The organism is Kitasatospora sp. NPDC096140 (assembly GCF_040303045.1).
Taxonomy (GTDB): Bacteria; Actinomycetota; Actinomycetes; order Streptomycetales; family Streptomycetaceae; genus Kitasatospora.
This window is the reverse complement of record NZ_JBEOUW010000001.1, coordinates 1-56,698: the sequence shown is the minus strand read 5'-3', so window position 1 is coordinate 56,698 and position 56,698 is coordinate 1. Positions and strand designations below refer to the sequence as shown.

General features: G+C 74.5%; 48 protein-coding genes and 1 pseudogene (1 of these 49 cut by a window edge). 26 read left to right on the top strand and 23 right to left on the bottom strand.

What is annotated here, in order from left to right:
• From ABT048_RS00245 to ABT048_RS00220, 6 genes and pseudogenes are all read left to right on the top strand, one after another.
• Positions 1-162 carry the final stretch of a cytochrome P450 gene (locus ABT048_RS00245; RefSeq protein ID WP_350519001.1) on the top strand. It extends 1,203 nt beyond the left edge of the window, so 162 of the gene's 1,365 nt are visible here — the last part of the coding sequence; the start codon falls outside the window, past its left edge; its stop codon occupies positions 160-162.
• A gap of 308 nt (positions 163-470) precedes the next feature.
• Positions 471-704: pseudogene (locus ABT048_RS00240) on the top strand (MHYT domain-containing protein); the annotation flags it as partial.
• A 149-nt stretch (positions 705-853) separates the two neighbouring features.
• A complete protein-coding gene (locus tag ABT048_RS00235; RefSeq protein ID WP_350519000.1) occupies positions 854-3,790 on the top strand; it encodes a sensor histidine kinase in 2,937 nt (978 codons plus the stop codon).
• Positions 3,787-4,197, top strand: coding sequence for a roadblock/LC7 domain-containing protein (locus ABT048_RS00230; protein ID WP_350518999.1), 411 nt, complete (start codon positions 3,787-3,789; stop codon positions 4,195-4,197). The genes ABT048_RS00235 and ABT048_RS00230 overlap by 4 nt, the downstream gene beginning before the upstream one ends.
• A gap of 140 nt (positions 4,198-4,337) precedes the next feature.
• Positions 4,338-4,685: a DUF742 domain-containing protein gene (locus tag ABT048_RS00225; RefSeq protein ID WP_350519268.1), complete on the top strand. Its 348-nt coding sequence runs from the start codon at positions 4,338-4,340 to the stop codon at positions 4,683-4,685.
• Positions 4,666-5,379, top strand: coding sequence for a GTP-binding protein (locus ABT048_RS00220; protein WP_350518998.1), 714 nt, complete (start codon positions 4,666-4,668; stop codon positions 5,377-5,379). Before ABT048_RS00225 ends, ABT048_RS00220 begins: the two co-directional genes overlap by 20 nt.
• Positions 5,380-5,561: 182 nt before the next feature.
• Here the strand turns inward: ABT048_RS00220 and ABT048_RS00215 are convergent, their stop codons facing one another.
• Positions 5,562-5,933 (bottom strand): hypothetical protein, encoded by a 372-nt coding sequence (locus ABT048_RS00215; RefSeq protein WP_350518997.1) that lies wholly within the window; start codon positions 5,931-5,933, stop codon positions 5,562-5,564.
• A 322-nt stretch (positions 5,934-6,255) separates the two neighbouring features.
• On the opposite strand from ABT048_RS00215, the gene ABT048_RS00210 reads away from it, so the two are divergent.
• Together ABT048_RS00210 and ABT048_RS00205 are read left to right on the top strand one after the other, a co-directional pair.
• On the top strand, positions 6,256-6,762 hold the full coding sequence (locus ABT048_RS00210) for an RNA polymerase sigma factor (RefSeq protein WP_350518996.1): 507 nt from the start codon (positions 6,256-6,258) through the stop codon (positions 6,760-6,762).
• A 170-nt stretch (positions 6,763-6,932) separates the two neighbouring features.
• The gene (locus tag ABT048_RS00205; protein ID WP_350518995.1) at positions 6,933-7,910 is read left to right on the top strand and encodes a hypothetical protein; all 978 of its coding nucleotides are present in this window, start codon (positions 6,933-6,935) and stop codon (positions 7,908-7,910) included.
• A 133-nt stretch (positions 7,911-8,043) separates the two neighbouring features.
• Here the strand turns inward: ABT048_RS00205 and ABT048_RS00200 are convergent, their stop codons facing one another.
• Positions 8,044-9,450: a cation:dicarboxylate symporter family transporter gene (locus tag ABT048_RS00200; protein ID WP_350518994.1), complete on the bottom strand. Its 1,407-nt coding sequence runs from the start codon at positions 9,448-9,450 to the stop codon at positions 8,044-8,046.
• A 153-nt stretch (positions 9,451-9,603) separates the two neighbouring features.
• Here ABT048_RS00200 and ABT048_RS00195 point away from each other — a divergent pair, with 153 nt between their 5' ends.
• The 4 genes from ABT048_RS00195 (at position 9,604) to ABT048_RS00180 (ending at position 15,550) form a co-directional block, all read left to right on the top strand.
• Positions 9,604-11,565 (top strand): sensor histidine kinase, encoded by a 1,962-nt coding sequence (locus tag ABT048_RS00195; RefSeq protein ID WP_350518993.1) that lies wholly within the window; start codon positions 9,604-9,606, stop codon positions 11,563-11,565.
• Positions 11,562-12,287, top strand: coding sequence for a response regulator (locus ABT048_RS00190; protein WP_350518992.1), 726 nt, complete (start codon positions 11,562-11,564; stop codon positions 12,285-12,287). The genes ABT048_RS00195 and ABT048_RS00190 overlap by 4 nt, the downstream gene beginning before the upstream one ends.
• Positions 12,288-12,548: 261 nt before the next feature.
• Complete coding sequence (locus ABT048_RS00185; protein WP_502893946.1) at positions 12,549-14,039, top strand: diaminobutyrate--2-oxoglutarate transaminase family protein; 1,491 nt, start codon at positions 12,549-12,551, stop codon at positions 14,037-14,039.
• A 26-nt stretch (positions 14,040-14,065) separates the two neighbouring features.
• Positions 14,066-15,550 (top strand): pyridoxal phosphate-dependent decarboxylase family protein, encoded by a 1,485-nt coding sequence (locus ABT048_RS00180; protein WP_350519266.1) that lies wholly within the window; start codon positions 14,066-14,068, stop codon positions 15,548-15,550.
• Between the two features lie 95 nt (positions 15,551-15,645).
• Here ABT048_RS00180 and ABT048_RS00175 read toward each other — a convergent pair whose 3' ends face one another.
• From ABT048_RS00175 to ABT048_RS00130, 10 genes are all read right to left on the bottom strand, one after another.
• The gene (locus ABT048_RS00175; RefSeq protein ID WP_350519265.1) at positions 15,646-16,443 is read right to left on the bottom strand and encodes an inositol monophosphatase family protein; all 798 of its coding nucleotides are present in this window, start codon (positions 16,441-16,443) and stop codon (positions 15,646-15,648) included.
• Positions 16,444-16,616: 173 nt separating this feature from the next.
• Entirely contained in the window at positions 16,617-17,819 is a 1,203-nt protein-coding gene (locus tag ABT048_RS00170) for a type III PLP-dependent enzyme (protein ID WP_350518991.1), read from the bottom strand.
• On the bottom strand, positions 17,816-19,717 hold the full coding sequence (locus ABT048_RS00165) for an IucA/IucC family protein (RefSeq protein ID WP_350518990.1): 1,902 nt from the start codon (positions 19,715-19,717) through the stop codon (positions 17,816-17,818). Before ABT048_RS00165 ends, ABT048_RS00170 begins: the two co-directional genes overlap by 4 nt.
• On the bottom strand, positions 19,714-20,937 hold the full coding sequence (locus ABT048_RS00160; RefSeq protein WP_350518989.1) for an MFS transporter: 1,224 nt from the start codon (positions 20,935-20,937) through the stop codon (positions 19,714-19,716). Before ABT048_RS00160 ends, ABT048_RS00165 begins: the two co-directional genes overlap by 4 nt.
• Positions 20,934-22,823: an IucA/IucC family protein gene (locus tag ABT048_RS00155; RefSeq protein WP_350518988.1), complete on the bottom strand. Its 1,890-nt coding sequence runs from the start codon at positions 22,821-22,823 to the stop codon at positions 20,934-20,936. The genes ABT048_RS00160 and ABT048_RS00155 overlap by 4 nt, the downstream gene beginning before the upstream one ends.
• A complete protein-coding gene (locus tag ABT048_RS00150; protein WP_350518987.1) occupies positions 22,820-24,046 on the bottom strand; it encodes an ATP-grasp domain-containing protein in 1,227 nt (408 codons plus the stop codon). Before ABT048_RS00150 ends, ABT048_RS00155 begins: the two co-directional genes overlap by 4 nt.
• A gap of 167 nt (positions 24,047-24,213) precedes the next feature.
• A complete protein-coding gene (locus ABT048_RS00145; protein WP_350518986.1) occupies positions 24,214-25,209 on the bottom strand; it encodes an ABC transporter substrate-binding protein in 996 nt (331 codons plus the stop codon).
• Between the two features lie 46 nt (positions 25,210-25,255).
• Positions 25,256-26,251, bottom strand: coding sequence for an ABC transporter ATP-binding protein (locus tag ABT048_RS00140; protein WP_350518985.1), 996 nt, complete (start codon positions 26,249-26,251; stop codon positions 25,256-25,258).
• Positions 26,251-27,285, bottom strand: coding sequence for a FecCD family ABC transporter permease (locus ABT048_RS00135; protein ID WP_396547822.1), 1,035 nt, complete (start codon positions 27,283-27,285; stop codon positions 26,251-26,253). Before ABT048_RS00135 ends, ABT048_RS00140 begins: the two co-directional genes overlap by 1 nt.
• Entirely contained in the window at positions 27,282-28,247 is a 966-nt protein-coding gene (locus ABT048_RS00130; protein WP_402802162.1) for a FecCD family ABC transporter permease, read from the bottom strand. The genes ABT048_RS00135 and ABT048_RS00130 overlap by 4 nt, the downstream gene beginning before the upstream one ends.
• 244 nt (positions 28,248-28,491) lie before the next feature.
• Between ABT048_RS00130 and ABT048_RS00125 the strand changes: the two genes are divergently transcribed.
• Both ABT048_RS00125 and ABT048_RS00120 read left to right on the top strand, forming a co-directional pair.
• Positions 28,492-29,388 carry a (2Fe-2S)-binding protein gene (locus tag ABT048_RS00125; RefSeq protein ID WP_350518983.1) on the top strand — a complete coding sequence of 299 codons (897 nt, stop codon included), beginning with the start codon at positions 28,492-28,494 and terminating at the stop codon, positions 29,386-29,388.
• A gap of 175 nt (positions 29,389-29,563) precedes the next feature.
• Positions 29,564-29,965: a VOC family protein gene (locus ABT048_RS00120; RefSeq protein WP_350518982.1), complete on the top strand. Its 402-nt coding sequence runs from the start codon at positions 29,564-29,566 to the stop codon at positions 29,963-29,965.
• On the opposite strand, the gene ABT048_RS00115 is transcribed toward ABT048_RS00120, so the two are convergent.
• Positions 29,926-30,357, bottom strand: coding sequence for a DUF6191 domain-containing protein (locus ABT048_RS00115; protein ID WP_350518981.1), 432 nt, complete (start codon positions 30,355-30,357; stop codon positions 29,926-29,928). The two genes, ABT048_RS00120 and ABT048_RS00115, sit on opposite strands and share 40 nt — an antisense overlap.
• 107 nt (positions 30,358-30,464) lie before the next feature.
• On the opposite strand from ABT048_RS00115, the gene ABT048_RS00110 reads away from it, so the two are divergent.
• The 4 genes from ABT048_RS00110 (at position 30,465) to ABT048_RS00095 (ending at position 36,881) form a co-directional block, all read left to right on the top strand.
• Positions 30,465-31,223 carry a dienelactone hydrolase family protein gene (locus ABT048_RS00110; RefSeq protein WP_350518980.1) on the top strand — a complete coding sequence of 253 codons (759 nt, stop codon included), beginning with the start codon at positions 30,465-30,467 and terminating at the stop codon, positions 31,221-31,223.
• Between the two features lie 311 nt (positions 31,224-31,534).
• Positions 31,535-32,488 carry an alpha/beta fold hydrolase gene (locus ABT048_RS00105; RefSeq protein WP_350519263.1) on the top strand — a complete coding sequence of 318 codons (954 nt, stop codon included), beginning with the start codon at positions 31,535-31,537 and terminating at the stop codon, positions 32,486-32,488.
• Positions 32,489-32,612: 124 nt separating this feature from the next.
• Positions 32,613-34,742 (top strand): protein kinase domain-containing protein, encoded by a 2,130-nt coding sequence (locus ABT048_RS00100; protein ID WP_350518979.1) that lies wholly within the window; start codon positions 32,613-32,615, stop codon positions 34,740-34,742.
• A 501-nt stretch (positions 34,743-35,243) separates the two neighbouring features.
• On the top strand, positions 35,244-36,881 hold the full coding sequence (locus ABT048_RS00095) for a M4 family metallopeptidase (RefSeq protein ID WP_350518978.1): 1,638 nt from the start codon (positions 35,244-35,246) through the stop codon (positions 36,879-36,881).
• Positions 36,882-37,053: 172 nt separating this feature from the next.
• Here ABT048_RS00095 and ABT048_RS00090 read toward each other — a convergent pair whose 3' ends face one another.
• Positions 37,054-37,518 carry a winged helix-turn-helix transcriptional regulator gene (locus tag ABT048_RS00090; RefSeq protein WP_350518977.1) on the bottom strand — a complete coding sequence of 155 codons (465 nt, stop codon included), beginning with the start codon at positions 37,516-37,518 and terminating at the stop codon, positions 37,054-37,056.
• 114 nt (positions 37,519-37,632) lie between these two features.
• On the opposite strand from ABT048_RS00090, the gene ABT048_RS00085 reads away from it, so the two are divergent.
• Positions 37,633-38,304 carry an NAD(P)-binding domain-containing protein gene (locus ABT048_RS00085; RefSeq protein WP_350518976.1) on the top strand — a complete coding sequence of 224 codons (672 nt, stop codon included), beginning with the start codon at positions 37,633-37,635 and terminating at the stop codon, positions 38,302-38,304.
• Between the two features lie 176 nt (positions 38,305-38,480).
• Here the strand turns inward: ABT048_RS00085 and ABT048_RS00080 are convergent, their stop codons facing one another.
• A complete protein-coding gene (locus tag ABT048_RS00080) occupies positions 38,481-39,458 on the bottom strand; it encodes an ABC transporter substrate-binding protein (RefSeq protein ID WP_350518975.1) in 978 nt (325 codons plus the stop codon).
• Between the two features lie 240 nt (positions 39,459-39,698).
• Entirely contained in the window at positions 39,699-40,487 is a 789-nt protein-coding gene (locus ABT048_RS00075; RefSeq protein ID WP_402801698.1) for a MerR family transcriptional regulator, read from the bottom strand.
• A 174-nt stretch (positions 40,488-40,661) separates the two neighbouring features.
• Between ABT048_RS00075 and ABT048_RS00070 the strand changes: the two genes are divergently transcribed.
• Genes ABT048_RS00070 through ABT048_RS00060 form a run of 3 tightly spaced genes read left to right on the top strand, consistent with a single transcriptional unit; the run spans position 40,662 to position 44,256 of the window.
• Positions 40,662-42,296, top strand: a complete 1,635-nt coding sequence (locus tag ABT048_RS00070; protein ID WP_350518973.1) for a flavin-containing monooxygenase — start codon at positions 40,662-40,664, stop codon at positions 42,294-42,296.
• Positions 42,293-43,354: an alpha/beta fold hydrolase gene (locus ABT048_RS00065; RefSeq protein ID WP_350518972.1), complete on the top strand. Its 1,062-nt coding sequence runs from the start codon at positions 42,293-42,295 to the stop codon at positions 43,352-43,354. The genes ABT048_RS00070 and ABT048_RS00065 overlap by 4 nt, the downstream gene beginning before the upstream one ends.
• On the top strand, positions 43,351-44,256 hold the full coding sequence (locus tag ABT048_RS00060) for an SDR family oxidoreductase (protein ID WP_350518971.1): 906 nt from the start codon (positions 43,351-43,353) through the stop codon (positions 44,254-44,256). Before ABT048_RS00065 ends, ABT048_RS00060 begins: the two co-directional genes overlap by 4 nt.
• A gap of 197 nt (positions 44,257-44,453) precedes the next feature.
• Here the strand turns inward: ABT048_RS00060 and ABT048_RS00055 are convergent, their stop codons facing one another.
• Positions 44,454-45,788, bottom strand: coding sequence for an aminotransferase-like domain-containing protein (locus tag ABT048_RS00055; RefSeq protein WP_350518970.1), 1,335 nt, complete (start codon positions 45,786-45,788; stop codon positions 44,454-44,456).
• A 180-nt stretch (positions 45,789-45,968) separates the two neighbouring features.
• Between ABT048_RS00055 and ABT048_RS00050 the strand changes: the two genes are divergently transcribed.
• Positions 45,969-46,631, top strand: coding sequence for a LysE family translocator (locus tag ABT048_RS00050; protein WP_350518969.1), 663 nt, complete (start codon positions 45,969-45,971; stop codon positions 46,629-46,631).
• 75 nt (positions 46,632-46,706) lie between these two features.
• Here the strand turns inward: ABT048_RS00050 and ABT048_RS00045 are convergent, their stop codons facing one another.
• From ABT048_RS00045 to ABT048_RS00030, 4 genes are all read right to left on the bottom strand, one after another.
• Positions 46,707-47,756 carry a serine hydrolase domain-containing protein gene (locus tag ABT048_RS00045; protein WP_350518968.1) on the bottom strand — a complete coding sequence of 350 codons (1,050 nt, stop codon included), beginning with the start codon at positions 47,754-47,756 and terminating at the stop codon, positions 46,707-46,709.
• Positions 47,753-48,691, bottom strand: coding sequence for a DUF6895 family protein (locus ABT048_RS00040; protein ID WP_350518967.1), 939 nt, complete (start codon positions 48,689-48,691; stop codon positions 47,753-47,755). Before ABT048_RS00040 ends, ABT048_RS00045 begins: the two co-directional genes overlap by 4 nt.
• A complete protein-coding gene (locus ABT048_RS00035) occupies positions 48,688-49,509 on the bottom strand; it encodes a hypothetical protein (RefSeq protein ID WP_350518966.1) in 822 nt (273 codons plus the stop codon). The genes ABT048_RS00040 and ABT048_RS00035 overlap by 4 nt, the downstream gene beginning before the upstream one ends.
• Positions 49,510-49,587: 78 nt before the next feature.
• Positions 49,588-49,794, bottom strand: coding sequence for a hypothetical protein (locus ABT048_RS00030; protein ID WP_350518965.1), 207 nt, complete (start codon positions 49,792-49,794; stop codon positions 49,588-49,590).
• 154 nt (positions 49,795-49,948) lie between these two features.
• Between ABT048_RS00030 and ABT048_RS00025 the strand changes: the two genes are divergently transcribed.
• Both ABT048_RS00025 and ABT048_RS00020 read left to right on the top strand, forming a co-directional pair.
• Positions 49,949-50,722: an SDR family NAD(P)-dependent oxidoreductase gene (locus tag ABT048_RS00025; RefSeq protein ID WP_350518964.1), complete on the top strand. Its 774-nt coding sequence runs from the start codon at positions 49,949-49,951 to the stop codon at positions 50,720-50,722.
• A 189-nt stretch (positions 50,723-50,911) separates the two neighbouring features.
• Positions 50,912-52,831 carry an ABC transporter ATP-binding protein gene (locus ABT048_RS00020; RefSeq protein ID WP_350518963.1) on the top strand — a complete coding sequence of 640 codons (1,920 nt, stop codon included), beginning with the start codon at positions 50,912-50,914 and terminating at the stop codon, positions 52,829-52,831.
• 137 nt (positions 52,832-52,968) lie between these two features.
• On the opposite strand, the gene ABT048_RS00015 is transcribed toward ABT048_RS00020, so the two are convergent.
• On the bottom strand, positions 52,969-53,637 hold the full coding sequence (locus ABT048_RS00015; protein ID WP_350518962.1) for a lysophospholipid acyltransferase family protein: 669 nt from the start codon (positions 53,635-53,637) through the stop codon (positions 52,969-52,971).
• Between the two features lie 175 nt (positions 53,638-53,812).
• On the opposite strand from ABT048_RS00015, the gene ABT048_RS00010 reads away from it, so the two are divergent.
• Positions 53,813-54,025: an EF-hand domain-containing protein gene (locus ABT048_RS00010; RefSeq protein WP_224282188.1), complete on the top strand. Its 213-nt coding sequence runs from the start codon at positions 53,813-53,815 to the stop codon at positions 54,023-54,025.
• 137 nt (positions 54,026-54,162) lie between these two features.
• Here the strand turns inward: ABT048_RS00010 and ABT048_RS00005 are convergent, their stop codons facing one another.
• Entirely contained in the window at positions 54,163-56,367 is a 2,205-nt protein-coding gene (locus ABT048_RS00005; protein ID WP_350518961.1) for a bifunctional glycosyltransferase/CDP-glycerol:glycerophosphate glycerophosphotransferase, read from the bottom strand.
• Between the last annotated feature and the right edge of the window lie 331 nt (positions 56,368-56,698).

Here is a 56,698-nt window from a genome sequence, read left to right as displayed (position 1 = left end):
TGCATCGGGCAGCACTTCTCGATGCTGGAGTCGGTGCTGACCCTGGGGGTGCTGCTGCGGGACTTCGACGTGGAGGCGGTGGACCGGCGGGTCGCGATCGCCCAGGGGATCACGCTGCGGGCGGCGGGCCCGATGCGCATCCGGGTGACGGCCGGAGGCTGACCGGGGCCGGCGCAGCCCGCCGTCCGGGCCACCCGGGCACACGACCGGGACATTCGAACACACCGCCCGTCGCCTGCGGGCTGTTTTTCAGATCTTCGGGTGGCCGTTTCCGACCCCTCGATAGCGTCCCACGCACCCCAGGCCGAAAGCGCACATGCGGCCGGCATATGACGAGACCGGTCCCGCGGACCTGACGACACCCGCGGACCTGACGCCCCCTCGCCGCCGATCGCATGGAGTCCGCCCGGCCCGGGGAGCCCGGGCGCACCGCGTACCGCCCCGGGCCCGACCGGTCGACCGGAGGTCCCATGGGCACCCTCAACCCCCTCAGCCTCGGCTGGCTGACCCCCGCCCTGTCGTACCTGACGGCCTGCACCGGCGCCGCCCTCGGGCTGCGCTGCGCGCTGCGCGGTCCGGCCGCGAGCGGTGCCGCCCGGCGGAACCGGCCGGTCACGGCGGCCGCCGCGATCGGCTCCGGCATCTGGACCGTGCACGTCGTCGCCATGCTCGGGTTCACCGTCGACGGCACCGAACTGCGCTACCGGCACGAACGCGCCGGCTGAGCGCACCGGTCCGCCCCCACCGTCGCCCCCTGGCCTCCTGGCCTCCTGGCCCCCTGGCCCTGAACCCTCGCAGCCTCAGCGACAGCCGCAGCCACAGCCACAGCCACAGCCCGAAAGGCTCCTCACACATGCGCGAAGACCGCGGCGCCGCCTCCGGTGTCCGCCGGGGTGCCCACGTCGGGCCGGCCGGTCGCCCGGCGCGCCTCGGCTCCCGGTCGGGCCGGCTGCGCCCCCGGACGGTCCGCGCCCGGATCATCGCCCTTCTGATGGTCCCGGTCGTCTCGATCATCGCCCTGTGGGGGTTCGCCACCGTCACCGCCACCCAGGGAGTCCGGGACCTGCTGCGCCAGCGCGACGCCCAGCGCACCGTGCTCACCCCCGTCGCCGGCACGGTCGCCGGACTGCAGGCCGAGCGCACCGCCGCCGGGCAGCTGCTGGCCGCCCCGGGGACCGTCCCCACCGCCGCCCGGGAGAGCGCCCTGCGCGAGGCCTCGGCCGCCACCGACCGGGCGGTCACCCCGCTGGTCCCCGATCCCCGGCACCCCGACCGGGGCTACGACCGCGCCGACGCCCAGGGCCTCGGCGCCGACGCCACCGCCCGGCTGGACGATCTCGCCGGCGCCCTCGCCGGCCTGCCCGAGCTGCGCGGCCGCGTGCTGGCCCGGAGCGTCGGCTGGCCCGAGGCGTACGCCGCGTACGGCGAGGCGGTGGACCGGGCGCTCGCCGTGGCCGGGGCCGTCGCACCGCGGCAGGACCCCCCGTCCGACGCCGACGCGCGGGTGCTGATCGAACTCGCCCGCTCCCGCGAACTGCTGGCCCGCGAGGACGCGTTGCTGCGCGCGGCGCAGCTCTCCGGCACGCTCGACGACGACCGGCTGCGCGAGTTCTCCGGCGCGGCGTTCGCCCGGCGGGAGTTCGAGGCGGAAGCGGCGGCCGACCTGAGCCCCGCCGACCGGGCCGCGCTGCTCGCTGTCACCGGCGGCCGGGACCACCGCGAGCTGGTCGACTACGAGGATGAGGTGCGGTCCGCCGCCGACGGCCGGTCCGCCGTCACCGCGGTGCCGGCGGACCGGTGGGCGATGGTCGCCGGGAGCGTTGCGAGCGGCCTGCGCGCCGTCGAGGACCAGGCCGGGCGGGTCGCCGCCGAGCGCCGGAACCCGTACGCCCTGGGCCTGTTCACCCCGGCCGGGACGGCCGTGCTGCTCGGCCTGGTCGGCGTGGTCGCCTCGCTGGTGATCTCGGTGCAGATCGGGCGCGGCCTGGTGACCGAGCTGAACGACCTGCGCAACTCGGCACTTGAGTTGGCAGGAAGCAAACTCCCGTCCACCATACGGAAGTTGCGGGCAGGTGAGGAGGTGGACATCGAGGCCGAGGCGCCGCGGCCGGCGGGCCGGGACGACGAGATCGGCCAGGTGCACCGGGCGCTCGGCACCGTCCAGCGGGCGGCCGTCACTGCGGCGGTCGAGCGGGACGAGGTGCTGTCCGGGGTCTCCGGCGTGTTCGTCAACCTCGCGCGCCGCAGCCAGGTCCTGGTACACCGCCAACTCACCCTGCTGGACGCCATGGAGCGCCGTACCGAGGACCCGTCCGAGCTGGCCGACCTGTTCCGGCTGGACCACCTCACCACCCGCATGCGCCGGCACGCCGAGGGGCTGATCATCCTCTCCGGTGCCGCCCCCGGACGGGCCTGGCGCAGGCCCGTCCCGCTGGTGGACGTGGTGCGCGCGGCCGTCTCGGAGGTCGAGGAGTACGCCCGGGTCGAGGTGCACCCGCTGCCGCGCGCCGCGGTCGCCGGGCACGCCGTCGCGGACCTCACCCACCTGGTCGCCGAGCTGGTCGAGAACGCCACCGGCTTCTCCCCGCCGCACACCCGGGTGCACATCCGGGGCGAACGGGTCGGCGCCGGCTACGCGTTGGAGATCGAGGACCGTGGCCTCGGGATGGGCCCGGAGGCCCTGTGCGCCGCCAACCGCCGGATCGCCGCGGCCGAGCAGACGGACCTCTTCGACAGCGACCGGCTCGGACTGTTCGTGGTCAGCCGGCTCGCCGGGCGGCAGGACGTCAAGGTCTCGCTGGTGACCTCCGCGTACGGCGGCACCACCGCGGTGGTCCTGCTGCCCACCGTGCTGCTGGCCGACGGGGCCGCGGACGGGCTGTCGCAACCGTACGATCCGGTGCCCGAGTCGGACGTCGTGCTGCTCGATGCCGACGGGAACGCTCCGGGAGGGCCGGAACAACCCGGCCGGACTGCAGAGGAGTTCGGGTCGGCTCGGGAGTTCGGGCCGGCGGGGCGGTCCGGTCCGACGCGGGAGCCCGGGTCGGCGGACGGGTGCCGCCCGCGCGACGCGGGCGACGAAGGACTTCCGGCGGTGGGTGGGCCGCCGCCGGAGGGTGGGGCGCTGCTGCCGTTCGGCGTCCGGGGGAACGACCCCGGGCCGGTGCGTCGCACCCCCTTCCGGGCATCGAGTGCCCGGACGGTCGGCCCGGCTGCGGACGAGGGCCCGGGTGCCGCCGTCCGTCCGCAGCCCGGGCCGCCGCAGTCGTACCGCCCGGCTCCGGGTTCGGCGTCGGTCCCGGGTTCGCGTTCGGTGACGGTGCCGGGGTCGGATCCGGGCTCGGGTTCGGGTTCGGGTTCGGGTTCGGGTTCGGCTCAGGGCTCCGGCGATCGCCGACTCGACCCGGGGCCCGAGGAGTTGCCGCGCCGGACCCGCCAGGCGAGCCTCGCACCGCAGCTGCGCGAGGCCCCGGCGGGACCGGGACCGGGACCGGGACCGCGCACCCGTCGCAGGGCCTCCGCCGGCACCGCAGATCCTGCCCCGGCACCGGGGGCGGGCCCCGTAGCCGGCAGTTCCGAGGGCCGTGGCCGTGCGGGCCGTAGCCCCGAGGCGGCGCGGGCGACGATGGCGGCCTTCCGGAACGGGTGGGCGCGCGGCCTGCACGCCGGCGGCGGACCGCACGACCCGTCCACCGACCGACCCGCCGCCCGGCAGCCCGCCGACCTCCCCCCGCCACCGGACCCGCGCGGCCCCCTGTCCCCACCCCGACCCGAAGGAGAGCGACCGTGATCGGCACCACCCACCGCGCAGGAGAACTGAACTGGCTCCTGGACGAGTTGGTCAAGCGAGCGCCCGAGGTCCGCTTCGCCGTGATGCTCTCCGCCGACGGACTGGCCATGGGCACCTCGGCCGGACTGCCGCGCGAGGACGGCGAGCACCTCGCCGCCGTCGCCTCCGGCTTCCACAGCCTGGCCAAGGGCGCCGGCCGGCACTTCGACGCGGGCGAAGTCCGCCAGACCATGGTCGAGTTGGAGGGCGGCTACCTGCTGGTCGCGGCGGCCGGGGAGGGCACCTGCCTGGCCGTCTTCGCCACCGCCCGGGCCAACCTCGGGCTGATCGCCTTCGAGATGTCCAGACTGGTCCGCCGGGTCGGCGAGCACCTGAGCACCCCGCCGCGAGCGGCGGACGGCTGGTGAGCCGGGTGCCCCGACCGTCCCCCGAGGGGCCGCCGGCCGGGCTACGTCCCGAACACCCGCGGGCCGACCCCGGCCCGCACCCCCGCAACCCGCTCGCCGCCGCCCACCGGGCCCGCTGGTACGACGACGAGGCCGGCCCGTTGGTCCGTCCGTACACCATGACCCGGGGGCGCACCGGGGCCGGCCAGCAGCAGCTCGACCTGATCGCCGTGGTCGTCAGCGACCTGCCCGATCCGGCGCTCGCCCCGGACGCGCCCGAGCCGCCGGCCGGCCCCGAACAGGCACGCATCCTCGCGCTGTGCCGGGGCACCCCGCTGTCCGTGGCCGAACTCGCCGCCGAACTCGACCTGCCGGTGGGTGTCGTGCGGGTACTGCTCGGCGACCTGCTGGCGGCCGGGCTCATCCGGGTCAAGCGTCCCGTCCCGCCCGCCCTGCTCCCCGACGAGCGCATCCTCCAGGAGGTCATCCATGGACTCCGCGCACTCTGACCACCGGACCGAACGGTCCGGCCCGTCCGGCCCGTCCGGCCCGTCCGGCTCGCACCGCCCGTCTCACCCGTCCCGCCGGATCGGGCCGTGCGCGGCGGGGGACCCGGACGACACCGTGCTCGCGCTCAAGATCCTGGTGGCGGGCGGCTTCGGGGTCGGCAAGACGACACTGGTCGGTTCCGTCAGCGAGATCCGGCCGCTGCGCACCGAGGAGCGGCTGACCGAGGCCGGGCGCGGGGTGGACGACCTCGACGGCGTGGAGCGCAAGAGCACCACGACGGTGGCGATGGACTTCGGGCGGATCACCATCCGGGAGGGTCTGGCGGTCTACCTCTTCGGCACCCCGGGGCAGGACCGGTTCTGGTTCCTCTGGGACGAACTGGCTCAGGGGGCCCTGGGTGCGGTGGTGCTCGCCGACACCCGCCGCCTGACGGACTGCTTCCCGGCCGTCGACTTCTTCGAGCACCGGGGCATCCCGTTCGTGGTCGCGGTGAATCGTTTCGCCGGAGCCCGGGAGTTCGGTCCGGCCGAGGTCGCCCGCGCGCTGGACCTGGACGCCGGTACGCCCGTGCTGCTCTGCGACGCGCGCCGCCGGTCGTCGGGGAAGGAGGTGCTGATCAACCTGGTCGAGCACGCGGGCCGCCTGCGCGCGGCCCGGCTCATCGCGGACGCGGCGCCGGTGGGGTTCGGGTGAGGCGGGCGTGCGGACGGCGGGTGGCAGCCGACAGCCGACAGCCGGCGGCGGACAGATGACAGATGACAGATGACAGCGAACAGATGTTGAAAGTTGTCATCCGTCATCTGTCACCCGTCCGCTGTCACCCGCCGTCCGCCGCCCTCACTCCGCGGGCGGTCGCCCGTGCCGGGGTGCGCCGATCAGCCGCGCCACTGGAAGACGATCTTCGTCCAGCTGGACCCCGGGCAGTTGCCCCAGACGGCCCACGCCTCCGGCCGCGCGCCGATCCACAGACCGGTGGTGTGCGTGCCGTTGGCACAGTAGGTGATGGTGCGCAGCTGGCCGGAGTAGACGTGGCAGTAGCCCTCCCAGCGCCAGCCGTAGTTCGCGGTGATGACGCAGTGGTAGGGCGCGGCGGCGATGGTGTTCGACGCCGGGACGGAGCCCGGCGTGATGCTCTGGTCCGGGGCGGGCGCCGCCGCGGCCGGCGGGGCGGCGATTCCGAGCGTGCCGAGGGCGGCCGCGGTGGCCATCCCGAACGTGGCGATCTTCCTGGCGATGCAACCTCGCACGGTGGTTCTCCTTGCTGAACGGTTCTCGTCGGGCGGAGCGCCCCGGCCGTCCGGGATGTCCGGGTGGAGGTGAAGTCCCGTTCCCCGTAAGGCTGGTGACGTGTTGCACACGAATGACTGCGAACAGTGAGACGACGAACTATGATGTGATCTGTGTCACAAGCGGTCGGATCGGGCTGTGGCCAGGCCCGATCGGGCGTTCGGGGTGCCGGTGTCCGGGGAGGGCGGCATGGCGGATTGCAGCGGTCGACGGGTCGGCGGCGGGCCGGCGAAGGGCTTCGGTCCGTGCGGGAGCGGCGGGCAATCGGCGGAGTTCAACCGGGTGTTCACCGATCTGCTGCCCCGGCTCCAGCAGGCGGCCGTGTCGCTCACCGGAAGTCCGCTCGCCGCCGGGGACGTCGTCCACGACGCGTACCTGCGGATCGCCCGCCGCCCGGAGCGCTTCCTCGGTCATCCGCAGCCGTACGCCTACGCGTTCACCACGATGGTGAACATCCTGCGCGACCAGTGGCGCCGGGAGCGGCGGAGGGTCCCGGTGCCCGAGGTGCCGGAGCCGGGTGACGCGGCCGGGCGGGATCGCGCGGCGTCCGGTCCCCGGGTCGGCGGAATGGCCGAGTTGCAGGCGCGCTGGGAGGTGGTCCGGCTGCTGGGCTTCCTGACCGCCAAGCAGGCCCGCGCGGTGGCGCTGGTCGACCTCGACGGCTACAGCGTCGACGAGGCCGCCGAGCTGCTCGGGCTGCACCGCAGCACCCTGGCCGTCACCCGCCGTCGCGCGCACGGACGGCTGCGTGCCGTGGTCGAACGGGAGCGCGAGCGGGGGTGTGGATGAAGCGGCCCTGCCACAGTCGCCCGCCACCGCCACCGCCACTCGCCGCTCTTGCCCGCCACCGCCGTCCGCCGCCTTCCTGTCCGCCGCTCCCGCCCGCCGTGCGGTGGCCCGACGCACCGAGCTGACGGCAAGTCAGCTGATGCGCCGCCCCGGCCCGTACGCTGAAAATCGTGATCACGTACGAGGACCACCGCCTGCGCGCCCTGGCCGAGGACGGCCGCTGGCACGAGCTGCTCGCCGCCTACCGGCAGGGCCGGGCGGCCGCCGTGGTCGAAGCCGGGGAGGAGACCGCGGCGGCCCTGACGGCGCCGCTCGGCCACCTGATCGCCTACGCGGCGCCGCCCGAGCTGGCCGTCCGGCTCTTCGACCGGGACGGCGGCGCTGGGACGGTCGCCGGGGTGGCCGACCACGACGCCGGTCCGCTCTGGGAGGTGCTGGCGACCCGGCACTCCTGGCTGCGGCTGGCCCCGCTCCTCGGCCCGCCCCCGGTGCGCCGGCTGGTCGCGCACACCCGGGTGCTGCTCGGCGAGGACCTCTCGTACGGGGCCGAGCCCGATCCGGAGGGCGTGCCGATGCGGCTGGAGCCCTGGGAGGCCTCGGGGTGGGAGGAGTCGGCGCGGGTGCGGGAGTACCTGCCCGGCGGAGGTGCGCGGAGCGCGCTGCTGACCCTGCCGCCCAGTCGGGAGGGCCTCGGTGCGGTGGAGCTCCCGGCGCCGGGGACGCGGGCGGACGGCCGGCCCACCGGTCGGCGGGTCACCCGGGCGCTCGCCGAGCTGGGCGCACTGGCGCCGTGGGCGGAGGCGGTCTGTGTCCGCGGCCAGGCCCCGCTGGCGGCGGCCCAGCTGGCCCGGGGGCGACGGGTGGTCGGCGGGTACCTGCCGTTCGCGCTGGTCTACCCGGCGCTGGTGCGGGCCGCGGCCGTCGGCCGGACGCAGGGCTGTGCGCACGGTCGGCTGGGGCTGTGGCGGGCACTGGCCGCGATGGCCGGGGCGGACGGGCCGGAGTCGGGTGAGGTGAACGCGCTGGTGGCCCGGATGCGCTGCTTCACCTGGCAGGAGCCGTCGGCCGGGCTGCACCACCTGCACGTCGCGCTGGAGGATCCGGCGAGCGGGGTGGCCTGGGGGATCGGCGGCTCGCAGGAGCTGTGAGGGCGCTCGGGCCCGTCGGAGCCGCGTTCCGGCCGCATCGGGGCCGAGCCGCACGGAGCGGAAGGCCCCCGGCCCGGCGCCGTTTCCGGGGGTTGGTGGGTGGCGCCGGACCGGGGGAGTGGGGCGGCCGCTGTCAGACGGCGGCGGGTTCGGCTCCCCGGGCGGGGACGGCCTCTGGGGCGTTCGCGGGTTCGCCCTCGGTCGCCGGGCTCCCGGCGCCGTGGCCGTCGACCAGGGTCAGTTCGTCGAACGGCACCTCGCCGGCCAGTACCCGGCGGGCGCGCTCGGCGTCGAGCTCGCCGGTCCAGTGGCCGATGAGGACGGTCGCGACGGCGTTGCCCGCGAAGTTGGTGAGTGCCCGGGCCTCGGACATGAAGCGGTCGATGCCGACGATCAGGCCGACCCCGTCCACCAGCGCGGGCTTGTGCGACTGCAGGCCGCCCGCGAGGGTGGCCAGGCCCGCACCGGTGACGCCGGCCGCGCCCTTGCTCGCGATCACCATGAACACCAGCAGCGAGAGCTGCTCGCCGATCGACATCGGCTTGTCCATCGCCTCGGAGATGAAGATCGAGGCCATGGTCAGGTAGATCGCGGTGCCGTCGAGGTTGAAGCTGTAGCCGGTCGGCACGGTGATGCCGACGACGGGGCGGCTGACGCCGAGGTGCTCCATCTTGGCGATCAGGCGGGGCAGGGCGCTCTCGGAGGAGGAGGTGGAGAGGATGAGCAGGAACTCGCGGCCGAGGTACTTCAGCAGCGCGAACACGTTGACCCCGGCGACCAGGCGCAGCAGCGTGCCCAGCACCACCACGACGAACAGCGCGCAGGTCAGGTAGAAGCCGATCATGATGACGGCGAGGCTCTTCAGCGCGGCCGTGCCGGTGGCCCCCACCACGGCCGCCATCGCCCCGAAGGCGCCGATCGGCGCGACCCACATGATCATCGCCATGACCCGGAAGACCAGCCGCTGCACGTGCTCGATCCCGCGCAGCACCGGGGCGCCGGCCGGTCCCATCGCCTGCAGGGCGAAGCCGGCGAGCAGGGCGACCAGCAGGGTCTGCAGCACCTTGCCCTGGGTGAGGGCGGAGAACATGGTGTCGGGGATCATCCCGAGCAGGAAGTCGGTGGTCGACTGGGCGCCGCCGGCCGCCGCCTGGGCGTGGCCGGACTTGGCGAGCGCGGCGGTCAGGTGCAGCCCGCCGCCGGGCTCCAGCAGGTTGCCGACGACCAGGCCGATGGCCAGCGCGACGGTCGACATGGCGAGGAAGTAGCCGAGCGCCAGGCCGCCGACCTTGCCGACCTTCGCCGCCTTGGTCACCGAGCCGATGCCCAGCACGATGGTGCAGAAGATCACCGGGCTGATCATCATCTTGATCAGGTTGACGAAGCCGGTGCCGACCGGCTTGAGCTCCACGGCGAAGCCGGGGGCGGCCAGCCCGACCACCACGCCCGCGATCACCGCGGCGATCACGGCGAGGTAGAGGTAGTGGGTCCGGTCCTTGCGTCTGGGTCCCCCCGCCGTTGCGGCTCCAGCGATCGACATCTGCGGCTCCTTCGCCCTGCAGTCCTGGCGGCCCCGGGTGGTGGGCCGCTCCGACTATGGGCCGGAGCGTGACGGGGGTCACGTTTGCGTTCATAGAGTTCACGGTCGACGCACCCGGGTCGCCCGCGCCGCCCGTGGTGCACACTGGCTGGCATGTCCGAGCGCACCGCCCCCACGACCTCGCGCCGTCGGCTCCCCCGGTTCCCCGTGCTCGGTCCGCTCCGGCCGTCCGGCCCCGCCCGCCGACTGCCTCGGCGGCTGCCCCGCCGACTGCCTCGGCGGCTGCCCCGCCGCCTGCCCCGGCGGCTGGTCCGCAGTCTGGCCGGGCAGCTGTTCGTCGTCCAGGTGGTGATCGTCGCCGCCGTGGTCGCGGGCGGCGCGGTGCTCGCGTACCTCTTCACCGCCGACCGGAACGAGGACGCGGCCCGCCGCGAGGTGACCGCGGTCGCCCACGCCGTCGCCGACTCGCCGTCCGTCCGGTCCGCCGTCACCGGCCCGGACCCGACCGCGGTGCTCCAGCCGTACGTCGAGCAGGTGCGGACGGACACCGGGGTCTCCTTCATCACCGTGATGGACACCGACGGCGTGCGCTGGACCCACCCGCTGCCCGAGCAGATCGGCAAGCGCTACCTCGGGCACATCGACTGGGCGCTCGCCGGGCAGACCCGCAGCGAGACGTACACCGGCACGCTCGGACCGTCGGTCCGGGTGGTCACACCGGTGTGGGACGACCGGCACCGGGTGGTCGCACTGGTCAGCGCGGGCCGCACCGTCGAGTCGATCTCCGCGCAGCTCAGCGGTCCGCTGATGGCCCTGGTCGGGGTCGCGGTGGCCGCGCTCGCGCTCGGCGGCGCCGGCACCTACCTCGCCAACTCCAGGCTGCGGCGGCACACTCACGGCATGGGGCCGGACGAGCTCAGCCACCTGTACGAGTACCACCAGGCCACGCTGCACTCGGTGCGCGAGGGGCTGGTCCTGCTCGACCGCTCGCACCGGGTCGTGCTGTGCAACGACGCCGCCCGCGAACTGCTGGGCCTGACCGGTGACTTGGACGGACGGCCGATGGCGGAGCTGGACCTGCCGGAGGCGCTGGTGGCGGCCGTCCTGGGCGAGGAGCCGGCCCGGGACGAGGTGCACCTGACCGCCGAACGGGTCGTGGTGCTCAACACCTCCATCATCGGCACCGGCCTCGGCCGGGTGGTCACCCTCCGGGATCACACCGAACTTCAGTCGCTCAGTGGCGAGTTGGACTCCGTGCGTGGCTTCACCGAGGCGCTCGGCGCCCAGGCGCACGAGGCTGCCAACCGGCTGCACGCGGTCGTCTCGCTGATCGAACTCGGCCGCCACGAACAGGCGGTGGAGTTCGCCACCGCCGAACTCGAACTGGCCCAGCAGCTCACCGACCGGGTGGTCGCGGCGGTGAGCGAGCCGGTACTGGCCGCGCTGCTGCTCGGCAAGGCCGCCCAAGCCGCCGAGCGGGGCGTGGAGTTGACCCTCACCGAGGACAGCAGGATCGACGACGGGGTGCTCCCGCCCGGGCTCTCCGCCCGGGACCTGATCACCGTGCTCGGCAACCTGGTCGACAACGCCGTGGACGCCGCCATCGCCGGGGCCGCGCAGAGCATCGCCCCGCCGGAGGTGACCGTCACGGCGCGGATCGAGCGCGGCGGAGCCCCGGGCGCCGGCGCCGGTGCGGTTTCTGCGGCTTCCCGTGCGGGCGCGGGCTCCGGCGTGGGAGCGGGCGCAGGCTCCGGCATGGGTACGGGTTCCGGCGTGAGCGGGGAGGGCGACTGCCTGCTGCTGCGGGTCGCCGACACCGGCGCGGGCATCGACCCCTCGGCCGTCGAGGACGTGTTCCGGCGCGGGTGGAGCACCAAGCAGGACGGCCGCGGGCACGGCCTCGGCCTGGCGCTGGTGGCCCAGGCCGCCCGGCGCAACGGCGGCACCGTCGAGGTCGGGCGCGAGCGTGGCGCGGTGCTGACGGTCCGGCTGCCGCTGGCAGGCCGGCCGCAGGACCGGCAGGAGCCGGGGGAACGCGCGGAACCGGGGGAGCCGGTGGAATGCGGAGAGCGGCGGGAGCCGGGAGGCCGCGAGCCCGAGGAGGCCCTGGCATGACCCGGTACCGTGGAGCGGATCCCGCGGGGATCTCCGTGCTGGTCGTCGAGGACGACCCGGTGGCGGCCGCCGCGCACACCCTGTACGTCGAGCGCGAACCCGGCTTCCGCGCCGTCGGCACCGTCCACAGCTGCGCCGACGCGCTGCGCTTCCTGGACCGGGCTCGCGCCGCCGGGACCCCCGTCGACCTCACCCTCCTCGACCTCTACCTGCCGGACGGCCACGGGCTGCAGCTGTGCCGCACGCTGCGCGCCGCCGGCCACACCACCGACGTCATCGCGGTGACCTCGGCGCGCGACCTCGCGATGGTCCGGCAGGCGGTCTCGGCCGGGGTCGTGCAGTACCTGCTGAAACCGTTCAGCGCCGCCGCCCTGCACGACCGGCTGGAGCGCTACGCCCGGTACCGGGACAGCCTCGGGCGGACCGGCGAGGCCACCGGGCAGGACGAGGTCGACCAGGCGCTCGCCCTGCTTCGGACCCCCGAGCGCAGCGCCCTGCCGAAGGGGCTGAGCGCGCCCACCCTGGACACCGTCGCCTCGGTGCTCAGGGAGGCCGCGACCGGGCTGTCGGCGGCGGCCGCCGGAACCGCCGCCGGGGTCTCGCGGATCACTGCGCGGCGCTACCTGGAGCACCTGGTGGACACCGGGCGGGCGGTGCGGGAGCCGCAGTACGGCAACGTCGGGCGGCCGGAGCTGTGCTACCGCTGGAAGGCGAAGCCGTGACGGCGGTGGCGGTGGCGGTGGCGGGCGACGGGGATGCGCGACGGGAGACGGGCGACGGGCGACGGGCGCCGGCGATTCCCGGAACGGGGCGCGTGACCTTTCGGCGCGACGCTCGTTGGAGGGACCGGGGGCTCGGCGGAGGATGTGGAGCGGTATCGGGGGGAAGTTCACCCGCTCGGGTGGTTCTCGGTGCCCTGCGGGCATTCCGCCAGGTCGAGAGCGATAAAGTTAGGCTTACCTAACTTCTCCTGGGGGTCTGTCGTGTCGCTCGCTGCCGTACCTGCCCAGGCCGCCTCCGGAACCCCGGCCCCGGCCGCCGGTGAGGCCATCCTGCGTCGCCAGCGCGTCCGCGAGTCCGCCGCCAGAACGTACGCCCGCTCCTTCCCGATCGTCCCGGTCCGTGCCAACGGCATGACCGTCGAGGGCGCCGACGGGCGGCGCTACCTGGACTGCCTCTCCGGCGCCGGCACGCTCGCCCTCGGCCACAACCACCCGGTGGTGCTGGAGGCCATCCGCCGCACCCTCGACAGCGGCGCCCCGCTGCACCTGCTCGACCTCGCCACCGCGGAGAAGGACGACTTCACCAGCGCGCTGTTCGACAGCCTCCCGGCCGGGTTCGCGAGCCGCGCCCGGGTGCACTTCTGCGGTCCGGCCGGCACGGACGCCATCGAGGCCGCGCTCAAACTGATGCAGACCGCGACCGGCCGCACCGGCGCGCTCGCCTTCACCGGCGGGTACCACGGCATGACCGCCGGCGCCCTCGCGCTCACCGGCAACGTCGCCGTCAAGGAGCCGCTGCCGAGCGGCGGCGAGGTCGTCCGGCTGCCCTACCCGTACGGCTACCGCTGCCCGTTCGGGGTCGGCGGCGACGCGGGTGCCGATCTCGCCGCCACCTACGTCGAGCGATTGCTGGACGACCCGTCGGGCGGCGTGGTGCCCCCCGCCGCGATGGTCCTGGAGGCCGTCCAGGGCGAGGGCGGCGTCGTCCCCGCGCCCGACGGCTGGCTGCGAGCGATGCGCCGGATCACCGCCGAACGCGGCATCCCGCTGATCGTGGACGAGGTGCAGACCGGGGTCGGCCGCACCGGCGCGATGTGGGCGATCGAGCACAGCGGCATCGTCCCGGACGCGATGGTGCTCTCCAAGGCCATCGGCGGCAGCCTGCCGCTCGCCGTCGTCGTCTACCGCGAGGACTACGACGGCTGGCGCCCCGGCGCCCACACCGGCACCTTCCGCGGCAACACCCTCGCCATGGCCGCCGGGGCGGCGACCCTCCGCTACGTCGCGGCGCACGGGCTGGCCGAGCGGGCGGCCGTCGTCGGCGACCGGATGGCGGCCCGGCTGCGCGACCTCGCGGGCGAACTGCCGGTGATCGGCGACGTGCGCGGCCGGGGGCTGATGCTCGGCGTCGAACTGGTCGACCCGACGGCCGAGCCCGACGCCTGCGGGGCCCGGCCGGCCGATCCGGCGCTCGCCGTACGGGTGCGGGAGGCGTGCCTGGCGCGCGGTCTGATCGTCGAACTCGGCGGGCGCCACGACGCGGTGCTGCGGCTGCTCCCGCCGCTCACCGTCACGGACGAGCAGGTGGCGGCCGTGCTGGAGCGGCTCGCCGACGCGATCGCGTTCGTGTCCGGGTCCGAGCGCGGGGCCGGGGCCGGGTCCGTGTCCGGGTCCGTGTCCGGGTCCGCTGCCCCGCCGTCAGCGTCGGCTGCGGGGCCGGCTGCGGGCGGTGCGTGGCGGGCGGAGCGGTGAGCGGCCCCGGGCCCGGTCCGATCGGCATGCCGGGGGGCGAGGTCGCGTCGGACGCCCTGGCCGGCGGCGCAGCCGGGCCCGGGGCGCTCGGGCCACTGCTGGCCACCGTCCTCGACGCGCTCGACACGGGCATCGCCATGCGCTCCGGACCGCTGCCGGCCGGCAGCCCCGCCGAGATCGCCGCACTGGTCGCCGACGCCCTGGCCACCACCGCCGGCCGCGGCGCGCTCGCCCGGCTCACCGAACTCCTCGCCTACGGAGCCGCCGACCCCGCCGACCCGGCCTGCGCCGCCCACCTGCACTGCCCGCCGCTCGCCGTCGCCGCCGCGGCCGACCTCGCGGTGAGCGCCCTCAACCCGTCGCAGGACTCCTGGGACCAGGCCCCCGCCGCCACGGCGCTGGAGACCGCGCTGCTCGCCGAACTCGCCGGGCTGGTCGGCTACGACCCGCAGCGCTCCGCCGGGGTCCTCACCTCCGGCGGCACCGAGTCCAACCTGATGGGGCTCATGCTGGCGCGCGACCAGAAGCTCGACGGCATCGTGGAGCTGGACGGGATCCCGGAGGGCGTCCGGCCGTGCATCCTCGCCTCCGAGGCCGCGCACTTCTCCGTCCAGCGCGCCGCCGCACTCCTCGGGCTCGGCGAGCGGGCCGTCCTCACCGTGCCAGTCGACCGGCAACTCCGGATGCGGGAGGAGGAGTTGGAGCGGTCCCTGGCGGAGGCCAGCTGGGCCGGGCGGACCCCGATCGCCGTCGTCGCCACCGCCGGGACCACCGACACCGGAGCCGTCGACCCGCTGGCCGCCGCCGCCGACCTCGCCCGCCGCTACGGTGCCTGGCTGCACGTCGACGCCGCGTACGGCGGCGGGGCGCTGCTCTCCGACCGGCTGGCCCCGCTGCTCGACGGCATCGCCCGCGCCGACTCGGTCTCCCTCGACTGGCACAAGCTCGGCTGGCAGCCGGCCGCCGCCGGAGTCTTCCTGGTGCGTCGCGCCGAGACGTACGTCTCGCTCGCCCGCCGCGCCGAGTACCTCAACCCGGTCGACGACGAGCAGGCCGGCTACCCGAGCCTGCTCGGCCGCTCCCTGCGCACCACCCGCCGAGCCGACGCCTTCAAACTCGCCGTCACCCTGCGCACCCTCGGTCGCGACGGCCTCGGCCGCCTCGTCGACGCCTGTCACGACCTTGCCCGCGCTGCCGCCGACGCCGTCCGTGCCGACCCCTCCCTGGAACTGCACGCCGACCCCGTCCTCACCACCGTCCTCTTCCGCTACCGTCCGCCGGGCGTGACGGACGGGGCGGCGCTGGACGAGATGAACGGTCGGCTGCGGCGGCTGCTGCTGCGCAGCGGCCGGGCGGTGGTCGGGCGTACCGAGTTGCCGGGGGACGGGCCGGGGCGGGTGCGGCTGAAGCTGACGCTGCTGAACCCGCACACGACGGTGGGGGAGGTCGGAACGCTGCTGCGCGAGGTGGTGGGGGCGGGCCGCAAGGTGGCGGGGGAGCGGGCGGGCTAGCGCGGCGCCCCCCGGGGCGCCGTACGGAAGCGCCGCGCGGGCCCGTGCGGGCGTCGCGCGGGCCCGTACGGCGATGGTCGGGCGCGCCGGGCGGGTCAGAGGCCCAGGAGGACCTTGTGGGCGAGCTCCCAGGTGTGGGGGTCGGCTGCGACCAGGAGGCCGTCCTCGCAGCCGGGGGCCTCGGGGCGGTACGGGGTGCCGTCCAGGCGGGCGGAGACGCCGCCGGCCTCGGTGACGAGGAGCGAGCCGGGGGCGTGGTCCCAGGGGAGGGTACGCCAGTAGAGGAGGAAGTCGAAGCGGCCCTCGATCACGTCGGGGTACTCGATTCCGGCGGCGTGCCGCCCGGGGGAGACCTCGCCGAAGGCCGTGGCGTTGGCCATCAGGTGGCGGCGGTGCTCGGGGTCCAGGAAGCGGCTCTTCACCGAACCGCGCAGCTCGGCGGCGTCCCGCGGTGCCGGCGGGCGGGTGAGGCGCTCGCCGTCGCGCCAGGCGCCGGCGCCCAGTTCGGCGCGGTAGGCGGTGGCGGTGGCGGGCTGCCAGATCCAGGAGGCCACGGTGCGGCCGCTGCGGACGAGGGAGCACATCACGGCGTACTCGGGGCGGCCGGCGACGAAGTTGGCGGTGCCGTCGACCGGGTCGACCAGCCAGGCGGCGGGTTCGTCGTGGAGTGCCCGGGCGAGTGAGGGGTCGGCGGCGACGGCCTCCTCGCCGACCACGGGGACCGGCAGCAGCTCGTGCAGGCGGCGGGCGATGATGGCCTCGGCCTCGCGGTCGGCGATCGTCACGACCTCGCCGGGCGCCTTCTCCATCACCTCGCCGGCGGCCAGCGCCCGGAAGCGCGGCTCCACCGCCTCGGCCGATGCCTCGGCGAGTATCTCCGCCACCTTGTCCATCAGCACGTTCGCGCTCCCTTCGCTGAGTACCACTCTCCCACGAGAGCGGGAAGAGGGCGGCGGCGGACGGGGGCGTGGAGCGGCTGACGGCCGACAGATGACAACCGACAGATGACAGCTGACAGATTTCGAAATCTGTCAGCTGTCATCTGTCATCTGTTCGTTGTCCTTGGTCACCCGCCCAGGTAGTGGAAGCCCGGGCGAGGGTGCATCAGGAACTCGTGGTGCGAGATGTTCCAGGCGTACGCGCCCGCCATGGCGAACAGCACGCGGTCCGCCGCCCGCAGCCCCGCCGCGCCGTCGGCCGCGCGGGCGAGGACGTCCTTCGGGGTGCAGAGCTGCCCGGCCAGGGTGGCGCGGCCGGTGGTCACGGCGGGGCGCGGCCACGGGTGCGGCCACAGGTCCACCGGGAGCACCGCGAAGGGCTGGGAGTGCCCCCGGGTCACCGGGGTTCGCAGGTGGTGGGTGCCGCCACGGACCACCGCGAAGTCCTCGCCGTGGCTCCGCTTCACGTCCAGCACCTCGGTCGCGTACCAGCCGCAGTGGGCGGTCAGCGCCCGGCCCGGTTCGATCCGCAGGGTGAGCGCGGGGTGGGCGTCGAGCAGTCCGGCCAGCCCCTCGCCGAAGGCCTTCCAGTCGAATCGCGCGGCCGGGTCCTCGTAGTCCACGGCCATCCCGCCGCCGATGTTGACCTCGTCGAGCGGGAAGCCGTGCCGTTCGGCGAGCGCGGCCGACCAGGCGACGATCTGCGCAGCGACCGACAGCTGCTCCGCCGCGTCGAGGCCGCTCGCCAGGTGGGCGTGCACGCCGCGCAGGCGCAGCTGCCGCCCCAGCGGGCCGCCGCCGGTGAGCAGGCGGACGCACTCCTCGGCCTGCTCCGGGTCCAGGCCGAACGGCGTGGGCCGTCCGCCCATCGCGAGCGGCACCGCGTCGAGCGCGTCCGTGGTGACCGCCAGGTTGACCCGCAGCAGCACGTCCACGACCGCCCCCGGCTGGTCCGCGAGCACAGCGGCGAGCCGGTGCAGCTCCTGCTCGCTCTCCACGTGCCAGCGGTGCACCCCGGCCGTCACCGCGGCGGCGATCTCGGCCGGGGTCTTGCCCGGCCCGCCGAAGGCCAGCGGCGCGTCCGGCACGGCGGCCCGAACGTGCGCCAACTCGCCGCCGCTGGAGACCTCGTAGCCGTCGACCGCGTCGCGCAGCGCGGTGAGCAGCGGCGTCTCCGGGTTGGCCTTGGCGGCGTAGTACAGCTCGACCCGCTCGGGCAGCGCGGCCCGGACGGCGGCGGCGTGCTCGCGCAGCGCGGCCAGGTCGTAGACGTAGGCGGGCAGTTCGTCGGACGCGAGGGCGGCGACGTGGCTGCGGACGGTCTCGGTCATCGGGCGGTGCTCCCGGCGTGAAGGCGGACGGGCATGCGGGCGGCCTCGGCGAGGACGGAGCCGGCCAGCGGGGAGGGCAGCCGGACGTAGCCGGCCTCGCGGTCGGCCTTGCGCTCCCAGCGGGTCAGCAGGTTGGCCTTGGCGGGTAGCGGGACACCGGCGAGCAGGGCGCGCAGCCGGGGCGGGCAGCCGTGGGCGGCGGCGTACTCCTCCAGGGCGTCCCGGACGGCCTGCCACAGCGCGCACTCCAGCTCGGGGTGGCGGTCCGCGAGGGCGGCGAGCAGCTCGGAGACGTGGTTGACCAGCAGGCAGTAGACCACGCGGTCCCAGCCGCGCTCGGCGTCGTACGTCATCGGGCCGGCCACCTCGGGCGGGAGGGCGGCGAGGATGTCGGCGTTGTGCTCGGGGACGAGCTTGGTGCCTTCCAGGTCGCGGAAGAGCACCTGGACGGGGTGCCCGGTGGCGTCCACGCCGACGAGCACGTTCTGCAGGTGGGGCTCCAGCACCACGCCGTGGTCGAAGTAGGCGGCCAGGACCGGCGGGACGAGCAGCCGCAGGTAGGCGCGCCACCAGTCGAGCGCCGCCGCGCCGTCCGCGCCGCCGCCCGAACCGGCCTCCAGCAGGCGGGAGATGTGCGCGGAGCTGGTCGGGTGTTCGTCGGCGACGGCGGCCGCGAGCAGCGGGGTGGTGCCGGGGCGCAGCACGCCGGCGAAGCCCTCGCGGACGATCAGGCCGAAGCCCTCGTACAGCGCCCGGTCGGGGTGGCCGTCGGCGCCGGGCAGGGCGAGGGTGCGGAAGGCCGGTTCGCGGAGCATCGCCGTGTCGGGGAAGCGCCGGGCGAGGTCGGCGAGCGCCGGTGCGAGCAGCCGGGTGAGCGCGACGGCGCCGGTGAGTTCGTAAGCGGCGTTCTTGCGCAGGCAGTTGGTGATGCGCACGTTGAGGCTGAACTTCAGGAAGGCGCCGGCGCCGTGCAGGGTGCGCACCGAGGCGGTGGCGGTGAAGCGCTCGCCGCGCGGGCCGAGGTCGAGGACGTCGCCCCTGGCCATGGCGTTGCGCAACAGCGGGTGGTCGCCGATGAGTTGGTACTGCCAGGGGTGGGTGGGCAGCAGCCGGTAGCCGTCCGGCACCTCGCCGAGACCGTCGAGCAGGGCGGTGGCGCTCCCGTCCAGCGACTCCTCGGCCAGCAGCTCGGCACGGACCGCGAGGTGGCGCAGCCGGAAGTCGGCGCGGGACTCCGGGGCGTAGCGGCGCCAGTCGCCGCGGGCGGCGGAACGGGACTTGGGGGCCGGGTGGAAGCGGTGGCCGAACAGCAGGGCCTGTTCGGACTCCAGGTAGCGGTCGGCTCCGGCGGCCGGGCGGCGCTCCAGGCCCTGGCGGACGCCGTCGTGGCTGGACGCCACCTGGGCGAGGAACTCCTCGTTGACCGTGCCGGTGCGCAGCTCCAGTTCGTCCCGGACGTACTCGGCCAGCTCCGGCCAGCCCAACACGGCCCATTCGCCGTCCCGTTGGACCTCGACGGGCCCGGTGAAGCGGTGCGCGCCGAGCAGCGAGGTGCGGCGCAGGGCGACCCGCAGCAGGGCGCCGCGGCGGGGCAGGCGCAGCAGCAGGCGGCCGCCGTCGGCGGCGGTCTGGTGCTCGGGGCCGGAGACCTCGCGCAGCAGGCAGTTCAGCAGGGTGTGGGCCACCACCTCGTCGGAGGTGGGCAGTTCGTGGTTCACGGGCTCGCGCGGGTTGGGCTCGCGGGCCGGCTGGCCGGCGGACGTCCGTACGGCAGTGGTCCGTTCGGCAGTGGTCTGCGCGTCCGTCGTCTGCCTCGTGGTCGTCTGTCCGATGGTCGTCTGCCCGGTGGTCGGCTGCGCGCTGGTCGGCTGCGCGGTGGTCATCTGCTCGGCGGTCATCGGCGACTCCAGCGCTGGCGGAGGGACGGGAGGGTGAGGGCGGTGGCCGCGACGGCGGCCAGCAGGGCGGCGGCGGTTCCGGCCACCACGGGGGCGGCGGCACCGAACCGTCCGTTGGCCAGCGCGGCGACGGCGCCGGCGGCGACGGCGCCACCCTTCGAGACGAGTTCGAGGGTGCCGAACATCCGGCCGGGCGGGCGCCCCTTGGCGGCGCCGGCGGCGAGCACGGCGAGGCAGACGAGGCCCAGGGTGAGCCCGGCCCCGAGCAGCAGCCGGACGGCGATGAACACGGGCAGCGAGTACGCGACGGTGTGCCCGGCCAGGCCGAGCGCGACGAAGCCGAAGCCGAGCGCGATGCCGGTGTGCGGACGGGAGTCGAACGCCCGGTGGGTGCGGGAGGCGAACACCAGGTAGCACAGGTGCGGCAGGGCGAAGAGCACGCCGGTGGTGGTGCCGTCCACGCCGGGCAGGCGCTGCTCGGCGAGGGCGATGAGGTAAGGGAAGGAGATGACCGTCGCGAAGACGAAGACGAACTCGAAGGCGTAGAGCGTCAGGAGCGGCGCCGAGGCGGTCTTCGCGGACGCCCGGCCCGTGGCGGCTTCGGGGGCCTCGGGGAGCGTCGGCTCGGGCAGCAGCGAGAGGAACACCGCTGCGGTGAGCGGGAGTACGGCCATCACCAGATACTGGCGGTGCGGGTCGATCCACGGGGAGAGCGCCCCGACCATGATCGGCGCGGCCACCAGGGCCGCCCGTGCGCTGCCCTGCATCAGGGTGAGCGCACGGGAGAGCCGACTGCCGTCGAGTGCGGCTGCCAGGTAGCCGTTGGTGGCCGCGAAGGTGCCGCCGAGGAAGCCCTGGAGGACCAGTGCGAGGGTGAAGGCGGGCAGGCTGTCGGCGGCGCCGGCGAGCAGGAAGGAGACGGTCAGCCCGAGTTGGGCGCGCAGCAGCAGCCGCTTGCGGCCGAAGCGGTCGGCCAGTCGGCCCCACAGCGGCGCGCCGAGCCCGCTGAACACCGTCGGCACGATGTACAGGACGCCCGCCCAGCGGGCCTGCGGGTCGCCGAGACCGGGCAGGATCGCGGTGAGGTACGGCGGCAGGCCGAGCGCGGCGAAGGAGGCGACGAAGTAGCAGGCCGCGACGGCGTGCACCTGGCGTCGACCGAGCCCTTCGGGGTGCGCGGCCGCGGGCTGCGAGTGCTGCGGGAGCGCCTCCACGGTCATCGGGCGGTCCCGTTGCCGTGCGCGGTGCCGCGTCCTGGGTCGGGTGCGGGGCTGTGTGCGGAGCTGTGCGCTGGACCGAGTGCGGGACTGTGCACGGGGCTGCGTGCGGCGTCGCGCAGGTAGTTCGGGCCGGTGGTGTAGTGCTTGTTGATGTCGGCGGCGCCCGAGCGCTGCTTGCTGAGCAGTGTCCCGGCGGTGACCATGGCCTTGACCGGAAGGCGCTCGGCGTCCAGCAGGGCCGTCCGCAGCGGCTCGCCCACCGGCCCCAGCCGCTCCACGGCTTCCGCCGTGCGCTTGCGCAACAGCGTGAGGACGTCCGTGAGTTCGGCCCGGCCGTGGTCGGCGAGACCGAAGGCGACGGAGCCGGTGCACAGGTGACCGGTGATGGTGGCGAAGAGGTCGACCAGGGCCCGGTCGTCCTCGCAGAAGATCCGCGCATCGTCGAACTCGTCCACGGAAGGGGCGAGTTCGCCGAGGGCGGCGGTCATCCGGGCGGTGTGCACGCGCGGGCCGTCGTCGTCCTTGTAGAGCAGCCGCAGACCGTCCCCGTCGAGCACCAGCGAGGTGTTCTGCTGGTGCGACTCCAGGGCGATGCCGTAGCCGAACAGCGTGGTCTGCCAGTCCAGCAGCAGCTCCAGCAGGGCGTCGTAGCAGGCCAGGACGGAGCCATCGTGGTAGCGGTCGGCGAGGTGGTCGATGACCAGGCGGCCGTCGGGTGCGGGGGCCAGCAGGGCGGCCAGCGGGACGGTGGTGGCCCGCTCCAGCCCCGCCGGGTAGCGGCGCAGCAGGACGGCCAGCAGCTCGTGACCGGCGTGCGCCCAGGTCTGCTCGTCGGCGTGCAGGATCCGGCCGGCGAACCGCGGCTCGCGCTCCAGCACGGCCTCGACCAGCCGCTGGCCGGCCGCGCCGTCGAGCAGTGTCCCGGGCTTGATGGTGCGGCGGTTGAGCCGGCCCAGGGTGGCGGTGGCGAGCGGGAGCTTGAGGTGGCACCCGGGGTCGTCGGCGACGGCGACGGTGCGCATGGACAGGGTCGGGACGACGGTCAGGTACGGCCGGTCGGCGAGCACTGCGCGGTCGGTCAGGCCGGTGGCCGCCAGCGCCTCGTCCAGCGGCGCGCCGACGGTGAGCGGGTGGACCGGCAGGGTGGCCCAGCCGTCGCCGGGGCACCGGTCGGCGAGGCCGAGCCAGGCCGGTGTGGGCCACCAGCTGGGCAGGGGACGTTCGCCGTGGACGGTCAGCGCGTCGGTCGGCACGGCCAGCCAGCGCAGTTCGAAGGCCGGGTGGAACTCGGGTGCGTGGGCGCGTAGTTGGGGCTCGGTGAGCCCGGAGCGGCCGCGTGCTGTCGGGTAGACCGGATGGTCGATGTGAGCGGCCAGGGTGTCGTGGCCGAGGGCGGCGGCGGGGCCGGTCCAGTCGGCCGGGTCGGGGCCGTACAGATCGGTCAGCCGGTCGTGCACCTCGGTGCGGACCCGCTCGTGCAGTTCCATGGTGGCGAGGGTCTGGCGGCACTCCTCGGCGAAGGCCGCCCAGCCGGGCCGGTCCTCGGCCTCGGCCAGTTCGGCGAGCGCCGCCACGACGGTGTCCGGGCCGGTGATCCGACGTCCGTCGAGCTCCAGCAGCGGCAGCCGGGCGGCGTACTCGCACTGGAAGCCCTCCGGGGCCACCGGCAGGGCGAGCCGAGCTTCGGGGACGGTCAGCCAGGGGCCGTCCGGACGGGTCTCGACGGTGCCTCGGCTGCGCAGGCCGAGGACGTCCTCGCGCAGCAGGGCGGACAGCACCCGCAGGGTGAGCTGCTGGGTGGCGGTGGCCGTGGCCGCGGCGGCCGTGTTGGTGGCCGTGGTGGCTGCGGGGCGGGTCTCGGCTGTCGGCCGGTCTCCGGGGGTCATGGGGTGATTTCCCAGCGGTTGGCGGCGAGGAAGCGGGCGACTGCGGTGTCCACGGCACCCTGGTCGGTGCCGACGGCCCAGATGACGCCCAGGTAGTCGCGGTTGGTGCGGTAGAGCTCGTGACGTTCGCCGAGCGGGCGCAGCGGTCGGTAGGCGAGCCGGACGCCGTCGCGCTCCTCGTCGTACGGGCCGGGGGCGGCGGTGAGGACACCGGCGCGGTCGGCGCAGACCAGCTCGTTGCGGGCCCGGCGGAGGGTGGCGGCGCACCTCTCCGTCAGGTCGGCGGGCAGCTCGTGACCGAGGTGGACGCCGAGGACGAGCTCGAACAGCGGTATGTCGAGGATTTCGGCGAGCATCAGGTCGCACTGGTCGCCGATGGCACGGTAGTTGACCTCGATGATCCGGGCGCGGCCGTCCGGTTGCAGCACGAACTCGGTGTGGCAGACACCGAACCCGACGCCGAGTGCGTCGAGTTGGGCGAGCACCTGGTCGACCACGGGCTGCGGGTGGGCCGGGACGAAGGTGAGCAGCTCCTCGATGAAGTCCGGCGGCGGGGAGATCCGGGTGCGGAAACCGCCGAGGACGTGGCGACGGTGGCCGTCGCCGAGGGTCTCCAGGGTGTACAGCTGCCCGTCCAGGAACTCCTCGACCACCAGGGTGGCGCCGGCCCTGCGGTGCTGGATCTCCTTGCAGCGGGCGAGGAGTTCCGCGGTGTCGGTGACCAGGGTGACGTCCTCGCTGGCCACGCCCTCCCGGGGCTTGACCACGCAGGGGAACGGCGGGTCCAGCTCGGCCGGGTCCTGCCCGGGGGCCAACTCGGCGGACCAGACGGTGTCCTGGCCGGTCAGTGCGAGGTGGCGGCGCAGCTGGCCCTTGTCCTTGGCGCGCAGCGCGGCCTTCCAGTCCTTGGCGGGGAGGCCGAAGTACTCGGCGGCCAGGGCGGTCTGGGTCTGCAGGTGGTCGCTGTTGCTGAAGACCGCGTCGGGTGCGTGGCCCGGGGAGGACAGGGTGAGACGGGAGATCAGGCTGACCACGGCGCGGAAGTCGCGCACGTCGCACTCCAGGATCTCCGGTGCGGAGAAGGGGAGCGCGGCGTAGGCCTGCCGGTGGGGGTCGGCGCAGTCGGTGAGGACGGTGACGTCGAGCCCGAGCCGGGCGGCGGCGGGCAGGAAGCCGGTGGTGACCGAGTCGGTGGGGTTCAGGGCGAGCAGGTAGAGCCGCATGGGGGTCCTCAGGGGATGGCGGAGGCAGGTGGGCGGACAGCTGACAGCCGACAACTTTCGAAATCTGTCAGTTGTCAGCTGTCGGCTGTCAGTCGTCGGTTGTCATCCGTTCGCCGACATTCGCCGGACGACGGCCGCGACGGCGAACGGGATGACGACCGGGACGGCTACTTGGGCGCGTCCACGCCCGCGGCCTTGGCGATGTCGACGAGCATCGCGTCGGCGGCCTGGACACCGATGCCGGACATCCAGGTCTCGTCCGGGACGTTGAACACCTTGTTGTTCTTGACGGCGTTCAGGCCCTGCCAGACCGGGGTCTGCTGGACCTCGCTCTCCTTGGTCTTGGTCGGGTCGTCGGCGGTGGTGACGAACACCAGGTCGGCGTCCGCCTGGTTGATCTGCTCGGCGCTGACCTCGATGATGTTCTGGTCTACGTCCTGCGCGGCCGGGCGGGTCAGGCCGACGTCCTTGAGCACCACACCGCTGTAGGAGGACTTGGCGTACAGGCGGGTCGGGCCGGCCACGAAGCGGACCACCGACGCGGTCGGCATGGTCCCGTTGAACTTGGTCCGGATCTCCTCGCCGAGCTTCTTCGCCCGCGCCTCGTAGTCGGCGAGCGCCTTCTTCGCCTCGTCCTCCTTGCCGAGCGCCTGGGCGTACAGCGCCAGGTTCTCCTTCCACGGGAACCCGGTGGTCTCGGCCAGGACGGTCGGGGCGATCGCGTTCAGCTGGGAGTACACCTTGGCGTGCCGGACCTTGGAGGAGAGGATCAGGTCGGGCTTGAGGGAGGCGATCAGCTCCAGGTTCGGCTCGTTCATCGGGCCGACGTCCTTGGTGTCCTTGATCTTGTCCTTGAGGTAGTTCGGGAACCCGCCCTCGGTCTTCATGTGCGGGGACACCGCGCCGACCGGCGTGATGCCGAGCAGCGTGACGTCGTCCAGCTCGCCGCTGTCGAGGACGACGACGCGCTTCGGCTGGCTCTTGAGCTCGGCCGTGCCCGCCGCGTGCTTGACGCTGCGCGGGAAGCCGGCGGCGGTGCCGGCCGAGGCGGCGGACGCGGAGTCGCCGCCCGACTTCGCACCGTCCCCGCTGCTGCCGCAGGCGGCGAGCAGGGTGGTCGAGAGGGCGACGGCGAGGACGGCGACGGGGAGTCGGCGGTTCATCAGGGTTCCTTGGATCGGGTCGAACGGGGGGACGGGGGTGGGAAGTTCAGACGGCGGTGGCAGCCGTACAACCGACGGCATCGGCATCGGCAGCCGTAGCGGCAGCGGCAGCGGAACCGCGCGCCCGCGCCCGCGCACGCGGCACGACCAGCGGCGTGCCGGTCTCCGGATCGGGCACGACCCGGCAGGGCACCTGGAAGACGGCCTCCACCAGCTCGGCGGTCAGCACCTCCGACGGCGGACCGGCCGCCGCGAGCCGTCCGTCCTTGAGCACCACCAGGTGGTCGGCGTACCGGGCGGCCTGTCCGAGGTCGTGCAGCACCATCACGACGGTGCGTCCGGCCTCGGCGTGCAGGTCGGCGACCAGGTCGAGCACGTCGAGCTGGTGGCGCAGGTCCAGGAAGGTGGTCGGCTCGTCGAGCAGCAGCAGGTCGGTCTCCTGGGCGAGCGCGAGCGCGATCCAGACCCGCTGGCGTTGCCCGCCGGAGAGCCGGTCGACCTGCCGGTCGCGGAGCTCGGCGGTGCCGGTGCGTTCCAGCGCGTCCTCGACGGCGGCCTGGTCGGCCTTGGACCACGGGCTGAGCATCCGCTGGTGCGGGTACCGTCCGAGCCGGACCAGCGCCTCGACGGTGACCGCCTCCGGGGTGACCGGCTGCTGCGGCAGCAGGCCCATCCGCTTGGCGAGCGCCCGGGCGGGCATCCGGTGGATGTCGGCGCCGTCCAGAGTGACAGTGCCGGCGGCCGGGTCGAGCAGCCGGACGAGCCCGCGCAGCAGCGTCGACTTGCCGCAGGCGTTCGGTCCGACGATCGCGGTGACGGCGTCGCCGGGCAGTTCGAGGTCGAGCCCCTCGACGATGGTCCGGTCGCCGTAGCGCAGCCCGAGGCCCCGGGCGGCGAGCCGGTTCGCGGTTGCGCCGGGGGCTGCCGGAGGGGTCCGGCCGGCAGCTGCGGCAGGGGTGGTGGCGGTCGCGGTCGCGGTCGCGGTGGCAGTCGCGGTGGCAGTCGCGGTCGCGGTCTCGGCGGACGTCTCGGCGGAGGTCATCAGCTGCTCCTCTGGGGAAGCCGGCTCTGGCGGATCATCAGCACCAGGAGCCAGGGCGCGCCGAGGGTGGCGGTGACGGCACCGACCGGCAGGCCGTGGACGGGGATCACGTGGAGCACCAGGAGGTCGGCGGAGAGCAGCAGCACGGCGCCGGTGAGCGCGGTGAGACCGAGGGTGCCGAGGGTGGGCGGTCCGGCGAGCAGCCGGACCAGGTGCGGGACGGCGAGCGCGACGAAGGCGACCGGTCCGGTGAGGGCGGCGGCCAGCGAGGCGAGGGTGATGGTGAGCAGCAGCAGCCCGAGCCGGTCGCGGGCCGGGGTGAGGCCGAGGCCGCCGGCCGAGTCGTCGCCGAGGTCGAGCACGGCGACCCGCCGCTGGCTGAGCAGGACGCCGACCGCGGTCAGCCCGATGGCGGAGCCGCCGATCCACACCTCGGTCCAGTTGCGGCCGTAGAGCGAGCCGGTGGTCCACTGCAGTGCCGAGGAGGCCAGCTCGGCCGGGAACCGTACGATCATCAGGTTCACGGCGGCGGCGAGGCCCTGCTGCACCGCCAGGCCGACCAGCACCAGGCGGGTGACGGCCATCTTCGAGCGCCAGGCGAAGCCGCCGAGCAGCAGCGCCGCGAGCAGCCCGCCGCCGACCGCGGCCAGCGGGATCAGCTGCTGGGAGGCGCCGGTGGCCAGCATCAGGACGGCGCCGAAGGAGGCGCCGCCGGTGATGCCGATGGTGTCGGGGGCGGCCAGCGGGTTGCGGAACAGCCGCTGCAGCATCGAGCCGGCCATCGCCAGCCCGGCGCCCGCGATCAGGGCGGAGACGACGCGGGGCGCGCGGAACTGCTGCACCACCAGGACGTTGCCGGGCTCGCCCTGGCCGACGAGCGCGCGCAGGGCGTCCCAGACGGGGATGTCGAGCTGCCCGGTGCCGAGCGCGATCCCGGTCAGCAGCACCAGCAGCGCGGCGGCGACCAGCGACCAGACGGCGGTACGGGTCCGGCGGCGGGCGAGGGCCCGGGCGGGGAGGGCGAGCGCGGTCACCGGGCCACCTTCCGGGCCAGCACCGCGAGCAGCGGCGCGCCGAGGAACGCGGTCACGATGCCGACCTCGATCTCGGACGGGCGGACCACCAGCCGACCGAGCACGTCGGCGGTGAGCAGCAGCAGCGGACCGGCGATCAGGCAGCCGGGCAGCAGCCGGCGGTGGTCGTTGCCGAGCAGCGGGCGGACCAGGTGCGGGGCGGCCAGTCCGATGAACGCCACCGGTCCGGCGACCGCCACCGCACTGCCCGCGAGCAGGACGACGGCGAGCCCGCCGGCCACCCGGATCCGGGCCACCGGCACGCCCAGCGACTGCGCGGTCTCGTCGCCGAGGGCCAGCGCGTTGAGCGCGGGGGAGATGGCGAGGGAGCCGATCAGGCCGAGTGCGAGGAAGGGCAGGACGGGGGTGAGGGTGTCCAGGTGCCGTCCGGCGATCGATCCGGCCAGCCAGAACCGGGCCTCGTCCAGCGTGCGGTGACTGGCCAGCATCAGCGCCGAGGTCCAGGAGGTGAGCACCACCGTGAGCACGGTGCCGCCGAGCGCGAGCCGGACCGGGTCGAGGTCCCCGCCGCGCCGGGACATCGCGTACGCGGCGACGGCGGCGACAGCCGCTCCGGCGAAGGCGAACCAGAGGTACTCGACCGGGCGGGAGAGGCCCAGCGTGTAGATCGCGGCGACGACGGCGAGGCTCGCGCCCGCGTTGATGCCGAGGGTGACCGGCGAGGCCAGCGGGTTGCGGGTGACGCCCTGGGCGACCGCCCCGGCGACACCGAGCGCCGCCCCGACGGCCAGTCCGATGAGCGTGCGCGGGACCCGAAGGCCCGTCACCACATCGGCGTCACCGCCGTGGGCGGCGCCGGTGAGGGCGTCGACGACGGTCGACAGCGGGATGGATCGGGAGCCCAGCGCAAGGCTCAGGGCCGCACACAGCACGAGCGCGCACACGCCGGCGAGCAGCACCAGGAGCTGCCGGGCCGCCGAGGCGCGAGGCGTCGGCGGGACTGTGGAGGCGGGCGGATCGGTTCTCAGCACGAAGCGATATCTTAGGTTAGGTTTACCTAAGTTCGTCAAGGGTTTGGGTGATTCGCCCTCTACTGGCCCGATGTGTCGACCGGCCCGCGATCGCCCCTGGTCGCCGGGCGACATGAGGCATTGTAAGGTGAGCCTCACCTTAATCGATCATACGGAATCGATCTCGGGAGTGCCGATGGTTCCCGGAACACCCCTGCCCGTCGCGCCTCGCGGCGCCCTGCCGTCCGGCGCGTCCGTCCTGTCCGGCGGGTCCACCGCGTCCACTGCATCTGCCGCGCCCGTCGCGGCTGGTGGGTCCACCGCGTCCGCCGCGCTCGTCGGTGACTACCGGCGGCTGCTGGAGCTGTGTCCGGTGCTGGACCTGCGGCTGCTCGACGCCGTCGAACCGGCTCCGCGCGCCGCCGACGGCTGGTACTCCGGAGCCCGGATCGCCACCGACGAACGGGCGCTGGCCGCCGTCCTGGCCGGCGAGGAGTCCCGCATCGCGGCCGAGCACGGCCGCGCCCCGCGGCCGCACGTGACCGCTTCCCGGCTGCTGCACCACTACGTCTGGTCGGCCTGCCTGATCGTCGCCGGCCCCTGGCACCTCGCCCGGAGGGTGCCGGTCGTCGACCCCGCCGACCTCTGGCTGCACGCTCCCACCGGTGCGCTCGCGCTGCGCCCGCGCGGCCACGTCACCCTCCCCGGTGACGACGAGCTCCGCGCCGAACTGCGGGCCGCCGTGGTCGCGCACGTCGAGCCGCTGCTCGCGGCCTTCGCCGGGCCCACCCGGCGTCACGACCGGGCGCTCTGGGGCATGGTGACGGACGACCTCGCCTCCGCCGTCTGGTACCTGGGCCGGATGCTCGGCGACGAGGACACCGCCGTCACCGCCGCCGGGGCCGTCCTGCCCGGCGGCACCCAGCCGCTACCGGGCGCCGCCGACTTCCGCCGCCTGCACACCCCCGACGGGCGCACCCACCACACCCGCACCCGGCTCGGCTGCTGCCTCTACTACGCGGTCGGGCCCGAGGCCGTCGCCTGCCTGACCTGCCCGCGCACCTCCGACGAGGAGCGGCTGCGGCGGCTCTGACCGCGAACGGCGGCGGGTCCGGCTGCGCACGGCTGCGGCGACCCCGGCCGCGAACGGCCGCAGCGACCCCGACCGCGAACGGCCGCGAGCCGGGCCGCCGGAACGCTGACGGACCGTCCACAGCGTTGCGGGGAAACGTGGTTCGTTGTCAGTGCTGTCGGCTATGGTCACCCGCATGATCGATTCCACCGTGCGGGTCCGGATCGCCCGCCCCTCGCGCGACCTCGCGGCAGCCGAACGCTTCTACGTCGGCGGCCTCGGGCTCGACGTGCTGTGGCGCAGCACCGAGCGGGTCTCCGGCGAGCACGACCTGCTGATGGTCGGCCCGCCCGGTGGCGCCTGGCACTTCGAGCTGACCCACGACCCGGAGCGGCCGCTGGAGCCCACCCCGACGGTGGACGACCTGTTCGTCGTCTACCTCGGCGCGCCGGTGGACGAGGCCTTGGTCGCCCGGCTGGAGGCGGCCGGCGGCACCCGGGTCGAGGCCCACAACCCGTACTGGGAGGAGTTCGGAGTGACGGTGGCCGACCCGGACGGCTACCGGCTGGTGCTCTGCTCCCGCACCTGGGGGGCCTGACCGGCCGGGCCCGTTCCGCTCCCGTCGCGCGGTGCCTGGCCGGGGGTGGACTCCCCGGCCCCGCCGCGCGGTGCGGGGTCGAGCAGGGCTTCTCCGGCCCCGCCGCGCAGCACCGCCACGCCCCGGTCCAGGTCCACGCCGAAGTGCGGCGGCGATCCGGCCTGCGCGTCGTCCCGCAGAGCGAGCCGCTCCTTCTTCTGCTCGACCTGGATCCGCTTCCCCGGGCTGAACAGCGCGTGCAACTCGTCCAGCCCGCCGGCGCCCAACCCCGCGACCCCGGGCCCGCGCTGCCGCGGGCGCGGCGAAGCCTCGTCCCGGATCTGCCACACCGCCAGTGCGGCCAGCCCCAGTAACGCCGCCACCGTCGCCACCACACCCACGATCAGCCCCATGCCCGCTCAACGCCGGACCGGGGTGGGGGCGTTCCCCGGACGCCCGTTCGGGCCGGGGCCGCGCCCGCCGGATACGCTGCCACACCAACGGAAGGAGCGCCCTCACCATGACCGTGCGCGGAACCCTCGTGGACATCCGGACGGCGGACGGCACCGCCGACGCCTACCTCGCCCACCCCGATGACGGCCGGGCCCACCCGGGCGTCATCCTCTACATGGACGCCTTCGGGCTCCGGCCGCACCTGAAGCGCATGGCCGACCGCCTCGCCGCGGCCGGGTACACCGTGCTCGTCCCCAACGCCTACTACCGGAACGGCCGCGCCCCGGTCGTCGAACTGCCGGAACTCATCGACGTGGAGAGCGACGACCCGGTCTTCGACCGGCTCGGCCCGTTGCTCGCCACCCTCACCCCCGACGTGACCGAGCGCGACGCGGACGCCTACCTGCGCTGGCTCGCCGAGTCGCCGCTGGTCCACGACGGCCCGGTCGGTCTCACCGGCTACTGCCGAGGCGCCCTCCTCGCCCTGCGCACCGCCGCCGGCCACCCCGACCGGATCGCCCTCGCGGCCGGCTTCCACGGCGGCAACCTCGCCACCGAGCGCCCCGACAGCCCGCACCTGGGCGCCGAACGGATCACCGCAGAGCTGTACTTCGGCCACGCGGACCAGGACGAGGCACTGCCGCCGGAGCAGATCGACCGACTCGCCGAGGCCCTCACCGCCGCCGGTGTCCGCTACCGGGCCGAGGTCTACACCGGCGCCCCGCACGGCTACACCCAGGCCGACACCACCCGCTACGACGCGGTCGCCGACGAGCGGCACTGGGAGGCGCTGCTCGGCCTGCTGAAGCGCGTCCTGCCGGCCTGAGGCCGGGCCCCGGCTACCTCGGCCTCCGGGCCGCCCCCGCCCGGCTGCCTGGCCGGGCCGCCCCCGCCCGGCTGCCTGGCCGGGCCGCCCCCGCCTGCGGGCGCGGTCCGGCGGGCGCGGTCCGCGCCCGATCTGTTGGTTTGCGGTTCATGGTCCGGACGGACGGAGTTCGGACACCGGAGTCACCGGCCGGACAACGTCGGGTACCTGACGACGAGTCGGGCCCGGTCGCGCGGGTGTCGGGGGAGCGGACGCGGGCATCGGGGGAACGGGGCCGAGTGACGGATCCAGGGGGGCCGTACGTGCACAGCATGCAGGGCAAGCGGGGGACGCGAGCCGGGGGGACGGGCCTGCGCGGCGTCCAGGAAGCCATCGTGCGGGCATTCGCCGCATGCACGCCCGGCGGGGTGCGGCCGGGCGAACTCGACCGCGACGGACGGGCGTTGCGCTGGGTGGAGGCCGGGCAGGGGGCCGGTGTCCCGGTGGTCCTGATCGCGGGCTGCGGCACCTCGTCGCTCACCTGGGCGCCCGTCCTGCCCGAACTCGCCCGGCACGGGCGGGTGGTGGCGTACGACCGGGCCGGGATCGGCGCCAGCGACCCCTGCCGCAGCACCGGCCGGGCCGGGATCGTGACACCGACGCTGGACGGTCAACTCGCGGACCTCGCAGCGTTGGTGCGCCACCTGGACGCCGGTCCGGTGGTCCTGGTCGGCCACAGCTGGGGCGGCCAACTGGCCCAACTCCTGTCCTGGCAGCAGCCGGAGCTGGTGGCCGGGCTGGTGCTGGTGGATCCGGCGCACGAGGAGTTCCAGCCGCCGGCCGTCCGCGTCGCCGAAACCGCGCTGAACCGGCTGGGGATGCTCCGTGCGGCACTGGCAGGTGCGGCACCGGTGAACTCGTCGCACGGCCCGGCGGATCCGCTCGCCCGGGCCGAGGCGGCCGTGGTCGCGCACCACCACCAGCGGTGGACCGTACTCGCCGAGAACCGGCTGACCACCGTCGTCGTCCCGGAGATCCGGCGGCGCCGTGCCACCGCGCGACTGCCCGAGGTGCCGGTGGCCGTGTTGAGTGCGACCGAGGGGCTGCCGGGGAGGATGCGCTCCCGGTGGACCGCCGTGCAGTCGCAGATCGCGTCCCGCGCCACCAGGGGAACGCACATCGTGGTGCGCGAGTCCGGCCACGCCGTCCACGCCGACCGGCCCAGGGCGGTCATCGCCGCCGTCCTGGAGGTGTCCGATCACGCCCGGTACATCCGGAAGGCCTGACGGACGGGCGACAGCCGTGCTCAATTCCTTCCCGCATCCGCTCTGCTGAGGACACGACACGCTCTGGCACACTGTGTGCCGGCGACCCGGCGGGGCGGGTCACGACACACGGGGGGACAGCGGCATGAGCGGGGTGGGCACCGTGCTCGGCGGGCGGTACAGGCTGGTCGAGCGGATCGGCGGCGGCGCGATGGGCTCGGTCTGGCGGGCCGAGGACACCGTGCTGGCGCGACGGGTGGCGGTCAAGATCCTGCGCTCGGAGCTGTTCGAGGACAGCACCGCCACCCAGCGCTTCCGCCGGGAGGCCCAGCTGGTCGCGGCGATCGACCACCCGGGCGTCGTCGACGTCCACGACTACGGCGAGAGCGGCGCGGACGGTGACGAACGCTGCGCCTACATCGTCATGGAGCTGATCGACGGCCGCCCGCTGGACCGGGTGCTGGCGGACACCGGCCCGATGACCGTCGAGCGCGCGCTCGACCTGGTGGCCGGAGCCCTGGACGCGCTGCACGCCGCGCACCAGCGGGACATCGTGCACCGGGACATCAAGCCGTCCAACCTCATGCTGCGCACCGACGGCCGGGTCGCCATCACCGACTTCGGCATCGCCCGGGCGATCGCCAGCACCAAGCTCACCGCCCCGTTCGCGATCATCGGCACCGCGCTCTACATGTCCCCGGAGCAGGCCGAGGGATCGTCCCTGGGGCCGGCCACCGACCTCTACTCGATCGGCGTGGTCTGCTACGAACTGCTGGTCGGCGCGCCGCCGTACTCCGGGGACGGGCCGCTGCAGATCGCGCTCAAGCACGTCAACCAACCGGTGCCGGAGCTGCCGGAGGCCTTCCCGGCGGCGGTCCGGGCGCTGGTCGCCAGGGCGCTGGCCAAGAAGCCCGAGGAGCGGTTCGCGGACGCCGCCGAGATGGCGGCGGCGGTGCGCGCGGCACTCGTCGGCGACGGTGCCGAGGACGGCGAGGGCGCCGGGGTCGCCGGGGTCGGGGCGGCAGGAGCGGCGGGCGGTGCGACCGGGAAGGGGCCTGCGTCGGCCGACAGCCGGACGATCGCCCTCCGGCCCGGCGCGGGTCCGGCGGCGAAGGCTGAGGCCGGGTCAACGGAACCCGCTGCGGGCGGATCCGGGCCGGGCGGACCCGCGGCAGGCGGATCCGAGGCGGGCGAGGCCGAGCCCGGGGCCGTGGTGGTTCCCGCCGCCGGTGACACCCCCGTGCCTGCCGAGGTCGCGAAGGTGCAGCCGCAGCCGCAGCCCGAGGCGCAGACCGAGCCCGGCCGGCGAAGGTCCCGCCGGACCCTGCTGGTGCCCGTGATCATCCCCGTCATCATCTCGGCGGGCACCGCCACCGCCCTGCTGATCGACCGCAGTCCCGGCGGCTCCGACGCCACCGTGCCGCCCGCCGCCCAGCCCACCGTCGTGGTCACCGTCCCCGCGAACCCGGTCACCGGCACCCCGGCCGCGGCGACCGGCACCGCGCCCGCCACCCCGCCGCCGACCGACACCCCGACGGCCGCCCCGAACCCGGACCAGCCGGCCCCCGGTAGCGCCGACCAGCAGCAGGCCCCCGTTCCGGCTCCGGGTCAGGCCGGTGGCGGTGGTGCGTCGGGCGGTAGCCGGACCGGCGGTGCGGGTGCGTCCGCCGGCGGCGGCGCGTCCTCGGGCGGGTCCGGGGCAGGGTCCGGCTCCGGGTCGGGGTCAGGGGCCGCCGGCGGCCAGGCGAACCAGCCGGGCGGTGCCGCAGGCGGCAACCCGCCCGCCCCGCCCGCCAATCAGAACCCGCAGCCGCCGGCCCAGACCTCGGGCGGCGGCACCACCGCGGCGCCGCCGCAGAGCCCGAGCCGCCCTGCGTCCTGCGGCGGCAACAGCTGGAGCACCATCGTCAGCGTGAAGCACGAGCGGCCGATCGGGATGCGCAACGACAACCTGAACGGCGACAACCCGCTCGTGCTCGGCGGCGCCGCGCAGTACGGCTGGGTGCGCTCGACCAACCCCGGTTCGTGGATCCTGTTCAACGCCTGCAACAACGGCGGCCCGCAGCTCGTCCAGACCACGGACGGGAGGGTCGTGTTGAGCAACGGGTTCAGCTTCCTCACCAACTGGACCGTCCGCAACGGCTCCACCCCGGGCTCGTACACGCTGGCCGACTACATGAACTCGGTCTGCATGACCGACAACGGCGTGGGCAACGCGATCACCATGGTGGCCTGCACCCCCGGCAACACCGCGCAGGAGTGGCGCCTCCAGTAGCGGCGACTGTTCGAGGATCAGTAGCAGCCCCCGGTGATCCGGGCAAGGGCGAGGGAATGGCGGAACCTCGCCAGTCCGGAGCCGAGGGGCGTGTGGAATCTTCTACACAGATGTAAAAGTCGATTGCCGGTCGACCGGATCCGCCCGCCGGCCACTGCTCGGGCGGGCGGGCGGTCGTCGGCGCTGGCGGTCGGACATGGTTCGGACGGGAACGGCACGCGCGTTGCGGTGAATCGTCCCGGTCCGGCCGTCGACTCCACACTCTTCACCGCATGGCGGGACCTGGCCAACTCCTGAAGCGGACCTGTCATTTCTTCTGATGGATTGTCATGCTTCTGTTCATCCCCCGGCGGCAGCCCCACCCCCACCCCTTGGTGGCGAGCCGCCCGACTGCACGGGATCTCAGCACGTCAGCGCCCGTTCCGCCCCACAGGTGCCGACCCCGGCCCCCGGGACGTGGTGCGACCGCGCCCAGACGCGGTTTCCCGGAAGGACTCGTACGTGAAGCGAAAGCTCGCGGCTGTCGCCGTACTCTCGGCCACCGCCCTCCTGACCGGTGTGATCCAGGTGAGCACCGCCGCCCAGGCCGCCCCCGTCGACTCGTCGCCGGCCCAGGCCGCCCGGCAGCACGCCACCGTGCTCGCGGTGGCGAGCGGCCAGTCCGGCCCGCTCGCCAAGGCGCTCGGCCTGGGCGCCAAGGAGCAACTGGTCGCCAAGGACGCCGTGTTGGACAAGGACGGCACCCGCCACCTGCGCTTCGAGCGCACCTACGCCGGCCTGCCGGTGATCGGCGGCGACCTGGTCGTCCATCAGAAGGCCGACGGTGCCGTGAAGTCGGTCTCCAAGGCGGTCTCCGCCCGGATCGACCTGCCGAGCGTGACCCCGGCGGTCCCGGCCGACCAGGCCGCCGCGCAGGCCACCGGCGCGGTCAAGGCCACCGTCGGGGTGACCCTCGACGCCGACCAGTCCCCGCTCGCCGACGTCCACCAGACGGGCACGCCCCAGCTGGTCGTCTGGGCCACCGACGGCAGCCCCCGCCTCGCCTACCGCACCACCGTCGAGGGCGTGCGCGCCGACGGCACCCCGAGCAGCCAGGTCCTGGTCACCGACGCCGCCGGCGGCCAGGTGCTCTCCACCCACGAGAAGGTGCAGACCGCCGCCGGCACCGGCAAGGGCGTCTTCGTCGGCCAGGTCCCGCTGACCACCGCGCAGAGCGGCGGGCAGTACCAGCTCAAGGACGACACCCGCGGCGGCCAGTCCACCACCGACATGAGCAACGGCACCTCGGGCAGCGGCTCGCTGTTCGCGAACACCAGCAACAGCTTCGGTGACGGCACCGCCGGCAACCGCGAATCCGCCGCCGTGGACGCCCAGTTCGGTGCCGCCACCACCTGGGACTTCTACAAGAGCGCCTTCGGCCGCAACGGCATCCGCAACGACGGCGTCGGCGCCCTCAGCCGGGTGCACTACGGCTCCAACTACGTCAACGCGTTCTGGAGCGACGACTGCTTCTGCATGTCGTACGGCGACGGCAGCGGCGACGCCGCCCCGCTCACCGAGATCGACGTGGCCGGCCACGAGATGACCCACGGCGTGACCGCCGCGACCGCCAACCTCAACTACGACGGCGAGTCCGGCGGCCTCAACGAGGCCACCTCGGACATCATGGGCACGATGGTCGAGTGGTCCGCCAACCTGCCCTCCAACCCGCCGAACTACTGGATCGGCGAACTGATCAACCTGAACGGCAACGGCAGCCCGCTGCGCTACATGGACCAGCCGAGCAAGGACGGCCAGTCCGCCGACTACTGGGACGCCAACGTCGGCAACCTGGACGTCCACTTCTCGTCCGGGGTGGCGAACCACTTCTTCTACCTGCTGGCCGAGGGCAGCGGCGCGAAGAGCATCAACGGGTTCGACTACAACAGCCCGACGTACGACAACTCGACGCTCGCCGGCATCGGCCGGGACAAGGCGGCGCAGATCTGGTACCGCGCGCTGACCACGTACTTCACCTCCACCACCGACTACGCGGGCGCCCGTGCGGCCACCCTCAGCGCGGCGGCGGACCTGTACGGCTCGGGCGGCACGGAGTACAACGCGGTCGCCGCCACCTGGACGGCGGTCAACGTCAACTGAGCCGGGGAGAGCGAGCCGTCTCCGGGTCCGAGCCGGCCAGCCCGGACCCGGGGACGCGTCCGAGCGAGGCCCTGCCGGGCCGTGGGTGCCGGCCGGAGGGGTCGTAGGCGGCGGGGGCGACGGTGTGCGGACCACCGTCGCCCCCGCCGCATGCACGCGATATGACGCCACGTCAGGTGCTTTGGCCGCGTCGGCTGCGGCACGCGTCGTGCGACTCCTGGGCGGCGAGGACGGCGTCGCCGTGTTCGGCGGCCCAGGCGCCAAGTGCGCGGATCGGGGCGAGCAGGGCCGTGCCCGCCACCGTGAGGGCGTAGTCGACCCGCGGCGGCGCCTCGGCGTAACGGCGGTGCTCCACCAGGCCGTTGTACTCCAGCCGCCGCAGTGCCTCGTTGAGCACCTTCGGGCTGATCCCGCCGATCCGGTCGAGCAGCGCCCGCGGGCGCATCGGACCCCGCTCGCCGAGGACGTGGACGATCACGCTGTCCCAGCGGTTGGCGATCACCTCGAAGGCCAGCCGGGCACGGCAGTCGGCGGCGAAGACGGCACCGCCCAGGTCGTCGCCGTCGCCGCGGCTGTCGCCGTGGTTGCCGTTGTTGCTGTTCATGCCGTCCTCACTGCGCCGGCCCGTGGTGTCCATACGGCCATCCTGCCCGGGCCGATGCCTACCGGGTGGTGTGCATCGGCCCGCCTAGCGTGCCGGGCACAGCAGTTCGCGCCGACCCCGGTCGGGTGACGACGGCGAGGAGTGGACATGAGGATCGGCATTCTCGGAACGGGCGCCATGGCGGCGGCCCTCGGCGGGGCCTGGGTGCGAGCCGGGCACGAGGTCGTGGTGGGCGGGCGCGACCCGGGGGCGGCTCGCCGGCTGGCCGCCGAGACGGGCGCGTCGGAGGGTGGCGACCTGGCGCGGGCGGCGAGGTTCGGCGAGGCCGTCCTGGTGGCGGTGCCGGCCGATGCGGCGGTGCCGGTGGTCGGACCGCTGGCGGCCGACCTGGTCGGGCGGACCCTCCTGGACTGCACCGTGCCGATGGCCCCGGGAGCGGACGGCCCCCGCCTGACCACGACGGGCGCCGCGGACTCCGTCGCGGTGCGGCTCGCCGCCGCGGCTCCGGCGGCCCGGGTGGCCAAGGTGTTCGGGATCTGCCACGAGAGCATCTGGACCCTGCCGCGGCCGGCCTTCGAGGGCGGCGCGCCGCTCGGGGTCCCGTACTGCGCCGACGACCCGGCCGCCGCCGCACTGGTCGCCGATCTGGTGGCCTCGATGGACTGCGTGCCCGTGCACTGCGGGGGCCTCGACCGGGCCGGGCTGCTGGAGGCGACGGCCGTCTTCGCGATCGGCGTCTGGTGGTCCGGCGGCGAGGCGCGCCGGGTCTTCCCGTCCCCGGCCCTGGCGCCGGGCGCGGCGGACGACGACGAGGGGTAGCGAGTCCGGTCGGCCGCGGTGCACCGGGAGGACTCGACCGTCCGCGGGTGGCGGGCTGGTGACGGCTGACGGCTGACGGCTGACGGCTGACGGGTGACAGCGAACAGCTGACAGATTTCAACATCTGTCTGCTGTCAGCTGTCCGCTGTTACCTGGCACCCGTTGCCTGCCGCCCCTCACCCACCCGTCGGCGCCAGGTCCTTGCGGATCTCGTCCAGGATCAGACCGGCCCCGATGTACCCGATGCCGAGCATCCACAGGTTGTCGTCCACCCGGAACACCCGCCCGTTGCGGACGGCGTCCAGGTTCTTCCACAGCGCGCCCTCGGTGATCTTCCCCTGGTCGGACTTGGCCGCGTCCCCGTACACCGAGTAGAAGACGACGTCCGCGGCCGCCTGGTCCACCTGCTCGGGGCTGATCTCCATCGAGAAGCCGGGCTTGTCCTGGTTGGCGGGTCGGCCGAGCCCGAGGTCCTTGAACAGCGAGCCGACGAAGGTGTCGTTGAGGTAGAGCCTGGTGGGCGCGCCCGCCAGGAAGCGGGCCATCTCGACCCGGGTGGCCCCGGCCCTGGCCGGCCCGCCCAGCGCGGTGACCAGGTCCCGCAGCTTCACCTGGTAGGCAGCGTCCGCCGCCGCGGCCTCGCTCTGGCGGCCCAACGCCTCCGCGTGCAGGCGGACGTTCTCCTTCCAGGTCGGGCCGGTGGTCTTGGAGAGGACGGTCGGCGCGATCTTGGACAGTTCGTCGTACCGCTTGTCGTCGCGGACCTGGTTGCTGAGGATGAGGTCCGGCCGCAGTGCCGCGATCGTCTCCAGGCTGGGCTGGCCGATCGTGCCGACGGCCTTCGTCCCGGCCAGTCGAGCGGCGGGGAGGTAGCTCGGGAACGGCGCGCCCGCACTCACGGTGGTGGCGCCGACCGGGGCGAGGCCGAGGGTGACCGCCGAGTCCAGGGCGTCCGTGTCCAGTGCCACCACCCGCTCGGCCCGTGCGGGGACGATGCTCTCGCCGCGCGCGTGCCGGACGGTCCGGGTGCCGCCGCCGGCGGACGAACCGGCCTTCGGGGCCGAGGAGTTCGGTCCGCAGCCGGTGAGTGCCAGGCCCGGGACGAGCCCGGCGGCGAGGCCGAGCGTGGCGCGGCGGCTGAGGGGTCTGGGCACTGCGGCACCTCCAACGGGCGGGCTGGGCGCGGGAATCCCTGCCCGCGCGGCCACCCGCCTACGCCTCGAATCGCTACGGACCGGTCACGCCCCGGGGGTGCAGCGCCGCCGGCGCGCCCCTGGGCGGCGCCGGACCCCACGGTCCCGAGTCGCGGCGCCTCCTCACGCTCCCGGGTCGCGGCGGACTCTCACAGCCCCGAGCCGCAGCGGTCCGTCACGGCCCGGAGTCGCAGCGGATCGTCACGTCTCGGAGCCGTTCTCCCGCCGCTGGCGCAGGAGTTCGTCGTACTCGGCGTGCACCCGCCGGTCCATCGCGAGGGTGAACTGGGCGTCGGCCACGGTGCGGGCCAGCGGTCGGACCCGCAGGATGCGCTCGGTGAGCCGGACCGCCTCGCCGGGCGGCAGCGGGGTGTCGGCGGCCAGTGCGCTGAGCAGGTGCTCGGTGACCACCTCGATGAAGATCTCGGCGATGGCGTCCACGTGTTCCCGGGTGCGTCGGCTGGCGTCCAGCACCGCCGAGAGCGGCACCCCCTCCGCCACCAGCTCGGTGGTGGCGTCCATCAGCCGACGGCTGACGTGGGTGATCCCGTCCTCCTCGACGGTGATGTAGCCCTGCTCGATGGACTCGGCGGTGTTCTCCTCGGTGAGCTGGTCGCCGAAGGCGGCCTTGAGCTCCTCCCAGTCGAGGCGCACCGGGGTCTCGTCCGACCACGGCGCGACGATCGCCGCCTCCAGGCCGATCAGCTCTGCGACGTCCCGACCGCTCTCGCCGGCGCCGATCAGTTCGGCGATGCCGCCCAGGGTGTGGCCGCGTTCCAGCAGTTCGCCGATCATCCGCAGCCGGGCCAGGTGCTCCTCGCCGTACCAGGCGATCCGGCCCTCCTTGCGGGGTGCCTGGAGCAGTTTGCGCTCACGGTAGAAGCGCAGGGTGCGGGTGGTGATGCCGGCGGCTTCGGCCAGTTCCTCCACCCGGTACTGGCGTTTTCTGTCGCCCGCAGCAGCTCTGACCTTGTCCACGGCGATCAGCATAGGTCCGTCGGCGGGGAAGGCTCCCGGAACCGGAGCCGTCGCGCTTCTTCCATCCGGTGTCAGCAAGGGCTACCCTGCCAACCATGCCAGTGATTACTGGCGCGATTGGAAGGGTTCCGGGGCAGGCCCCGGGAGAGTGCGACGATCACCGCCCCACCCTCAGGAGGAGGCCGCATGGCATCCAGCAGCAAGCGCCCCCGCTCCGGCACGTCCGGTGCGTCCGGCGTCAACGGCGCGCCCGGCACGCCCGGCGCGCCCCGTACGGCCGAGGGGTCGTCCGAGGCCGGGGCCCACGCGGTGGAGGAGGCCGTACCGCACGTCCGGGTGGCGGTGATCGGCTCCGGCTTCGGCGGCCTCGGCGCCGCGGTCCGGCTGCGCCGCGCCGGGATCACCGACTTCGTGGTGCTGGAGCGCGCGGACTCCGTCGGCGGCACCTGGCGCGACAACAGCTACCCCGGCTGCGCCTGCGACGTGCCCTCGCACCTCTACTCCTTCTCCTTCGCCCCCAACCCCGACTGGCCGCGCAGCTTCTCCGGTCAGCCGGACATCCGCGCCTACCTGGAGAAGGTCGCCACCGTCTTCGGGCTCCGACCCCACCTGAGGTTCAACGCCGAAGTGCTGGAGGCGCGTTGGGAGAGCGACGGGGCCCGCTGGCGGATCACCACCTCGGCCGGTCAGTGGACCGCCGACGCCGTCGTCTCCGCCGCCGGACCGCTCGCCGACCCGCAGATCCCCGACCTGCCCGGGCTGAGCGGCTTCACCGGCAAGGTGTTCCACTCCTCCCGCTGGGACCACGACTTCGACCTGGCCGGCAAGCGCGTCGCCATGGTCGGCACCGGCGCCTCCGCCGCCCAGATCATCCCGTCGATCCAGCCCGAGGTCGGCAAGCTGACCGTCTTCCAGCGCACCCCGGCCTGGGTCCTGCCGCGCCGCGACCGCGAGATCACCCAGCTGGAGAAGTGGCTGCACGGCCGCCTGCCGCTCACGGCGAAGATCCGCCGCGGCACCCTGTTCGCCCTCCGTGAGCTCCAGGTCGACGCCTTCGTCCGCCGCCCCGGGCTGCTGCGCATGGTCCAGCAGCTCGCCGAGCGGCACATCGCGCAGAGCGTCCCGGACCCGGCGCTGCGCGCCAAGCTCACCCCGGACTACCGGATCGGCTGCAAGCGCATCCTGCTCAGCAACACCTACTACCCGGCACTCGCCGCCGCCAACACCGAGGTCGTCGACTCCGGCCTGCGCGAGGTGCGCGGCTCCACGCTGGTCGCGGCCGACGGCAGCGAGCACGAGGTGGACGCCATCGTCTTCGGCACCGGCTTCCACGTCACCGACATGCCCATCGGGGCCCGGGTGTTCGGCGTCGACGGCACCAGCCTGGCCGAGGAGTGGAAGGACGGCATGGAGGCGCTGCGCGGCTCGACCGTGCGCGGCTTCCCGAACCTCTTCTTCGTCATCGGGCCCAACACCGGCCTCGGCAACAGCTCGATGATCCTCATGATCGAGTCCCAACTGAACTACATGATCGACGCGTTGACGACGCTCGGCTCGATCGGCGCCGCCGCCATGCAGCCGACGGTACGCGCCCAGCGGCAGTGGAACCTCGAACTGCAGCACCGGATGGACCGCACCGTCTGGACCACCGGCGGCTGCCGCAGCTGGTACCTCGACCCGAGCGGCAGGAACACCGTGCTCTGGCCCGGCTCCACCGCCTCCTTCCGCCGCGCCACCCGCAAGGTGGACCTCGGCGAGTACGAGCTGATCATGCGCGCGGCGCCGGCCGCCGCCCGCGCCGTCCAGGAGGTCTCCGCGTGAGCGCCGCCGTCCTGCCCGCCGAGTACGAACACCCGACGCCTGCCGAGGAGTTGACCGTCCGCTCGGCCGACGGCATCCGGCTGCACGTCGAGGTGCACGGCCAACCCGGCGCGCCCACCGTGGTGCTGGCGCACGGCTGGACCTGCTCGACCGCCTTCTGGGCCCCAGTGATCCGCGAACTCTCCGACCGCTACCGGGTGGTGGCCTACGACCAGCGCGGCCACGGGCACAGCGAGATCCCGCCGAGCCGGGCCCGCTACTCGACCCGGGCGCTCGCCGAGGACCTGTCCGCCGTGCTGGCCCGGACCGTCCCGGCGGGGGAGCGGGCCGTCCTGGCCGGGCACAGCATGGGCGGCATGACCATCATGGCCGCCGGCGGCCGCCCCGAGGTCGCCGAGCGTACCGCCGCCGCCGTCCTGATCTCCACCGGGCCGAGCGAGCTGGTGGCCGAACTCACCGTCCTTCCCCCGGGCGTGCGTTCCCCGGGCCTGCGCCGCTTCCTTCACCGGCAGCTGCTGCGCTCCCGGATGCCGCTCGGACCGGTCTCGCCGGTCAGCCGGGTGGCGCTCAAGTACGCGACCATGGGCTCGGGTTCGCCCGCCGGGCAGGTCGAGGCGACGGCCCGGATCGTGCACGCCTGCCCGACCGCGGTCCGCGCCAACTGGGCCGCGGTGCTCGACCGCCTGGACGTCCGTGCCGGGCTCGCCCGGCTCACCGCGCCCACGGCGGTGGTGGTCGGCACCGACGACCGACTGACCCCGCCGGTGCACGCGCACCGGATGATCGCCGGGCTCAAGGACCCGCAGGGGCTGTTGCTGCTGCCCGGAGTCGGGCACATGTCGCCGCTGGAACGCCCGGCGGAGGTCGCCGGCGAGATCCATCGGATGGCCGCCGAGCACCTGGTCGGCGCGCCCGCCGCCGCGCCTGCCGCCGCGCCTGCCGATGCCGCGCTCGCCGGCACCGCGCCCGCTCCGGCCGGAGCCGCCGCAGTCGCGACTGCCGACTCCACCGTTGATCCTGCTGTTGACTCCACCGACGAGAGGACCGCCGTCGCATGAACGCCATCCCGCCGTTGTCCGCGCAGGTCGTCGTCGTGACCGGGGCCGCCCGGGGGGTCGGCGCGTCGCTGGCCCGCAAGCTCGCCCGGCGCGGGGCCAAGGTCGCCCTGCTGGGGCTGGAGCCGGAGGAGCTCAAGGCCGTCGCCGCCCAGTGCGGGCCGCATGCGACCAGCTGGGACGTGGACGTCACCGACCTCGACGCGCTCGACGACACCGCCCGCCGGATCAAGGAGCACTACGGGCGGATCGACACCGTCGTCGCCAACGCCGGGATCGCCATCGGCGGACCGCTGACGGACAGCGACCACCGGGCGTTCAGCCGGGTCATCGAGGTGAACCTGCTCGGCAGCGTCGCCACCGCGCGGGCGTTCCTGCCGGCGCTCATCGAGAGCCACGGCTACCTGCTGCAGATCGCCTCGCTCGCCGCGCTGACGCCGGCCCCGCTGATGAGCGCGTACTGCGCCAGCAAGTCCGGGGTGGAGGCCTTCGCCCACTCGCTCCGCGGCGAGGTCGCCTACCAGGGGGTGAAGGTCGGCGTCGGGTACCTGAGCTGGACCGACACCGACATGGTGCGGGGGGCCGACGAGGACGCCGTGCTGAAGCAGATGCGGTCGCGGCTGCCGTGGCCGGCGAACAAGACGTACCCGCTGGAGCCCGCGGTGGACCGGATCGTCGCCGGGATCGCGCGCCGGTCCGCCCACGTCTACGCCCAGGCCTGGCTGCGCGGGATGCAGCCGGTCCGCTGGCTGCTGCCGAGCCTGATCGCGGTGGTGGGCTCCCGGGACGTCGCCCGGCTCGCCCCCCAGCTCGCCGCCACCGCCGCCAGCCGCCTGCGCGCCGTCGGCGCCGGGGGCGCGGCGGACACCGCGGCCCGGGGGAGCCACAGCGGCTCGGGAAGCTGACCGCCGGCAGCCGACGGCTCGTAACGGGTAGCAGGTAACAGATGACAGGCGACAGCTGACAGATGATGAAATCTGTCAGCTGTTCGCTGTTCGCTGTTCGCTGTTCGCTGTTCGTCGTTCGCCCGTCGCCCGTCGCCCGTCGCCCGTCGCCCGTCGCCCGTCGCCCGTCGCCCGTCGCCCGTCAACCCGTCACGCCGTCACCGTCCGCCCTCCCCGTCCGTCGCGATCCGCGCCAGCGTCTCCAGCGCCCGTGCCAGGACCGGCAGCGGCGGCGAGGCGAGCGCGACCCTGACGGCGGACGGCGAGCGCCGCGGATCCACGGCGAACGCCGTCGCGGGCGTGACCGAGATCCCGGCGCGTGCCGCCGCCGCAACGAAGGCCTCCGCCCGCCAGGCCCCCGGCAACTCCCACCACAGGTAGTACGAGCAGGGGTCGGCCCGCAGGCGCTGCCCCGTCAGCGCCTCGCGCGCCAGCAGCTGCCGGGCCGCCGCGTCGGCTCGCTTCGCCGCCTCGACCGCGGCCAGTGAGCCGTCCCCGATCCAGCGCACCGCCGCCTCCAGTGCGAACCCGCTCGGCGTCCACCCACCCGAGCGCAGCGCGCCCGCCACCCGTTCGCGCAGCGCAGCCGGGACGGCCGCGAACCCGCTGGTCAGCCCGGGGGCCAGCCGCTTGGAGAGGCTGTCCACCAGCACGGTGCGCTCCGGCGCCAGCGCGGCCAACGGCGTCAGGTCGGGCCGCAGGAACGACCAGACGGCGTCCTCGACCACCGGCAGGCCGAGCCGCCGCAGCTCTTCCACGAGCCCCGCCGCCCGCTCGTGCGGCATGCTCGTGCCGAGCGGGTTCTGCAGCCGGGGCTGCAGGTACACGGCGCGCAGCGGCGCGGCCCGGTGGGCGGCTGCGACGGCGTCCGGCACCAGCCCGTCCTCGTCCATGGCCAGCGGCACCAGCCGGATGCCCAGCCGCTCGGCCACCGCCTTGACCACCGGATACGTGAGCGCCTCCACCCCCAGTCGCTGCCCGGGCGGCACCAGCGCGGAGAGCGCCCCCGCGATGGCCTGCCGCCCGTTGCCCGCGAACAGCAGGTCCGCGGCGTCGACCTCCCAGGAGCCGGTCGAGAGCAGGCCGGCGAGGGCCCGCCGGGCCGCGCCCGTTCCGGCCGCGCCGATCGGCCGCAGGGCGTCCCCGAGCGCGTCCGTGCGGAGCAGTGGCGCCAGTCCGCCCGCCAGCAGCTCGGCCTGTCCGGGCACGACGGGGTAGTTGAGTTCCAGGTCCAGGGGCCCGGCGGCGGGTTCGGCGAGAGCGATCCGTGCGCCGTCCGCCCCCCGTCCGGCCCGGACGAAGGTCCCGCGCCCGACCTCCCCGACGGTCAGCCCGCGCCGGGCCAGTTCCCGGTAGACCCGCCCGGCCGTCGAGGCGGCGATGCCCCGGCTTCGGGCGAACGCACGCTGGGTGGGCAGCTGCTGTCCCGGCCGCAGCCGCCCGTCGGCGATGTCGGTGGCGACCCGGTCGGCGATCAGGCGGTAGTCGTCCATCGGTGGCGGGCCCTCCGTGTGCCGTACCGGTGCGCCGTGCCCCCGGGCCCCACCCGAGCGCCGCGCCCCCCGGGCCGCGCCCCTCAGCCGCGCCCATGGGCCGCACCGTCCTCGGGGCACATTGCACCGAGTGCAAAGCCATCATTGCATCGAGCCGGTCACCCGTCCTAGCCTCCCTCCATGGACGCGTTGACTACCGCCGTGGACGGCCACGCCGTGCTCGGGATCGCCGCCGTGGCGCTGGGCATGGTGCTGTCGCCGGGGCCCAACATGATCTACCTGGTCTCACGCTCGATAGCGCAGGGCCGTCGCGCCGGGCTGATCTCGCTGCTGGGGGTCGGCACCGGCTTCCTGGTGTACCTCGTCGCGGTGACGGCGGGGGTGGCCGCGGTGTTCTCGGTGGTGCCCGCCCTCTACACCGCGATCAAGCTGGCCGGCGCCGGCTATCTGCTCTGGCTGGCCTGGAAGGCGGTCAAGCCCGGTGGTACGGCGGTCTTCGCCCCGCAGCAGCTGCCGCCGGACCCGCCGCGCCGCCTCTTCACGATGGGCTTCCTGACCTGCCTGCTCAATCCCAAGATCGCCATCATGTACATCTCGCTGCTGCCCCAGTTCGTGGCGCCGGAGCGGGGTCACGTCGCCCTGCAGAGCCTGCTGCTGGGCCTGACCCAGATCGCGATCGCGATCACCGTCAACGGCCTGATCGCGATGAGCGCGGGCAGCATCGCCACCTTCCTCAACCGCCGTCCGGCCTGGCTGCGGGTCCAGCGCTACGTGATGGGCACCGTCCTGGCCGGTCTCGCCGTGCGCATCGCCGCCGACCGCGCCAAGGCGGTGGCGGTCTAGCCACGGCCTGCCATCGCCGCCCAGGTCCGGCGGTCCAGCGACGTCCTCGGATCGCCGCCTCGGTCCGGCGGTCCGTCAGCGCCCGGCCTGGCAGCCGGCCGCCGTCCGCAGCACCTCGTACGCGGCCTGCACGAACCGGCCGTCCAGGGTCGGCCCGGTGTTGGCCAGCGCCGCGACCGCGCACGCCGCCTCCCGGGAGAAGCCCACGAAGGCCGTGAAGCCCCGGGTCGCGCCGGTGTGGAAGTACAGCTCGCGCCCGCCCGAGCGGCGGCGGTTCCACACCAGGCACAGCTCGTCGGAGGAGTGCGGCCGCCGCAGCCGGGCCCGCTGGACCTCGCCCAGGGCCTCCTTCAACGCGCCTCCCCCGTCACCGGGTTGCGGTCCGTCGAGGTGTGCCCGGAGGTAGCGCAGCAGGTCGGCTCCGCTCGACCGGACGGCGCCGGCCCCGGGCAGTCCGGGGATGCTCCACGGCGGTGTCGCCCGGCCGCGCCGGTATCCGACGGCCCGGTCCGGCGCGTCCGGGGAGCAGCCGGTGGCGGTGAGGCCCAGGGGCCGGCAGACGCGTTCGGCGAGCAGGTCCCCGTACGGCAGTCCGCCCGTCTCGGCGAGCACCCGGCCGAGGAGTCCGACGCCGTAGTTGGAGTACCGGTACCGGCTACCGGGCCTGCTCCGTACGGTGGTTCGCGGCAGTGCGGCGCGCAACTTCTCCTCGCCGAACGCGGCGTACGGGTTGCCGGACCAGTTCGGGACGGCTCCCGCGAGCAGCCCGGGCGCCAGCCGGGGCAGCCCGGAGGTGTGGGTGGCCAGGTGCAGCAGCCGGATCGGTTCGGGCGAACGGACCGTCACCGGGCGCCAGTCGGGCGGCAGGAGGCGCTCCACCGGGTCGTCCAGGGCGAGTTCGCCGTGGGCGGCCAGCTCGGCGAGCAGCAGTGCGGTGAACGTCTTGCTGACCGAGCCGAGTTCGAAGACGGTGTCCGGCGTGCACGGGGCCGACCGCTCGTGCCCGAGGTGCCCGTGGCAGCGCACCTGGTCCTGATCCTCGCGTGCCACGGCCACCGTGACGGCGGTGGCGTACGGCGCGGCCGTCCGGACCGCTGCCCGGACGGCCGTGTCGAGCTCGTTCACCCGGCGGCCGCACCGGCGCCGCCGAGCGCCCGGGAGAGCAGGACCGTCGCGGCGACGACCGCCACCACGGCGGTGTGTTCGTGTGCCCGGATCGCCGACTCGGGGTCCTCTTCGACCGGTTCGGCGTCCCGCGGGACCAGGCCGTCCGCCCGCTGCACCGCGGCCAGGGCCTCCCAGCCGGAACTCCCCAGCATGGGACGGCCGATGCACGCATCGACGATCAGCAGCTCGCCGACGAGGTCCCACTGGCCGATCTCCATCCAGATGTCGAGCCAGACCGGCAGCCACGCGCGCAGGTAGTCGCGCATCGGTTCGGGCAGGTCCTCGGGCCGCGCGCCCCAGTCGGTGAGGTGGAAGACGGTGTGGGTGACCTGGTAGGCGATCGACCAGGCGATGGTCCACGGTTCGGGGAGCGCGCCGAGCCAGGTGCGGGCGGCGAGTTCGGCCCAGTCCGGCCGGTGGCTGAGCCCGATGACCCGCCGCGCGTTCGCCACCGCGAGCTGTCGGCTGCCCTGGATCTCGACCGCGTGGACGGCCCGCAGCCGGCTGATCGATTCGAGCAGCTCCTCCAGTGCGGCGTGCCGGTAGCCGACCCGGGCGAAGTGGGCGTACGTCTCCAGCGGGTCGGTGACCGTGACGTGCCGCAGCTGCCGCTCGTAGAGCATGTCGCCCTCGCGCAGTTGCGCCCAGGCGCCGTCGAGCATGTCGCGCGCGGCGCGGGCGTCCTGCGGTCCGGCGACGCCGTCGCGCAGCACCAGGGAGGAGGCCATCGCGGCCTCGCAGAGCGGCTTGTAGACGTCGTTCGGTTCGGCGAGGTCGATGATGGTGTTGTCGGCGAGCCTGCCCCAGCCGCCCTGGTAGCAGGTGTGCAGCCAGGACAGCGCGCGGGTGCCGAGCTGCTGGGCGGTGGCGAGCACCTCGGTGTCGGTGGTCATCGCGGGTTCCCCTCCGACAGGCGCTCGGCGATGGCGAGTTCGAGCCGGGTACGGACGGCGCCGATGCCGACGAGGCGGATCCGGTCCAGGATCGGCTCAACCTCCAGGTGCGGTGGCCGGTCCTCGGCGCCGGCCCAGGCGAGCCAGCGGGCGAGCCGGACGGCGGTGGTGAAGTCGCGCCGGAGCATGGCGCGGACGGCGCCGCGGGCGAGTGCCAGGTGGTCCGTGCGGGCGGCGTCGTGGACCGGGCCGTCCAGCCCGGGCAGGGCGAGCACGGACAGTTGTGCCATCCGGACGGACCAGGCCTGCCAGCCCAGCTCCGCCGGTCCGGGCAGCGGGGCGGGCACGTGGTCCGGGGCATGACCCGGCCCGCGATCCGACGCGGAACCCGGGGCATGACCCGGCCCGTGACCCGGCACGCGATCCGGCACGTGATCCGACGCGGAGTCCGGCACGGAACCCGGCGCGGTGTCCGCGTACGGTGTGCGGGCGAGCACCCGGCCGGCGGCCCAGTCCTGCCACGCGATGGCCTGCGCGGCCTCGGGGGAGGCCGGTACCGGCGCGGGGAAGGCCCGTCGGGCCTCGGCGAGCAGCGCGGCGGTGGGTCCGTCGGGCTCGGCTCCGGTGAGCAGCTGCGGGGCGAAGAGGTCCGCGCCGAGCACGCGGACCGCGGCCAGCAGCGGGCGGGGGACGACGGTGTCCGGGTCCGCGAGCGCGGCCGTACCCCCGCCGCCCCGGAGGGCGTCGAGGGTACGGCCCGCCACCCGCTCGACCGCCGCGGCGTACTCGTCACGGAGAGGGGTCTCGGCGAATGGCATGGTGGTGAGGTCCTCCTTCAGGAGGTCGGGCGTGGGCGCGGGGCCCCGTGGGGACGGGGCCCTGCGGACGGAGTGTGGCTACCGGGTCGGCTTCTCCTTGGGTCCCTTCGGGGACAGCAGGAGCAGGCCGAGCAACAGCAGGCCACCAGCGGCCTCGGGCAGGTACGTGGGCGCGTCGGACACGACGGCCTCGTCCTCCACCATCAGGCTGGCTAGGGTGTCGGCCTCGGTCGACGTCGCGGTGCGTGACGCCGAGGCGGTTTCGGTCCGGAACTGAGTAAGCATCAGATGTGCCTCCTCGTCTGGCTTTCACCGTCCGGTCGGGCGGTGCCCCTGTCCGACACTACGTGCACGATCGGGCACCTGCATCCGCAGTCCTGTGAGCTGGGACGTTGCACTCGGTGTGGGCTCGACTGCGGCGAGTCGGTACGGTCGGGGCATGACCACAGCCTTGATCACCGGCGCGACCGCCGGCATCGGAGCCGCGTTCGCCCGCCGGCTCGCCCGCAGCGGCTACCAGCTCGTCCTGGTGGCGAGGGACGCCGAGCGCCTGCAGCGCGCCGCCGCCGACCTGCACGGGAAGTACGGCGTCGAGACGGAGGTGCTGACCGCCGACCTCGCGACCGACGAGGGCATCGGCGCCGTCGAGGCCCGCCTCGCCGACCCCGCCCGCCCGGTGGACCTCCTGGTCAACAACGCCGGCTTCGGCAACAAGGGTGCCTTCGGGGCCGTCCCGCTGCAGGACGAGCTGGACATGGTGAAGGTGCACATCGAGGCGATCCTGCGGCTGACCACGGCCGCACTGCCCGGGATGCGCGAGCGCCGCCGCGGTGCGATCGTCAACGTCGCCTCGGTGGCGGCCTTCCTGCCGCGCGGCACCTACGGGGCGAGCAAGGCGTGGGTGGTCAGCTTCACCCAGGGCGTGCTGCGTGACCTGGGCGGTACGGGCGTGCGGATGATGGCGTTGTGCCCGGGCTTCACCCGGACGGAGTTCCACGAGCGCGCGGGCATGGGCACCGGCAACATCCCGTCCTGGTCCTGGCTCTCTGCCGAGCGGGTGGTGGACGAGGCGATGCGCGACCTGGCCCGCGGCCGGTCGTTGTCCGTGCCGGGCAAGCGGTACAAGGTCGCGGTGGCGATCGCCCGGTTGCTGCCGCCCGGCGGACTGGGCGGCCTCTCCTCGAAGGCGGCGCGCACGTACCGCACCGACTGACGCCGGTGCCCCGGGCGGTCGGCCGTGCGGCTCGGGCCCGACGGGAATAGAGCGAATCTCACTATTAGCTTGTCTAACTATGAGCTATCCTCGCTATATCCATCCCGTCCACCCGTCACACCGCGCGTCCGACCGCCCGTCCGGGCGCTCGTCCCGGCGCCGGTCCGACCGACCCAGGGAGGCCCGCCCTTGAGGCAAGCCGCCATCGACTGGACCCCGCCCGCGCGCGCCGAGGGCGATTCCCGCCCGCCGGCCCCGTGGCGGCGCATCCTCGCCCTCTTCCGCCCCTACCGCGGCCGTCTCGCCACCGTCGGGCTGCTGGTCGCCGCCTCCGCGGTGGTCTCGGTCGTCTCGCCGTTCCTGCTGCGGGCCGTCCTGGACACCGCCATCCCGCAGGGCCGCACCGGCCTGCTCAGCCTGCTCGCGCTCGGGATGATCCTCACCGCCGTGGTGAACAGCATCTTCAACGTCCTGCAGACGCTGATCTCCACCACCGTCGGCCAGCGCGTCATGCACGACCTGCGCACCGCCGTCTACGGGCACCTGCAGCGGCAGTCGCTGGCCTTCTTCACCCGCACCCGCACGGGCGAGGTGCAGTCCCGGATCGCCAACGACATCGGCGGCATGCAGTCCACGGTGACGTCCACCGCGACCAGCCTGGTCTCCAACCTCACCGCGGTGGTCGCCTCCGTCGTGGCCATGGTCGCCCTCGACTGGCGGCTCACCGTCGTCTCCCTCCTCCTGCTCCCGCTGTTCGTCTGGATCAGCCGCCGGGTCGGCCAGGAGCGGAAGAAGATCACCACCGAGCGGCAGAAGCAGCTGGCCGCGATGAGCTCGGCCGTCCAGGAGTCGCTCTCGGTCAGCGGCATCCTGCTCGGCCGCACGATGGGCCGCTCCGACTCGCTCGCCCGCGAGTTCACCCAGCAGTCCGACCAGCTCGCCGACCTGGAGGTCCGGGCCAGCATGGCCGGGCGGTGGCGGATGAACACCATCCAGATCGTGATGGCCGCCATGCCCGCACTGATCTACTGGGCCGCCGGGCTGACCTCCGCCGCCGGCGCGCCGATCGTCTCGGTCGGCACCCTGGTCGCCTTCGTCACCCTCCAGCAGGGCCTCTTCCGCCCCACCGTGAGCCTGCTGTCCACCGGCGTGGACGTCCAGACCTCGCTCGCGCTCTTCCAGCGCATCTTCGAGTACCTCGACCTTCCGGTGGAGATCGCCGAACCGGCCGACCCGGTCACGCTCGCCGCCCCCCGCGGCGAGGTCCGCTTCGAGGGCGTCGACTTCCGCTACGACCCCGCGCAGGAGCGCCCGACCCTCGCCGGCCTCGACCTCACGGTCCCCGCCGGGAGCTCGCTGGCCGTGGTCGGCGAGACCGGCTCGGGCAAGACCACCCTCAGCTACCTCGTCCCGCGGCTGTACGACGTCACCGGCGGCCGGGTCACCCTGGACGGCGTCGACGTCCGCGAGCTCTCCTTCGACACCCTGGCCCGCGCGGTCGGCGTGGTCTCCCAGGAGACGTACCTCTTCCACGCCTCGGTCGCCGACAACCTGCGCTTCGCCAAGCCCGGCGCCACCGACGCCGAACTGGTCGAGGCCGCCCGGGCCGCACAGGTCCACGACACCATCGCCGCCCTGCCGGACGGCTACGACACCCTGGTCGGCGAGCGCGGCTACCGCTTCTCCGGCGGCGAGAAGCAGCGCCTCGCACTCGCCCGGACGATCCTGCGCAACCCGCCGGTGCTCATCCTCGACGAGGCCACCAGCGCGCTCGACAACCGCACCGAGCGCGCCGTCCAGCAGGCCGTGGACACCCTCGCGGCCGGCCGCACCACCATCACCATCGCGCACCGGCTCTCCACCGTCCGCGCCGCCGACCAGATCGCCGTCCTGGACCACGGGGTGGTGGTGGAACTCGGCACCCACGAGGAGCTGGTGGAGCTGGACGGCCGGTACGCGGCCCTGCTGCGCCGGGAAGCGCCGGAGGCGGCCGCCCGGCCGGAGGGGGGCGGTCTTGTGGAGTCCGGTCCGGTGGAGGACGTCCTGTCGGGGGAGGTGCCGCCGGCGGGCAAGGCGCTGCTCACGGAGGCCGCCCTCCGTCGGGCCTGATCCCGTCGGGCTGAACCCACGGGCCTGAACCCACGGGCCTGAACCCACGGGCCTGAACCCACGGGCCTGAACCCACGGGCCTGATCCCGCCGGCCGGACCGGTCCGTCGGGAGTGGCGCCCGTCGAGTCGCCGTCGGCTAGGCCGCCTTCGGGACCTCGTTGTAGTTCTCCGCGACCTCCTGGCCGGAGAGCCGCTGGATCGCCGCCATCACCTCGTCGGTCACCTGCCGACGCGCCTTCAACGAGCGGGCCTGCCCGTGCAGCTCGTCGAAGTGCAGCGGCTCGCCGAAGCGGACCGTCACCTTCTTCAGCCGCGGCACCCGCTTGCCCACCGGCAGGATCTGCTCCGGCCCCTCCAGCGCCACCGGCACCACCGGGACGCCCGCGGTGAGCGCGAGCCAGGCGACGCCCGTCTTCCCCCGGTAGAGGCGGCCGTCCAGGGAGCGGGTGCCCTCGGGGTAGATGCCGAAGGCCTTGCCGTCCTCCAGGATCTCCAGCGCCGACTCCAGCGAGGCCTGAGCGGAACGGTAGGTGCCGCGCTCGACCGGCACCGCGCCGATCGCCTCGAAGAAGCCCTTGGAGAGCCTGCCCTTGAGCCCGGCGCCGGTGAAGTACTCGGCCTTGGCGAGGAAGTGGACCCGGCGCGGGGAGGTCAGCGGGATCACCACGCTGTCGATGAACGACAGGTGGTTGCTGGCCAGGATCACCCCGCCCTTGCGCGGGACGTTCTCGACCCCCTCGATGACCGGCCGCCAGATTCCCCGCGAAGCCGGTTTCAGCACCAGCTTGGTGACGAGGTCGAGCACGATTCCCTCCCTGGACGAACTACCGCCCGGGAGGTGCCCGGGCCACGATCAGATCCGCAGACTACGACACCCACCCCCGCGCCCGTCCACTCCCGCCGCCCGTGGTGCGCACCACGGGCGGGTAGGGTACGGCCGTCCGAACAGAGCAACACCCCGCAGTACCCAGGAGGGCACGATGGAGACCACCGAGGCGATCAAGGCCTTTTTCGACCGCTTCGACAAGGACGGCGACGGCAAGATCACGGCGGCCGAGTACGCGCTGGCCGCGAACGAGATGGGCGACCACGACGTCACCCTCTCGATGGCCGAGGCCCTGATCCACAGCATGGACACCAACCACGACGGTGTCCTGACCTTCGAGGAGTTCCTGGCCGCCCGCCAGCGCTGAGCCCGCACCGAACGGGGCCGGGCGCCGTACCGGCGGCGCCCGGCCCCGTTCGGCGCCCGGCCCGGTTCGTCGGCCCGGACCCGTTCCGCGGCTCCACCGCCTCCCGCTGCGGGCCCTGCCGCCCGCCGACCGCCCGGTTACCGCCCGCCGTTCACCGGGAACACCCGGCGCACCACCCGCTCCGCCGCCCCGCCGTCGTCCCAGACGCAGAACTTCGCGCGGAACCGTGCCCGCGCCCCCGGCGCCGGATCGCCCGCCAGCAGCGCCCGCGCCAACTCGTCCGCGGTCTCCGTGACCGCGCCCGGCGGCTCCGCGAACAGGTCGAAGTAGACGCCGCGCTCCCGCTGGTAGTCCGCCCAGTCCGGGGCGAAGATCACCACCGGCCGGTCCAGCACCGCGTAGTCGAACATCATCGACGAGTAGTCCGTCACCAGTACGTCCGCCGCGAGGTAGAGGTCCTCGACGGTCGGGTGCGACGAGACGTCCACGATCTCCGCCGCCTGCCCGTCGGCCGTCAGGTCGCCCGGCCCGCCGGTGTGGAAGTAGTGCGTGCGCACCAGCAGCGTGAAGTCCGGGCCCAGTCGGCGGGCCAGCTCGGCCACGTCGAGCAGCGGCACGTAGCCGCCCTTGCCGCCGCGGTGGGTCGGCGCGTACAGCACCGCCCGGGTGCCCGGGCGCAGCCCCAGGCGCTCGCGCATCGCGCGCACCTCGTCCGGGGCGGCGTCGGCCAGCCGGTCGTTGCGCGGGTAGCCGGTGTCCAGCATCTCGTACCGGCCGGGGAAGGCGCGGGCGAAGTGCTCGCTGGTGTGCGGGTTGGGGGAGACCAGGAAGTCCCAGCGGTCGACGGCCTCCTGGAGCAGGTCGAAGTCCATCCCCTCCGCCGCCGCCGGGCGGTCGCGCAGGTCCATGCCCATGGCCTTGAGCGGGGTGCCGTGCTGGGTCTGCACGTGCACCGAGCCCGGCCGCTTGACCATCGTGCGCGGGAAGTTGACGTTGTTGACGAAGTACTTGGCGGTCGCCATCGTCTTGAGGTACGCGGGGGTGTTGACGATTACGTACGGCACCCCGGGGGGCAGCGTGGCGGCCTGCCGGCGGTTCTCCACCACCCACACGCCCCGGATCCGCGGCGCGAGTTCCTTCGCCTTCTCGTAGATCGCCGCCGGACTGCACGCGTACCCCCGGTGCCAGTACGCGGCGTAGACCGCCAGGTGCTCGTCCAGCGGCAGCCGGCGGAAGGCGTTGTACGCCGTGAACCGGGCGCCGCTGCGCACCCCCTTCTTCACCGCGGGCGCCACCGCCCGTGCCCCGCGCTTGAGTTCGCGCGGCAGCCGGCCGGTGCGGCGCAGCTCGGCGTAGGCGATCCGGGCGCCGCGCGCGGCCAGCCGGTACTGCACGCCGCGCACCCCGCCGGGGTAGTGGTAGCCGGCCGGGCGGTGGCGGTCGAAGTGCCGGGCGATCCGCTGGAAGAACTCCTTGCGCAGGCCGGCGGGGACCAGCCCGGGGGTGTCGTAGACGTTCAGCGCCTGGCGGACGGTGCGGTCGAAGACCAGGGCGCGCAGCGACTCCGGGACGGGCCGGCCGGGGCGGTCCGGGCGGTCCAGGAAGGCGAAGATCGCGTCGTACTGGGCGAAGACGTCGGCGTGCTTGGGGGAGGCGGTGGCGGTGATCGCGCCGTCCCGGCCGCGCCGGTAGTTGTAGCAGGGGCGGTCGACGTAGCGCAGCCGCTCGGCGGCGAGCAGCGCCGGGTAGGTGACCGAGATGTCCTCGTAGTAGCCGCGGCCGAAGGAGACGCCGAGGCCGTCCAGGAACGCGCGGCGGAACACCTTGTTCCAGACCGACATCACGGTCTGGAACAGCGCCGGGTGCTCGGCCAGGGTGCAGCCCTCGACCAGCGGGGAGCCGGTCAGCACGTGGCGCCAGGGGTTGGACTCCGTCCCGCCGTCCGGGTAGACGTGGGTGAAGTCGGTGATCAGCACGTCGGCGGGGGTCTCCCGGCGGCGCTCCTGCGCCAGCTCGTCGAGGATCACGCTGACGGTCCGCTCGGGCACCCAGTCGTCGCTGTCGAGGAACCAGACGTACTCGCCGCGGGCCTGCGGCAGGGCGGCGGTGCGGGCACCGCCGAGGCCCTGGTTCTCGGTGAGGTGCAGCACCCGCAGCCGGTGGTCGCGGGCCGCGTAGGCGTCCAGGATCGCGCCGGAGCCGTCGGGGGAGAGGTCGTCGACCGCGATGACCTCGAAGCGGGATTCCAGGGCGGGGGTGTCGCCGAGGATCGAGTCGAGGCAGCGCGGCAGGTACCGCTCCACGCCGTGGACCGGGAGCACGATGCTGAGGAGGAGGGACACGCTGGCCGAGTCTACCGATCCACCGGGCGCGACCTGCGTGGACGTCCGGTACGGGGGCTCGCCCCGGGATCCGGCGGCCTCACCGGGGGCCGGGCCCGTTGGTGGGGGTGGCGGCGGCAGGGCGGCGGGGCGGCGGCAGCGGGGTGGGAGGGCCAGGGCTGGGGCCTGGGCGGGTCCGGGGGATTTGTCGACGATCCGTGGGGTGGGACCCGGGACCGGGGGGGGGGGGGGGCCCCCCCGGGGGGCCCCCCCCCCCGGGGGGGGGCGGGGGCCCCCCCCCCCCCGCGTCCCCGGCGCCGGCCGCCCCCCCCGGGGGGGCGGCCCACGCAGG

Bases quoted from the DNA above. Each gene is read 5' to 3' on its own strand.
- ABT048_RS00140 (WP_350518985.1), bottom strand. From the start codon at position 26,251: ATGACCTCCGCCGAGACGTCCGCCGAGACCGCGACCGCGACTGCCACC.
- ABT048_RS00075 (WP_402801698.1), bottom strand. From the start codon at position 40,487: ATGCTGATCGCCGTGGACAAGGTCAGAGCTGCTGCGGGCGACAGAAAA.
- ABT048_RS00200 (WP_350518994.1), bottom strand. From the start codon at position 9,450: ATGTCGATCGCTGGAGCCGCAACGGCGGGGGGACCCAGACGCAAGGAC.
- ABT048_RS00190 (WP_350518992.1), top strand. From the start codon at position 11,562: ATGACCCGGTACCGTGGAGCGGATCCCGCGGGGATCTCCGTGCTGGTC.
- ABT048_RS00175 (WP_350519265.1), bottom strand. From the start codon at position 16,443: ATGGACAAGGTGGCGGAGATACTCGCCGAGGCATCGGCCGAGGCGGTG.
- ABT048_RS00055 (WP_350518970.1), bottom strand. From the start codon at position 45,788: ATGGACGACTACCGCCTGATCGCCGACCGGGTCGCCACCGACATCGCC.
- ABT048_RS00125 (WP_350518983.1), top strand. From the start codon at position 28,492: ATGGTTCCCGGAACACCCCTGCCCGTCGCGCCTCGCGGCGCCCTGCCG.
- ABT048_RS00090 (WP_350518977.1), bottom strand. From the start codon at position 37,518: ATGGACACCACGGGCCGGCGCAGTGAGGACGGCATGAACAGCAACAAC.
- ABT048_RS00220 (WP_350518998.1), top strand. From the start codon at position 4,666: ATGGACTCCGCGCACTCTGACCACCGGACCGAACGGTCCGGCCCGTCC.
- ABT048_RS00085 (WP_350518976.1), top strand. From the start codon at position 37,633: ATGAGGATCGGCATTCTCGGAACGGGCGCCATGGCGGCGGCCCTCGGC.
- ABT048_RS00155 (WP_350518988.1), bottom strand. From the start codon at position 22,823: ATGACCCCCGGAGACCGGCCGACAGCCGAGACCCGCCCCGCAGCCACC.
- ABT048_RS00150 (WP_350518987.1), bottom strand. From the start codon at position 24,046: ATGCGGCTCTACCTGCTCGCCCTGAACCCCACCGACTCGGTCACCACC.
- ABT048_RS00115 (WP_350518981.1), bottom strand. From the start codon at position 30,357: ATGGGGCTGATCGTGGGTGTGGTGGCGACGGTGGCGGCGTTACTGGGG.
- ABT048_RS00070 (WP_350518973.1), top strand. From the start codon at position 40,662: ATGGCATCCAGCAGCAAGCGCCCCCGCTCCGGCACGTCCGGTGCGTCC.
- ABT048_RS00195 (WP_350518993.1), top strand. From the start codon at position 9,604: ATGTCCGAGCGCACCGCCCCCACGACCTCGCGCCGTCGGCTCCCCCGG.
- ABT048_RS00040 (WP_350518967.1), bottom strand. From the start codon at position 48,691: ATGACCACCGACACCGAGGTGCTCGCCACCGCCCAGCAGCTCGGCACC.
- ABT048_RS00050 (WP_350518969.1), top strand. From the start codon at position 45,969: ATGGACGCGTTGACTACCGCCGTGGACGGCCACGCCGTGCTCGGGATC.
- ABT048_RS00160 (WP_350518989.1), bottom strand. From the start codon at position 20,937: ATGACCGTGGAGGCGCTCCCGCAGCACTCGCAGCCCGCGGCCGCGCAC.
- ABT048_RS00030 (WP_350518965.1), bottom strand. From the start codon at position 49,794: ATGCTTACTCAGTTCCGGACCGAAACCGCCTCGGCGTCACGCACCGCG.
- ABT048_RS00235 (WP_350519000.1), top strand. From the start codon at position 854: ATGCGCGAAGACCGCGGCGCCGCCTCCGGTGTCCGCCGGGGTGCCCAC.
- ABT048_RS00105 (WP_350519263.1), top strand. From the start codon at position 31,535: ATGCAGGGCAAGCGGGGGACGCGAGCCGGGGGGACGGGCCTGCGCGGC.
- ABT048_RS00010 (WP_224282188.1), top strand. From the start codon at position 53,813: ATGGAGACCACCGAGGCGATCAAGGCCTTTTTCGACCGCTTCGACAAG.
- ABT048_RS00035 (WP_350518966.1), bottom strand. From the start codon at position 49,509: ATGCCATTCGCCGAGACCCCTCTCCGTGACGAGTACGCCGCGGCGGTC.
- ABT048_RS00180 (WP_350519266.1), top strand. From the start codon at position 14,066: ATGCCGGGGGGCGAGGTCGCGTCGGACGCCCTGGCCGGCGGCGCAGCC.
- ABT048_RS00100 (WP_350518979.1), top strand. From the start codon at position 32,613: ATGAGCGGGGTGGGCACCGTGCTCGGCGGGCGGTACAGGCTGGTCGAG.
- ABT048_RS00120 (WP_350518982.1), top strand. From the start codon at position 29,564: ATGATCGATTCCACCGTGCGGGTCCGGATCGCCCGCCCCTCGCGCGAC.
- ABT048_RS00165 (WP_350518990.1), bottom strand. From the start codon at position 19,717: ATGACCGCCGAGCAGATGACCACCGCGCAGCCGACCAGCGCGCAGCCG.
- ABT048_RS00025 (WP_350518964.1), top strand. From the start codon at position 49,949: ATGACCACAGCCTTGATCACCGGCGCGACCGCCGGCATCGGAGCCGCG.
- ABT048_RS00110 (WP_350518980.1), top strand. From the start codon at position 30,465: ATGACCGTGCGCGGAACCCTCGTGGACATCCGGACGGCGGACGGCACC.
- ABT048_RS00145 (WP_350518986.1), bottom strand. From the start codon at position 25,209: ATGAACCGCCGACTCCCCGTCGCCGTCCTCGCCGTCGCCCTCTCGACC.
- ABT048_RS00060 (WP_350518971.1), top strand. From the start codon at position 43,351: ATGAACGCCATCCCGCCGTTGTCCGCGCAGGTCGTCGTCGTGACCGGG.
- ABT048_RS00170 (WP_350518991.1), bottom strand. From the start codon at position 17,819: ATGACCGAGACCGTCCGCAGCCACGTCGCCGCCCTCGCGTCCGACGAA.